The following is a 56920-nucleotide window of genomic DNA, read 5'->3' as shown; positions in this document are numbered from 1 at the left end:
GGCCACGGTGCCGTCGGGCCGGAAGCCCATCGCCATGCCGACGCCGAGGCAGACGACGGCCGCGACGACGTAGCGGATGCCGTCGGCCAGCAGCGCGCCGAGCAGGGCCGCCGGCCGCCAGATCGGCAGCGAACGGAACCGGTCGAAGATGCCCTTGCCGATGTCGGTGTTCAGCGAGATGCCGGTGTACAGCGACGCCATCACGACGGTCTGCACGAGGATGCCCGGTAGCACGAACTGCAGGTACTCGGTCGTGCTGCCGGAGACCGCGCCGCCGAACAGGTAGACGAACATCACGATGAAGATCACCGGCTGGAACGTCACGTCGAACAGCTGCTCCGGGATCCGGCGGATCTTCAGCACGCTGCGCCAGCCCAGCGTCAGGCTGGCCGACAGCGCGCTCGGCGGCTCCGGCCGCTCGACCCGGGCGGCGACGGTGCGGACGGGTCGTTCGAGGGTCGTCGTGCTCATGCGGCGCTCCTTTCGGTGTCGTCGTCGGCCGCGTGGCCGGTCAGGGTGAGGAAGACCTCGTCGAGGCTGGGCCGCTGGACGCCGATCTCGTCGATGCCGACGCCCTCGGCGCGCAGCCGGATCATCAGGTCGGCGACGACGTCGGGGTCGGCCACCGGTGCGGTGATGACGCCGGCCTCCGGCGTGCGGTGCGGCGTCGTGTCCAGCGTCTGCGCGACCAGCCGCTCGGCCAGGTCGCGCTGCGTCTCGTCGGCCAGTCGCAGGTGCAGCGAGCTGCGGCCCACGGACGCCTTGAGGTCGGCGCTGGTGCCCTCGGCGATGACGGTGCCGCGGTCGATGACGGCGATGCGGTCGGCCAGCTGGTCGGCCTCGTCGAGGTACTGGGTGGTGAGCAGGACGGTCGTGCCGCCGGCGACGAGGTCGCGGACGATGTCCCAGACCTGCCCGCGGCTGCGCGGGTCCAGGCCTGTCGTGGGCTCGTCCAGGAACAGCACGTCCGGCGTGACGACGATGCTCGCCGCCAGGTCGATGCGCCGTCGCATGCCGCCGGAGAAGTGCTTGACGGGGCGGTTCGCGGCCTCGGTCAGGTCGAAGTTCTCCAGCAGCTCGGCGGCCCGGCGTTTGGACTGCGAACGGCTCAGCCCGACCAGCCGCGACTGCAGCACCAGGTTCTCGGTGCCGGTGAGGTCCTCGTCGACCGACGCGTACTGCCCCGTCAGCCCGATCAGCCGGCGCACCTGGTCGGCGTCGTCGACGACGTCGTGGCCCAGCACCCGCGCGCTGCCGCCGTCGGGGCGCAGCAGGGTGGTGAGCATGCGGACGGTCGTGGTCTTACCGGCCCCGTTCGGCCCGAGGACCCCGTACACGGTCCCGGCGCGGACGGCGAGGTCGACGCCGTCGACGGCGCGGTTCTCGCCGAACGTCTTGACCAGGCCGTGCGCCTCGATGGCCAGTGTGGTCATGCGTCCTCCTGAGTTCGATGTGCTCAGGATTCAGCGTCGGTGGCGCGGCTGACCGACCGCTGACAGTCCGCTGACGGCGTCGTGTCAGAGCCGGGCGACGACCGCCGCGAGCAGTGCGCTGATGCGCGGACCGGCGGCCCGACCGGCCTCGATGACCTCGGCGTGGCTCAGCGGCGTCGCGCTGATGCCGGCGGCGAGGTTGGTGACCAGCGAGACGCCGAGCACCTCCATGCCCGCCTGACGCGCGGCGATCGCCTCCAGCGCCGTCGACATGCCGACGAGGTCGCCGCCGAGGCGCTGCGCCATGCGGACCTCGGCCGGGGTCTCGTAGTGCGGGCCGCGGAACTGGACGTAGACGCCCTCGGGCAGGCCGGGGTCGATCTCGCGGGCGACGGCGCGCAGCCGGCTGGAGTACAGGTCGGTGAGGTCGACGAAGTTCGCGCCTTCGACGGGCGACGTCGCCGTCAGGTTGATGTGGTCGCTGATCAGCACCGGCGTGCCGGCCGCCCACTCCTCGCGCAGCCCGCCGCAGCCGTTCGTCAGCACCAGCGTCCGCACGCCCGCCGCGGCCGCCGTCCGCACGCCGTGCACGACGGCGCGCACGCCGCGGCCCTCGTAGAGGTGGGTCCGGGCGCCGAGGACGAGGGCGTGCCTGCCGGTCTCCGCGACGCGGACGGACCGCAACGTGCCGACATGGCCCTCGACGGCCGGCTTGGCGAACCCGGGCACCTCGGTGCTGGGCAGCTCGGCGACGGTCTCTCCGATGAGGTCGGCCGCGCCGCCCCAGCCCGACCCCAGCACCAGCGCGATGTCGTGCCGCTCCACCCCGGTGGCGGCGGCGATGTGCTCGGCCGCCGCCTGCGCGGCGGCCCGCGGATCGTCCAGCAGCTCGGTCACCGGCCGACCATACCGCGCGCCGGCGCCCGCCTCGCCTCCATGCCCGTCGAGGCGAGGCGGGCGCACGATCAGCCTTTCACGCTGCCCGCCGTCAGCCCCGCGACGATGCGGCGCTGGAAGGCGAGCGCCACCAGCACCATCGGGATCACGACGACGACGCAGGCGGCCGTGATGGTGCCGATCGGCCGCTGGAACTCCACCTGGCCGGTGAACGCGGCGATTGCCACGGGCACCGTCTGGGCGATCTCCGGGTTCCGCGGTGCGAACGTGCTGGCCAGCAGGAACTCGTTCCAGGCGGCGACGAAGACGATGATCGCCGCGGCGAACACGCCGGGCGCGGCCAGCGGGAACACCACCTTGTAGAACGCCTGGAACGGGGTCGCGCCGTCGACCCGCGCCGCCTCCTCCAGTTCCTTCGGGATCGCCGCGTAGAACGTCGTCAGGATGAAGATGGTCAGCGGCAGCTCGAACGCCGTGTACGGCAGGTACAGGCCCTCCCACTTGTTCAGCAGCCCGATCGACCGCCACACCTCGTACAGCGGCGGCACCAGCGCCACCGGCGGGAACAGAGAGACCGCCAGGACGCCCGTCAACAGCAGCAGGCGCCGTTTCAACGGCAGCCGCGCCAGCGCGTACGCCGCCAGCGAGCCGACCGCGATGCAGATCAGCGTGGTCATGGTCGCGATCGCCAGCGAGTTGCGCAGGTTCAGGTGGAAGTCCTGCTCGAACACGTTGCGGTAGTTGTCCAGCCCGAACGGCCCCTGGAACAGGTCGGGGCTGTTCAGCGCCCGGTCGCCGAGCTTGAGGCTGGTCATCACCAGCCACAGGAACGGGAACAGGCACCAGACCAGGATCACCAGCAGCATCGCGGCCTTCGCCCACTGCCGGCGGCCACCGGCCGGGCGGGTGGCGGGCTCGGTCGTCGTGTCGGTCATGGTGTCGCTCATCGGGCCTCCTCACCTCGGCCGATCGCGATGTCGCGGCCCAGCGCCCGGACGAACAGCAGCCCGATGCCGAGGATCAGGATGAACGTCAGCGTCGACAGCGCCGAGCCGAAGCCCGGGTCGGGTGTGCGGACGACGTACTGCTGCACCAGCACCGACAGCGACTCGGTGTCGAACGCGCCACCGGTCATCACCGCGACGAGGTCGTACACCCGCAGCGCGTCGACGGTCCGGAACAGCAGCGCGACGAGGATCGCCGGGCGCAGCAGCGGCAGCGTGATGTACCACAGCCGCTGCCACCGGCCGGCGCCGTCGACCATGGCGCTCTCCGTCATCTCCGCGGGTATCGTCTGCAGCCCGGCGAGCAGCAGCAGCGCCACGAACGGCGCCGTCTTCCACACGTCGGCGAAGACGATCGCGAACGTCGCCCACCCGGGCTGGCCGAGCCAGTTGAAGTCGCCCAGCCCGAACAGGGTGTTGATGAACCCCGGCGTCACGTTGAACATGAAGAACCACATCTGCGCCGCGATCACCGTGGGGATCACCCACGGGATCAGGATCGCCGCGCGCGTGAGCCCGCGGCCGCGGAAGGTCTGGTTCATCAGCAGCGCGAACCCGAGGCCGATGAGGAACTCCGCGGCCACGGACGTCACCGTGAACACGAGCGTGAACCACAGCGCCGACCAGAACCGGTCGTCGCCCAGCGCCTCGGTGTAGTTGCCGAGGCCGGCGAAGCCCTCGCGCTGGCGCCGGGTGTACTCGAACAGGCTGAGCACGATGGCGTACAGCACCGGGAACAGCGCCACCAGCGCCATCAGGGCCAGCGACGGCGCGACGAACACTCGGGCGAGGGCGCGCTCGGACAGCCCCGAGCCGCGCTGCCGCGGGGGCCGGGCGGCCGGTCGCGCCTCGCCCGCCGCGGCGGGACGGGTCTGCGTCATCGCGCCCGCCTCACCCGATGGCGTCCTCGAGGACGGTCCGCACCTGCTCGACCGCCTCCTGGACGTCGCCCTGCCCGTTGACCGCCGGGAACAGCGCGCGCTGCATCTCCACGCTGATCTCGTTCCACGACGGCGCCGGCGGCCGCGGCTTGGCGTCGGGCAAGATCTGGCCGAGCAGGCTCATGACGGGGTCGTCGGCGAGTTGGTCGTAGACCGAGGCCATGGTGGGCGGCACCGAGCCCTCGGTCGCCAGCATCGTCTGCGCCTCCTCGTTCGTCGCCGCCCAGACGACGAAGTCCTTCGCGGCGTCGATGTTGTCCGAGAACGCGCTGACGGCGTTGTTGAACCCGCCGAGCGCGGAGATGGTGCCGTCGCCCTCGAACGTCGGCAGCGGCGCGATGGCGAAGTTGCCGTTCGCCGGGCTGGCGGTGTCCTCCTCGATCAGCGAGTAGACGTACGGCCAGTTCCGCATGAACACGGTGTTGCCCTGCTGGAACTCGTTGCGCGCCTCTTCCTCCTGCGCGGTGTTGTAGCCCGGCGCGTAGCAGCCGCCGCTGATCGCGTCGGCCATGAACTGCGTGGCCTGCGCCGCGATGTCGGTGTCGAACAGGACCTCGCTCTGGTCCTCGTTGAACAGCTCGCCGCCGGCGCTCCAGTAGTACTCGAGCCAGTTGACGACGAAGCCCTCGTACTGCGCGCCCTGGCCGATGAGGCCGCCGATCCCCGCGCCGGCGCCGGCCGTCGTGGCGGTCTGGCACAGCTGGTCCCACGTGGTCGGCGGCGTGTCGACCAGGTCGGTGCGGTAGTACAGCAGACCCGCGTTGGTGTTGTACGGCGCCGCCCACAGCTCGCCACCCCAGGTGGCGGACTCGAAGGCGCCCGGGATGGAGGCGTCCTCGATCTCGCCGCGGACGTCCTCGAGGCTCTCCAGCCAGCCGTTCTCGGCGTACTCGCCGGTCCAGATGACGTCCATGCCGAGCACGTCGAAGGTGCTGCCCTCGGACTGCAGCTCCAGCGCCTGCTGCTCGCGTTGCTGGTCGGCGGCCTCGGGGAGCAGCTCGATCCGGACCGGGTTGTCCGGGTTCTCCTCGTTCCACAACTCGGCGACCTGCTGGTGGACGCCACCGGGTTGCGCCTCGGCGCCACCGATGGCCCAGACGAGCTCGCCGCCGCCTCCGGTCCCGCCGTCCCCGTCGCCGCCGTCGTCATCACCACCCGGCGTGCACGCCGCCATGATCAGGGCGAACGCGCCGCCGGCCATCAGCCACCTCGTCGGCTTCCTCATGCTTACGCCTCCTCGTGGGCATGCGTCGTGCCCGTTCCCGTTCCCCGCGTTGGAACGCTCAAACGGTGGGAATCGGGACGGCGCCGGCCGGAGGAGGACGGTGGGTCAGGCGTCGGTGCCGGGCGCGGAGCCGCGGCGGATGCCGTCGATGCTGACCCCGCGCCAGGTGAGGACGGCGATGAGGACGGCCGCGGCGGTGATGGCGATGTCGGCGATGTTGCCGACGAACAGGCCGCCGTAGTCGATGAAGTCGACGACGTGCCCCTCGGGGAAGCCGGGGTCGCGGAACAGCCGGTCGATGAGGTTGCCGAACGCGCCGCCGAGCAGCAGGCCGAGCGCGATCGCCCAGGCCGTCGAGCCCAGCCGCGCCGACGCCCGGATGACCGCCGCGATCACCACGATCACGATCAGCGTCAGCAGCCAGGTCAGCCCGGTCGCGATGGAGAACGCGGCGCCGGAGTTGTAGAGCAGCCGCAGCTGCAGCAGCTCGCCGACCAGCTGGATCGGCTCACGGCCGGCCAGCTCCCGCTCGGCCCACCACTTCGACAGCTGGTCGACCGCCGTCAGCACGACGGTGATGGCGGCGAGCCGGCCGATCAGCCGCCAGTTCGTCGGCGTGGGGGTGCTGGAAGCCTCCGCGTCGGGTGTGGTCGGCACGGTGTAAGGGTGCCATGCCGCCCGGCCGCGCCCGAGCACCGGGCGGGCGACGTGACGCCGCGCGGTGCGGGACAATGGCCGCGTGACACGTGTGGCGATTCTCGGCGGCGGACCCGGTGGCTACGAGGCGGCGCTGGTGGCGGCGCAGCTCGGAGCGGAGGTCACACTGGTCGATCGCGACGGCGTCGGCGGCTCGGCCGTCCTCACCGACTGCGTGCCCAGCAAGACTCTCATCGCGACCGCCGAGGTGGTCAGCGACGCCGCGGAGTCCGCGGAGCTGGGCGTCGAGCTCGGCCACGACTCCGTCGGCGTCGACCTGCGACGCGTCAACCAGCGGGTGCTCGCGCTGGCCAAGGCACAGTCGGCCGACACCACCGCGGCGGTCGAGAAGGCCGGCGTGCAGATCCTGCGCGGCACCGGCCGCCTCGCGCCCGGCGACCGCGTCGTCGTCGACGACGGTGCCCACGAGTTCGTCGCCGACGTCGCGCTGCTGGCCACCGGTGCGCGGCCGCGCATCCTGCCCGAGGCCGAGCCCGACGGCGAGCGCATCCTGACGTGGGAGCAGGTCTACGACCTCGAGGAGCTGCCCGAGCATCTGGTGGTGGTGGGCTCCGGCGTCACGGGCGCCGAGTTCGCCAGCGCCTACAACGCGCTCGGCTCCGACGTCACGCTCGTGTCGTCGCGCGACCGCGTCCTGCCCGGCGAGGACGCCGACGCCGCGTACGTCCTGGAGGAGGTGTTCGCGCGGCGCGGGCTGAACGTGCTGTCGAAGTCGCGGGCGGCGTCGGTGCGGCGCGACGGCTCCGGCGTCGTCGTCAGCCTCACCGACGGACGGACGGTGCGCGGCTCGCACTGCCTCATGGCGGTGGGGTCGGTGCCGAACACCGAAGGACTCGGCTTGTCCGAGTGCGGTGTCGCGCTCGACGAGCGCGGCTTCGTCAAGGTCGACCGCGTCTCGCGCACCTCGGCCCGCGGTGTCTACGCGGCCGGCGACGTCACCGGCGTCAACATGCTCGCCTCGGTGGCGGCCATGCAGGGCCGGACGGCGATGTGGCACGCACTGGGCGACGCCGTGTCGCCGCTGAACCTCAAGACCGTCGCCGCCAACGTGTTCACCGACCCCGAGATCGCGACCGTCGGCTGGAGCCAGGCCGCCGTCGACGCCGGCGACATCGACGCCGTCGCCGTCAAGCTGCCGCTGGCCACCAACGCGCGGGCGAAGATGCTGGGCATCCGCGACGGCTTCGTGAAGTTGTTCTGCCGGCCGGGCACCGGCATCATCGTCGGCGGTGTGGTGGTGGCGCCGCGGGCCAGCGAGCTCATCCACCCGATCTCCCTGGCCGTCGAGGCCTCGCTCACCGTCGACCAGATGGCCCGCGCCTTCACCGTCTACCCGTCGCTGTCCGGCTCGGTGGCCGAGGCGGCGCGGCAGCTGCACCGCCGCGACTGACGTCGAACCGACTTTGTCGGTGGGTCGGTCTAAGATCATTGGCATGTTCGAAGAAGCGCTGCTGACTGCTCCGCCGCCGGAGGTTGCACCGCCGGTGGAGTGGATGGTGGCGTCGCCGTGCGATGACCCGTGCGTCGCCGACATCGATCCGGCGCTGTTGGAACAGTTGTGCACCGGCGGTGAGGCCGCTGTCGCGGTCTTCGACATCGATCAGGTGCCGCCCGGGCCGGAACTGGCCGCCCGGCTGGCGGCGTTCGACCCGGCGGCCGCTACGGCGGACGAGCTGGTGGAGGCCGCCGCGGCGATGGAACGTCTGGAGGCGTGGGGTGCCGCCCGCAAGGCCGCCATACACGCCGCGCTGGCGTCGCGGGCGGAGATGCGTCCCGATGAGACCGGGTACCGATCGGTGAACCCGGTCACCAACACCGCAATGACCCTCGCCGGACGGTGCCAGGTGACGACCAAGCAGGCGGAGAACCAGGTCGGCCACGCCCTGCAGCTCGTGCTCGATTTTCCCGACACGCACGCCCTGCTCGCGACCGGCGCGATCGATCTGCGCCGGGCTCGGGTGGTCACCGACGAGCTCGGCGGCCAGGACCCCCACGTGCGAGCGCGGGTGGAGGCGGCGGTGCTGCCGAAAGCGCCCGGCCTGGATTCGGTCGCGCTGCGGAAGCTGATCAAGCAGTTGCTGCACGAGCTGGCGCCGGTGGAGGCGGCGGACCGGTACGAGCTGGCTCGTGAGCGCCGCTACGTCGCCATCACGCCGGCGTCGGATGGGATGGCGCATGTGGAGGCGCGGCTGCCCGCCGCGGATGCCGCCGCCCTGGACACGGCGCTCAACGCGGCCGCGGCGGACGCCAAACGTGCCGACGCCGCAGCCGGACTCCCCGCCCGCACCAGGGACCAGCGCCGCGCCGACGCGCTGGCCGAGCTGGGCTGGGCCGCCCTCGCCGCCTGCGCCGACGGCGCCACCACCCCACTGGCCCACGCCGCCGGCACGGCAAGCTCGCCCGGCGACTCCGCCCACCAGACCACCGGCGCCGCGGCCGTTCCTGCCAGTGACTCAGCCGCTCACTCGGCCGGTCGCGGCGCTGGCAAGGCCGCTAGCGCGCCGCCGCGGCGGCGTCCGGTCAGCGTGCACATCACCGTGCCGTTCGCCACCGCGATCGGGTTGAGCGACCAGCCGGGTGAGCTGGAGGGGTACGGGCCGATCCCCGCCCACGTCGCCAAGGTTCTCGCCGCCGAGGGTGTGTGGACCTGGCTGCGCACCGACGGCAGCGGGCACCTGCTCGACCTCGGCCGCACCCGCTACCGCCCCACCAAGGCACTGGCCGACTTCATCATCGCCCGCGACCGCACCTGCCGCACCCCCGGCTGCCACCGCCCCGCGATCACCTGCGACCTGGACCACATCATCCCCTTCGCCGCCGGCGGGACCACCGACCCCGACGACCTGCACGCCCTGTGCGAGACCCACCACAAGCTCAAACACCACGGGCACTGGCACGTCGAACGACTCCCCGACGGCACCACCATCTGGATCAGCCCCACCGGCCACCGCTACGAGAAACCACCCGACCGGCCCGGTGAGGGCTGCACGAAGTAGGGCGCGGGTTCGTCCTTCAACGCGTGGACGAGGCGCTCGCGCACGTGGTCGGCCAGCGGCGGCAGGTCGTCTGGCGCGAACCAGCCGACCGCCAGCGACTCGTCATCGTTCACCCGCGCCTCGCCGCCCACCGGCCGGCAGCGGAACGCGATGTCGAGGTACTGGACGCGGTCGCCGTTCGGATAGGTCACCGGCGCATCGGTGATGACGCTGCTGATCCGCTCGACCTCGACGTGGACGCCGGTCTCTTCGAACGCCTCCCGCACGACGGCGACGGCAGGCTGCTCGCCGGGCTCGAGGATGCCGGAGATCAGCGCCCACTGCCCGGTATCGGAGCGCTGATGCAACAGCACCCGCCCCTCCTCGTCGATGACGACCGCCGTCACACCGGTCAGCCACAGCAGGTCGTGGCCCACATGCTCGCGCAGGGCCAGGATGAAGTCAGGAGTCGGCATCGGTCAGCTGGTCAGAAGTCGCCGCCACCGAAGTCACCGCCGCCGAAGTCGCCGCCACCCCAGTCACCGCCGCCGAAGTCGCCGCCACCCCAGTCACCGCCACCACCGTCGCCGCCGCCGGCGTCGCCACCGCCGTCCACGTAGATCGGGGTCGACATCGCCGATCCGAGCATCGTGCCCATGAGCATGCCGGGCAGCAGGCCACCGAAGTAGCCGCCGGCCCAGCCGCCGTACGCGGGGCCGGCGTCGTAGTACGGACGGCGCTCGCCGTCGCCCACCGGGACCATGCGCACGTCGGGATCGGCGCCGTTCTTGATCCGCAGCGCGTCACCGGCACAGGCGGGGACGGTGCGCGGGACACCGCCGGGTGGCGCCCACTCGATGTCCTCGACGGACGGACCATGACCCGGGTCGAAGAAGCAGGGGAGCCGTCGCTCGGGGAGCGGATCGCCCTTCATTCGCGCGTCGACGGTGGCCAGCAGCCAGCGGCCCTCCTCGAGGGCATTGGTGACCGGCTTGAGGTCCTCGGGCTTCTCGGCGCGGTCGGCGAACATCTTGGCGTTCTCGTAGAGGTCGAGGGCGCGGCCGTACTCGTTGCGGGCCTCGATCGGCACCTTGGAGTCGTGGCGGACGTCGAGGTCGAGCTCGGAGAGCCGCTCGCCGTACTTGGTGATGTCCTCCTCGAGGGCGCCGCGCACCTGCTCGAGCTGGGCGCGCTCCTTGTTGCGCTTGTTGCGGCGGTACAGGAGGAAGCCGCCGCCACCCGCGGCCGCCAGGATCGCGAGGGGGAGCAGGCCACCGCCGCCGCCACCGTCGCTGGAGCCCGCAGCGCCTCCACCACCGCCGCCGCCCGAGCCGCCTTCGGCGATCACCCGCTCGGCCGACTCGATGAAGTTCGTGATGCCCGCGCCGAGGTCGCCGTTCGAGTTGGCGAGCTCCGACCGGGCCGCTTCGAAGACGCCGTCCTGGATCTCCGTCGAGCCGGCACTGAGCTGCTGACTACCGAAGACCACCAGGTAGGTGCCCGGGCCGAGGTCTCGACTCAGGATCTGCGCTGCGTCGGCGTTGTAGTCGCCCCCCGGCAGTACGGCGACGTAGAACGGGGTGTCCGCGCCCTCGATCGCCTCACGCACCGATGACCGAGCGCCCTCGTCGAACGTGAGACCGTTGTCGCCGAGTTCCTCCACGCCGGTCTCGTCGACGTAAAGCGGTTCGGTTTGGAGATCGGCGGCGACGTCGTCCAAGCTGCTCGACATACCTCCATCATCCACGGTCGGGCGCGTCGTGCCACGAGCAGGTCCGGCCGTCATGATCGACGCTGTCGGAGGCAGATGATTCGATGGTCCCGTGGAGAAGGTCACCTGGGGCCAGGTGCTCGCCCGCCGGCTGCGGCGCCTGCACGTCACCGACCCGTCCGCCGACCTCGTCGGCACGGCGGGGCGGCTGATCGGGCTGCACGCGCAGGTGGCCTCGTCCGCCGAGCTCATCGCGGCCGTCCGCACGCCCGCCTACGAACGAGGCGACATCGCGACGGCGCTGTGGACCGACCGCACGCTGGTCAGGACCTGGGGGATGCGCGGCACCCTGCACCTGTTCCCGTCGAACGAGCTGCCGCTACTGGTCGCGGCGTGGGCGCAGCGGCAGTGGCCCAACGTCAACGCCGCCTGGGAGCGCTACCACGGCGTCAACCTCGCCGTCCTGCGCCGGGTCACCGAGATCATCGGTGAGGTGCTGCCCGGCAAGGTGCTCACCCGCGAGGAGCTGCTGGCCGAGATCGCTCGCGAGGTCGACGCGCCGGGCATCGAGGCGGCGGTGAGGTCCGGCTGGGGCCAGATGTTCAAGCCGGCCGCGGCGGGCGGCCTGCTCTGCTCCGGACCCGAACGCGACCGCAACGTCACCTTCACCAGCCCCCGCACCTGGCTGCCCGACGCGCCGTGGGACGACCAGCCCGACGAGCACACCGCCCTGAGCAGGCTCATCGAGCGGTTCCTCGACATCTACGGGCCGGCCACCCACGTCGACTTCAGCCGCTGGGGGGGGCATCGACGCCGCCAAGGCGCGCCGGGTGTTCACGGAGCACGCCGAGGTCATGGTCGAGGTCGACGTCGACGGCGTCGCCTGCTGGTCCACGCCGGCGGTGCTGGCCGAGCTGACCGACGAGGGGACCGGCGACGACGCGACCGGCGTGCACCTGCTGCCGGGGTTCGACCCGTACGTCATCGCGCCCATCGGGCACCGTGCGCACACGGTGCCCGACGGCTTCATCGACCGCGTGAGCCGCGCCGCCGGCTGGATCTCGCCGGTCCTGCTGGTCGACGGCATCGTGCGCGGCGTGTGGAGCCACGAGCTGAAGAACGGCACGTTCGCCATCGCCGTCGAGCCGTTCGCCAAGGTCACCGCCGCCACCAAGAAGGCGGCGACGACCGCCGCCGGACGCTACGGCGAGCTGTTCGACGCCGACGTCCGGCTCACCTGGGTGGCCGGCTAGCTCAGGCGACTTCCTCGCGCACGTGGTCGACGGCGACGCGCACCGTCACGCGCTGCTCGCCCTCCTTGCGGTACGGGTAGCTGTCGGCGTCGAGGTACTTCTTCGCCAGCCGGTCGATCACCTCGTCGCCGTCCTCGGTACTCAGCGTGGCGCGGCCGGTGACGCTGGCCCACCGCCAGGCGTTGTCCGGGTCGAGCACGCTCACGGAGACGATGTCGTTCTCGCGCAGCCGCCGCTCCTTCACCCGGCCGGCGGCGGTGTTGAAGATGACGCCGTCGCCGTCGACGTCGACCCAGACGATCGAGTTGTGCGGGCGGCCGTCGGCGTCGAGGACCGTGGCCCAGGCCGGGATCGGGCGGGAGAACAGCTCACGGGCGGTGTCCGACAGAGCGGGCATACAGGTGCATCCCTTCGCAAAGTTGACGTGTCAAGCGTTGCCAATCAACGACAACGCCGGACGCACCCGTCGTGCTTCCCGATCCGGGTCAGCCTTCGATCGTGCAGATGACGGCGCCGTTGGCGATCGTCGCGCCGACCTCGGCGGCCAGCCCGCTGACGGTGCCGGCCTTGTGTGCGGTGATCGGCTGCTCCATCTTCATCGCCTCCATGACGACGACGACGTCGCCCTCGGCGACGGTCTGGCCGTCCTCGGCGACCACCTTGATGATCGTGCCCTGCATCGGCGAGGTGAGCGCGTCGCCGCTGGTGGCGGCCGCACCGGACCGGCCGGCGCTACGACGCACGGGCCGCCGGGCCGTACCCGCACCGGCGGCGTTCCCGGCCGTCCCGGTGCCGGACGCGCCGGACATGCCGGACGCACCCAGACCCGGCGGCAGCACGACCTCCAGCCGCTTCCCGCCGACCTCGACGGTGATCCGCTCGCGGGCGTCCTCACCCTCCGGCCCGGCGCCGGACGTACCGCCGTCGTACGGCGCGAACGGGTTCTCCCACTCGGTCTCGATCCAGCGGGTGTGGACGGAGAACGGCTCGCCGTCCGCGGCCGGGACGAACGAGGCGTCGTCGAGGACCGCACGGTGGAACGGGATGACGGTGGCCAGCCCGCCGACCTCGAACTCCGCCAGCGCCCGCCGCGCCCGCTCGACCGCCTGACGGCGTGACGCGCCGGTGACGACCAGCTTGGCCAGCAGCGAGTCGAAGTTCTGCCCGACGACGCTGCCCGGCTCGACGCCGGCGTCGACCCGCACGCCCGGCCCCGACGGCGGCCGGAACGTCGTGACGGTGCCCGGAGTGGGCAGGAAGTTGCGGCCGGGGTCCTCGCCGTTGATGCGGAACTCGATGGAGTGGCCGCGGACGACCGGGTCGTCGTACCCCAGCTCCTCGCCCTCGGCGATGCGGAACATCTCGCGGACGAGGTCGAGCCCGGTGACCTCCTCGGTGACCGGGTGCTCGACCTGCAGCCGGGTGTTGACCTCGAGGAACGACACGGTGCCGTCGGTGCCGACGAGGAACTCGCAGGTGCCGGCGCCGACATAGCCGGCCTCGCGCAGGATGGCCTTGGACGCGCGGTACAGCTCGGCGTTCTGCTCGTCGGTGAGGAACGGTGCGGGGGCCTCCTCCACCAGCTTCTGGTGCCGCCGCTGCAGCGAGCAGTCGCGCGTCGACACCACGACGACGTTGCCGTGGCGGTCGGCCAGGCACTGGGTCTCGACGTGCCGCGGCCGGTCGAGGTAGCGCTCGACGAAGCACTCGCCGCGGCCGAACGCCGCGACCGCCTCGCGCACCGCGGACTCGTAGAGGTGCGGGATCTCCTCCAGCGTGCGGGCCACCTTGAGGCCGCGGCCGCCACCGCCGTAGGCCGCCTTGATGGCGACCGGCAGGCCGTGCTCCTCGGCGAACGCGACGACCTCGCCGGCGCTGGTGACGGGGTCGGGCGTACCGGCGACCAGCGGCGCGCCCGCCCGGGCGGCGAGGTGGCGGGCGCTGACCTTGTCGCCCAGCGCGGTGATGGCGGCCGGCGGGGGTCCGATCCAGACCAGCCCGGCGTCGATGACGGCCTGCGCGAACTCGGCGTTCTCGGCCAGGAAGCCGTAACCCGGGTGGACGGCGTCGGCCCCGGCCCGCTCGGCGACGTCGAGCAGCTTCGCGATGACCAGGTACGTCTCGGCGGCGGTCTGGCCGCCCAGCGCGTAGGCCTCGTCGGCGAGCCGGGCGTGCGGCGCGTCGCGGTCGCCGTCGGCGTAGACGGCGACGCTGGCCAGGCCGGCGTCGCGGCAGGCGCGGACGACTCGCACGGCGATCTCGCCGCGGTTGGCCACGAGAACCTTGCTGATCTGGCGGTACTCCACGCGTGTCTCCTCCCGGAACTGCAGGCGAGTCTATGGGGAACGCGGGCAACCGGCGCGGCCCGTCCGGCGTGTTCACGGCAATGAGGCAGGACGGGCGAAGCGGGGTCGCGATGCTAATAGAGTCCCCTGACGGGGAAGCCGCACCGGCCGTGGGCGCGACGGTGGTTGCGGGCCGCGCCGAGCCGGACGAGGCGACGATGGATTTCGAGGGGTTCGTCCGGGCCAGTCTGCCCGGGCTGCTGCGCTACGGGCACGCGCTGACGGGGTCGCCGCACGACGCCGCCGACCTCGTGCAGACGGCGCTGGAGAAGGTCGGCGCCCGCTGGTCGAAGATCATGCGGCAGGACGCCGACCCGCTCGCCTACGTCCGGCGGTCGATGGCGAACGCGCACGTGAGCCGCTGGCGGCGGCGCCGGCGCGAGGTGCTGGTCGAGGACTTCCCCGACCGCGGCGTCGACCCGCCCGACCGCCTCGACGGCGAGCCGCTCTGGCAGGCGCTGGCCCAGCTGCCGCCGCGGCAGCGCGCGGTGCTGGTGCTGCGCTACTACGAGGACCTGTCCGAGGCGGAGATCGCCGCGGCTCTGGGCATCACCGCGGGCACGGTGAAGAGCCAGGCGAGCAAGGCACTGACGAAGTTGAGGGCGAGCATGTCCTCGGTGGAGGGAAGGGACCGATGAACGACTTCGACGACGACCTGCGCCGCCTCTTGGGCGACGACCGGCTCGCGCTCACGCCGCGCGCCGACGCCGTCGGGCGGATCGTCAAGGGCGCGCGCCGGCGGCGGACCGTCCGGGTCGTCGCGTCCGCGGCCGGTTCGGTCGGTCTCGTGGCCGCGGTCGCGGTCGGCTCGATGGCCGTCACCGGCCAGTTCTCGGCCGGCCCGGACCTGGAGCCGCAGCCCGCCGGCACCCCGACCACCCTGCTGCCCGGGCCCGACGAGCGCACGGGCGACCCGGCGCCGACCACGCCCGCACTCCCGACCAGCGGTCCCACGGGCGGCGCCGCCGCCGACCTGACGGAACCATCGCCGGGCGAGTCCACCGGGACGGCCGATCACGGCGGCGAGCAGTCCGGCGACGGGGTGGACGTCGGCACGCTGCCGCTGTTCGACCCGGCCGCACCCTTCGACGGCGTCGAGGTGCGGATGACGCTGGCCGAACTGGAGCAGGTCCCGGGCGTCGAGATCACCCGGCTGCGCGGCGACTCGGCGTTCCCCGAGTTCTGCTACGGCGAGTTCCGCACCGCCCGCGCGCACGGGTACATCTCGCTGCGCGGCGCCATCGGCGGGCCTCCGGACGACCTCATGGCCGCCTACGAGGTCGCCTGGCTGGAGCCGGACATCGATGTCCGCACGCCCGAGGGCGTCGGCATCGGCAGCACCCTCGCGGACGTGTGGCAGACCTACCCGGAGTACTCCGAGATCGCTCCTGGCGTCTACACGTCGTACATCGACGGCCTGGACGGCATCGCGTCGATGTGGCACCTCGAGACGACCGACGGCTACGTCACCCGGATCGCCCACGACGGCCTGCACAACTGCGGCGACAACCCGCAGCCGATCGAGGAGCCCGACCTGCCGGTGCTCGGGCCCGACGGGCTGGGCGCGATCCGGATCGGCATGACGCTGGCCGAGCTCCAGGCGATCGACGGTGTGCAGATCGACACCGAGCATCAGGAGGGTACGTGCTACGGCAGCTACGCCTATGGCGACACGACCGGCTGGATCTCCGTGCGCCAGGACTTCGCGTCCGGCGGTGACGCCGTCGTCGACGAGGAGTGGCGGGTGACGACCATCTCGTCGGCCGCGGATGTGCAGACGCCGGAAGGCATCCGGGTGGGCTCCTCACACGCCGAGGTCGTGGCGGCCTACCCCGGCCTGGTCGAGGGAGACTCCTTCGACTCGTACGTGGCGGTCCCGGGCGAGCTGGGGATGCGCTGGGTGTTCAACTTCGGCGACGGCGGCGCGGTGACCAACTTCCGGCTCGACGGCGGCCAGATCTGCTTCGGGTGACCGTCAGCCGGTGAGGCGGTTCAGGTCGGCGCGGCAGCGGCGCTCCAGTTCGGCGAGGTCGGACAGGGTGGCGTCGATGTCGCGCCGGCGCTGTTCCAGCTCCGCGCGCCGGTGCTCGATCTGGTCGAGCAGGTAGCGCAGCTGGCCGACCTCGCCCGGCTCGGCGTCGTACATGCCGATGATCTTCTTGATCTCGTCCAGCGGGAAGCCCAGCCGCTTCCCGCGCAGGACCAGCCCCAGCCGCACGCGGTCGCCGTCGGCGAAGATGCGGCGGGTGCCGTCGCGGGCCGGCGTCAGCAGGCCCTGCTCCTCGTAGAACCGGATGGTGCGCAACGTGACGCCGTACTCGTCGGCCAGCTCGGCGATGCTCCACGTGCGTTCGTCGTCCACCGCTGTCTCCTCGCTCCGACCCCTGGCCCCGGCCTCCAACTTACGTTAACGTAAACGTCAAGTACGGGAGGTGCGACGATGTTCGAGCTGTCCGCGGAGCACGAGGAGTTCCGCGCGGTCGTCCGCGACTTCGCCCGCGAGCGCATCGCGCCGCACGCGGCGGAGTGGGACCGCAAGCACGAGTTCCCCGTCGACGTGGTGCGGGCGATGGGCGAGCTGGGGCTGTTCGGCCTGACGGCGCCCGAGGAGTACGGCGGCGCCGGCGGCGGCCTCACCAGCCTGTGCGTGGCGATCGAGGAGATCGGGCGGGTCGACCAGTCGCTGGGCATCACGCTCGAGGCCGCCGTCGGCCTCGGCATCACGCCGATCCTGACCTACGGCACCGACGAGCAGAAGGCCCGCTGGCTGCCCGACCTCGTCGCCGGGCGGGCGCTGGCCGGGTTCGGCCTCACCGAGCCCGGCGCCGGCTCCGACGCGGGGGCGACGGCGACCCGCGCGGTGCTCGACGGCGACGAGTGGGTCATCGACGGCGCCAAGCAGTTCATCACCAACTCCGGCAGCGAGCTGACCAGCTGCGTCACCGTCACGGCCCGGACCGGCGAGCGGCCGGACGGCAGCGCGGAGATCTCCGCGATCATCGTCCCGGCCGGAACGCCGGGCTTCGTGGTCGAGCCGGCCTACGACAAGCTCGGCTGGCACGCGTCCGACACCCACCCGCTGACGTTCGACGGGGCGCGGGTGCCGGCCGACCACCTGCTCGGCGAGCGCGGCCACGGGTTCGCCCAGTTCCTGGCGACGCTCGACGACGGCCGCATCGCCATCGCCGCGCTGGCGGTGGGCTGCATCCAGGCGATGCTCGACGCGTCGGTCGGCTACGCGCACGAGCGGACGTCGTTCGGCGTGCCGATCGGCGCCAAGCAGGCGGTCGCGTTCCAGATCGCCGACCTGCACGTCATGGCGCAGGCCGCCCGGCTGCTCACGTACCGGGCGGCGGCCCTGCGCGACACCGGCGCGCCGGCCGAGCAGGTCAAGCAGGCGGCGGCGTCGGCCAAGCTCTACGCGACGGAGTCCGCCGTCACCGCCACCCGGGTCGCCACGCAGGTGCACGGCGGCTACGGGTTCATGGAGGAGTACCCGGTGGCCCGCTTCTACCGCGACGCGAAGATCCTCGAGATCGGCGAGGGGACCAGCGAGATCCAGCGCCTGGTGCTCGCGCGCGGACTGGGGCTGCCGGTTCAGGCATGATCGTGCCGTGAACGAAAGGGGCGCCGTGGGGCGCGACCACTACGCCGAGGTCGACGCGGCCCGCAAGGCCACCGAGGTCCCGTCGGACAGCGGCGCCGCCAAGCTCGCCGCCCAGGGCAAGCTCTACGTCCGCGACCGCATCGACCTGCTGTTCGACGCCGGCACCTTCGTCGAGGACGGCCAGCTGGCCAACGCCCTGGCCACGAATCTGCCGGCGGACGGCGTCGTCACCGGCCGCGGGCTGGTCGAGGGCCGGCCGGCGCTGGTCGTCGCCAACGACCCCACCGTCAAGGCCGGCTCCTGGGGCGCCCGCACCGTCGAGAAGATCGTCCGCGTCACCGAGACCGCGCTGCGCGACGAGCTCCCGGTGTTCTGGTTCATCGACTCCGCTGGGGCGCGCATCACCGACCAGGTCGAGCTGTTCCCCGGCCGCCGCGGCGCCGGACGCATCTTCCACAACCAGGTCGCGCTGTCGGGCAAGGTCCCGCAGATCTGCTGCCTGTTCGGGCCCAGCGCGGCGGGCGGCGCCTACATCCCGTCGTTCTGCGACGTCGTCATCATGGTCGAGGGCAACGCGTCGATGTACCTCGGCTCGCCGCGGATGGCGGAGATGGTGGTCGGCGAGACAGTGACGCTGGAGGAGATGGGCGGCGCCCGCATGCACGCGACGGTGTCCGGCTGCGGCGACAACCTCGCCGCCGACGACGCCGAGGCGATCGAGCAGGCGAAGGCGTTCTTCTCCTACCTCCCGGGGTCGTGGCGGCAGGCGCCGCCGTCGTACGCGCCCGGCGGTGCGGCCCGCGAGTTCACCCGCGACCTCGTCCCGGCCGAGGAATCGGTCGGCTACGACATCCACGACGTCATCGACGCCATCATCGACGGCGACTCGTTCTTCGAGGTCAAGCCGCTGTTCGCGGCCGAGCTGGTCACCGGGTTCGGGCTGCTGGAGGGCCAGCCGGTCGGCATCGTGGCCAACCAGCCCGCGGTCAAGGGCGGCGTGCTGTTCACCGACTCCGCGGACAAGGCGGCGCGCTTCATCTGGCTGTGCGACGCGTTCAACGTGCCGCTGGTCTACCTGGCCGACGTGCCCGGCTTCATGATCGGCTCCGAGGTCGAGCGGCAGGGCATCATCCGGCACGGCGCCAAGATGATCACCGCGGTCGCGGAGGCGACGGTGCCGACGGTGTCGGTCATCGTCCGCAAGGCCTACGGCGCCGGCCTCTACGCGATGTGCGGCCCCGGCTTCGGCCCCGACGCCTGCCTCGCGTTGCCGACGGCGAAGATCGCCGTCATGGGCCCGGAGGCCGCCGTCAACGCCGTCTACTTCAACAAGATCGCCGCCATCGAGGACGACGACGAGCGCGCCGCGTACGTCGCCGGGCTGCGGCTGGAGTACGAGGCCGACATCGACATCCTGCGGCTCGCGTCCGACCTCGTCATCGACGCGATCGTGGAGCCCGAGGAGCTACGGGGCCAGCTGGTCGCCCGCCTGGCGGCCGCCGCGGGCAAGGACCGCCGCTTCTCCGAGCGCCGCCACGGCGTCCCGCCGGTCTGAGCCGCGTCAGCGGGCCGCTCTGCGGGCGCGGCGGCGGACCGGCTCGTGGTCGGGGTCGGTGCGCCACAGCTCGGTGATCGAGACGCCGAGCCGGCCCAGCAGGGTCCGCAGCAGCGGCAGCGACAGCCCGACGACGCCGTGGTGGTCGCCGTCGATGGCGGTGACGAACGGGCCGCCCAGGCCGTCGATGGTGAACGCGCCGGCCACCCGCAGCGGCTCGCCGGTGGCGACGTAGGCGCGGATCTCGGCGTCGGAGAGGTCGGCGAAGTGCACCGTCGTGCTGGCGGTGTCGCCGAGGGCGCGGCCGGTGCCGCCGTCGTCCGGTTCGCGCAGGTCGATGAGCCAGTGGCCGGTGTGCAGCACGCCGGACCGGCCGCGCATGCGCTGCCAGCGGCGCAGGGCGTCGACGGAGTCGGCGGGCTTGCCGTGGATCTCGCCGTCGAGCTCGAGCACGGAGTCGCAGCCGAGGACGATCATGCCGGTGAACGTCCGGCCCGCGACCTTCTCGGCCTTGGCCCGCGCGAGGAGCAGCGGGACGTCGTGCGGCGGGAGCGGCCCGCGCTCGCGCGCGGCGGCCAGCACCGCGTCCTCGTCGACGCCCGAGACCTGGACGACGGGTTCGATGCCGGCCGAGCGCAGGGTCGCCAGCCGGGCGGGGGACTGGGAAGCGAGCAGCAGGCGCACCACGGACCTCACGTTACCGAAAATGATCATCGGCGGTCGATGCCTGAAACGGAATCGACCGCCGACGATCATCGGGTGATCATGGTCATGCAGAGGTTAACGCCAAGTCGGGCGTCTTGTCTCGCTCCTCGCCCCCGTCGGCGAACACGTCACCGCGCCGGTCGGAGTTGTAGACCTCCAGGTCCAGCAGGCCCTCGCGCTTGGCGACGATGGTCGGGACCAGCGCCTGCCCGGCGACGTTGACCGCCGTGCGGCCCATGTCGAGGATCGGGTCGACGGCCAGCAGCAGGCCCACACCCGCCAGCGGCAGGCCCAGCGTCGACAGCGTCAGCGTGAGCATGACGGTGGCGCCGGTCGTGCCGGCGGTCGCGGCCGAGCCGACCACGGAGACCAGCACGATCAGCAGATAGTCCGACACCGACAGGTCCAGGCCGAAGAACTGCGCGACGAAGATCGCGGCGACCGCCGGGTAGATCGCGGCGCACCCGTCCATCTTCGTCGTCGAGCCGAACGGGACCGCGAACGACGCGTAGGACCGCGAGACGCCGAGGTTGCGCTCGGTGACCTGCTCGGTGACCGGCAGCGTGCCGACCGACGAGCGCGACACGAAGGCCAGCTGGATGGCCGGCCAGGCGCCGGTGAAGAACTTGACCGGGTTCAGGCCGTGCGAGCGCAGCAGGATCGGGTAGACGACGAACAGCACCAGCGCCAGGCCGATGTAGATCGCCAGCGTGAACCGGCCGAGCGAGCCGATGGCGTCCCAGCCGTAGTCGGCGACGGCATAGCCCAGCAAGCCGATGGTGCCGATCGGGGCCAGCCGGATGATCCACCAGAGCACCTTCTGCACGATCGACAGCGCGGCCCGGTTGAACGCGAGGAACGGCTCGGCCTTGTCGCCCAGCTTCAGGGCGGCGATGCCGATGGCCGCCGAGATGACCACGAACTGCAGCACGTTGAAACTGAGGCTGGTGGTGGCCGCGCCGCTCTCGGGGTCGAGCGACGTGTTCGCCGTCAACGCGAGGAAGTTCGTCGGCACCAGGCTGGTGAGGAACGCCCACCAGTCGCCCGTGCGGCCCGGCTCGGCCGCCTGGTCCTGGGTGACGGACGTGTGCTCGCCCGGCTGGAGGACCAGGCCGAGCGCGATGCCGATGGCGACCGCGATCAAGGCGGTGATCGCGAACCACAGCAGCGTCTGCCCGGCCAGCCGGGCCGCGTTGGTGACGTTGCGCAGGTTCGCGATGCTCGCGACGATCGCGGTGAAGATCAGCGGGATGACGGCCGCGCGCAGCAGGTCGACGAAGAGCCCGCCGACGGTGTCGAGAGTGCTGGTCAGCCAGTTGGGGTTGCCGTCGGCGGCCGGGCCCAGCTCACGGGCCACGAGCCCCAGGACCACGCCCAGCGCCAGGCCGATGAGGACCTGGACCGAGAACGACGGCAGGCGAAGGCGGCGCGACGTGGGCGCGCCGGCGGTCGCGGTTTCGGACATGCGAAGACCTTCCGGAAACGGGGGAAGACAGGGGGAGGGGAGGGAACGCGCGTGGGCGCGCTGATCTAGCCGCGACAGGCAGAGCTGGCCTGACGTCGCAGATCGACGTGCAGGCGCTGCGTGAGACCCCAGATGTTCACCATGTCAGCGTGCTCAACGAGCGGGTTGACGTGGGTATTCCCGTTTCCGCCAGAATTTCGCGACCAGTGGCGAATGACGTAGGTCACAGGCGTGAGTCGGAGCGTGTGGCGCCGTTAGTTGTGGCGTTGCTGCTTGTGGACGGCGATGATCATCAAGGACCGTGTACGTCACTAGGCGTTCTCGTGCTGTACCAGGCATGCATGCCTAGTGATGTGGGAGAACGCCTGGTGATGGCGCTCGAATCACGGTGAAAATCTCACCAGGTGGACGCTGAACGACACCAAACTCAGCCTGAGACGGGCCGAACGCCCGGCGCCGTCGCCGCTCTTCCCTTTGAGCCTGATAGCTGCCAGTTCTCAGCCGGGGCCAAGGCGCCACCAGACCACCGCTTTCCCGCGAACCGTTCAGAGGCGGGCGAGCGCCTCCTGGAGCGGGTCGAGCCCGATCGAGCCGAGGTCGAGCGCCGCGCGGTGGAACTCGCGCAGGTCGAACGCGTCGCCCTTGCGGCGCCGGGCGTCGTCGCGGGCGGCGAGCCAGATGCGCTCGCCGATCTTGTACGACGGCGCCTGTCCGGGCCAGCCGAGGTAGCGGTCGAGCTCGAAGCGGAGGAACTCGTCGGGCATGCGGCAGTGGGCGCGCAGGAACGCGTACGCCGACTCCGGGGTCCACACGCCGGCCGGCAGCCCGTCGGCCGCGACCAGCGAGGCGGGGATCTCCTTGCCCAGGTGGAAGCCGATGTCGACGACGACGCGGGAGGCGCGGAACGCCTGGCTGTCGAGCATGCCGAGGCGGTCGCCGGGGTCGTCGAGGAAGCCGAGGTCGGCCATCAGCCGCTCGGCGTAGAGCGCCCAGCCCTCGCCGTGGCCGGACACCCAGCACAGCAGCCGCTGCCAGCGGTTGAGCACCTCCCGGCGGTAGATGACCTGGGCCACCTGCAGGTGGTGGCCGGGCACGCCCTCGTGGAAGACGGTCGTCGTCTCGCGCCAGGTGGAGAACTCCTCGACGCCTTCGGGGACGGACCACCACATGCGGCCGGGCCGGCTGAAGTCCTCGCTCGGGCCGGTGTAGTAGATGCCGCCCTCCTTGGTGGGGGCGATGCGGCACTCCAGGCGGCGGATCGGCTCGGGGATGTCGAAGTGCACGCCGCTCATCGCCTCGACGGTGCGGTCGGAGAGCTTCTGCATCCACTCCTGCAGCGCGTCGGTCCCGGCGATCTTGCGGGCGGGGTCGGCGTCGAGGGCGGCGACGGCGTCGTCGACGGTGCCGCCGGGGACGATGTCATGCGCGACCTCGGCCAGCTCGGTCTCGATGCGGGCCAGTTCGGCGACGCCCCACTCGTAGGTCTCGTCGAGGTCGACCGCGGCGCCGAGGAAGTACCGGGAGGCGACGGCGTAGGCGTCGCGGCCGACGGCGTCGTGCTCGCGCGCCGCGGGTGCCACCGTCGCGCCGAGGTAGCCGCCGAACGCGCGGTACGCCTCGGACGCCGCGGCCGCGGCCACCTCGAGCTCGGCGCACAGCGACTCAGGGCCGCTGGCCGCGAGCCCGGTGAAGAACGTGTCGGCGACCCGCCCGGCCTGCTCGGCGACGGCGAGCACCTGACGGCGGGCCGGCGGCAGACCCGCGGCGATGTCGGCGTCCATGGTCCGCCGATACTGCTCCAGCGCCGTCGGCACGTCCCGCATGCGGGCGGCGATGTTCGCCCACTGCTCGTCGGTGTCGGTGGGCATCAGGTCGAACGTCTCGCGGACCCAGTGCATGGGGCTCTCGATGACGTTGAGGTTGCGGTTCAGACCGGCGTCGTCCATCTCGAGGTCCAGCGACAGCCGCTCCTGCATCGCCTCGCCCGCGACCCGCTCGCGCTCGTCGGCCGCGGTGGCGGTGCCGAGCGCGGCGAGGGTGCGCTCCGCGAGCGCCCGGCGCTGCGCGAACCCGTCCGGCGACAGATCCGTGCTCTGCGCGTCGTAGCCGCTCAGACCGGCGTAGGTGGCGGTGTAGGGGTCGAGGGCGGCGTACTCGTCGACGTAGGCGTCAGCGATCTCGTCGACGGTGCGCGGCTGCGGAGTCGTCACGAGGGTGACCCTATCCGCCGAGGACGTCAGCGCGGCAGTGCGCTGGCCCGCCAGGCGCCGGCACCCGGCGCCAGGGGCGCTCGCCGCGTCGACCAGTACGACGACCACGCCGACCGCGGCGGTTCGGACGGCGCGCGCCCGCCCGCCGCCTTCGCCGTCAGCACGACGACGAGCGCGGCCAGCTCCTCGTCGGTGGGCGTCCCGTTGACGACGCGGAACAGCGGCGGCGTCTCGCTCACGTCATCCACCCTAGCCGCCCTGTTCACAGCGGGATGTTGCCGTGCTTCTTCGGCGGCAGAGTCTCGCGCTTCGTGCGCAGCGCCCGCAGCGCCTGGGTCACCGCGACACGGGTGCGCGACGGCTCGATGACGGCGTCGACGTAGCCGCGCTCGGCGGCGACGTACGGGTTGGCCAGCGTGTCCTCGTACTCCGTGATGAGCTGCGCTCGCCGCTCGGCGGGGTCGTCGGCGTCGGCCAGCTCGCGGCGGTACAGGATGTTCACCGCGCCCTGGGCGCCCATGACGGCGATCTGCGCGGTCGGCCACGCGAGGTTGACGTCGGCGCCGAGGTGCTTGGAGCCCATGACGTCGTAGGCGCCGCCGTAGGCCTTGCGGGTGATGATCGTGACGAGCGGCACGGTCGCTTCGGCGTAGGCGTAGATGAGCTTCGCGCCGCGCCGGATGATGCCGTTCCACTCCTGGTCGGTGCCGGGCAGGAAGCCGGGCACGTCGACGAACGTCAGCACCGGGATGTTGAACGCGTCGCAGGTGCGCACGAACCGCGCGGCCTTCTCCGACGCGTCGATGTCGAGCGTGCCGGCGAACTGCAGCGGCTGGTTGGCGACGACGCCGACGGACTGCCCCTCGACGCGGCCGAAGCCGACGATGATGTTGCCCGCGAACAGCGGCTGCACCTCCAGGAAATCCGCGGAGCCGTCGGCAGCGACATCCATGACGGCCTCCACCACCGCGTGCATGTCGTACGGCTGGTTCGCGCTGTCCGGGACCAGCGTGTCGAGCGCGAGGTCGGTGTCGGTGAGCTCCAGCGAGGCGGCGGCGCCGGGGAACGACGGCGCCGGGTCGAGGTTGTTCTGCGGGAGATAGGACAGCAGCGCCTTGACGTAGTCGACGGCGTCGGCCTCGTCGGCGGCCATGTAGTGCGCGTTGCCGCTCTTGGTGTTGTGCGCGCGGGCGCCGCCGAGGTCCTCGAACCCGACGTCCTCGCCGGTGACGGTCTTGATGACGTCGGGGCCGGTGATGAACATGTGTGACGTCTGGTCGACCATGACGGTGAAGTCGGTGATGGCCGGCGAGTACACGGCGCCGCCGGCGCACGGGCCCATGATGAGCGAGATCTGCGGGATGACGCCCGACGCGTGCACGTTGCGGCGGAAGATCTCGCCGTAGAGGCCCAGCGAGACGACCCCCTCCTGGATGCGCGCGCCGCCGGAGTCGTTGATGCCGATCATCGGGCAGCCGGTCTTCAGCGCGAAGTCCATGACCTTGACGATCTTCTCGCCGAACACCTGGCCGAGGCTGCCGCCGAAGACGGTGAAGTCCTGCGCGAACACCGCGACCTGGCGGCCGTCGACCGTACCGAAGCCGGTGACGACGCCGTCGCCGTAGGGCCGGTTCTTCTCCATGCCGAACGCGGTGGACCGGTGCCGGGCCAGCTCGTCGAACTCGACGAACGAGCCCTCGTCGAGCAGCATGGCGATGCGCTCGCGGGCGGTCTTCTTGCCGCGTGCGTGCTGCTTCTCGACGGCGCGCTCGGAGCCGGCGTGCACGGCGTCGTCGATCCGCTGCCGCAGGTCGGCGAGCTTGCCCGCGGTGGTGTGGATGTCCGGAACGTCGTGCGTGGTCATCTCGTCGCCTCCGTGATCTGGTGGAGCCCTAGCAGGGTAGAGCACGTCGCGTCTCGCACTGTGGGGCACGGCCGCGGCGTTCCACGTGGGCTGTCTACGCTGAGCGCATGGCCTCCACTGCCACCGGATCCCGCGAAGCCGCGCGCTTCGAGATGCCCGAACGGCTGCGCGCCGACGTGCGGCAGCTCGGCGACGCGCTCGGCCAGGTGCTGCGCGAGTACGGCGGCGACGGCCTGCTGGCCGACGTCGAGCGGTTGCGCGAGCTGACCATCGCCTCGCACCACGAGGACCAGACGGTCGCCGACGACGCCGCCACCCAGGCCGAGCAGCTGGTCGCGTCGTGGACGCTGGAGCGCGCCGACGAGGTCGCGCGCGCCTTCACCGTCTACTTCCACCTGGTCAACGCCGCCGAGGAGTACCACCGCGTCCGCTCGCTGCGGGCCGGCGACCGCGCCGACCACCCGCTGGCCGGCACCGTCGCCAAGGCGGTCGAGGACGTCGCCCGCCTCGCCGGCCACGACAAGGCCAAGCACCTGCTCGACGGTCTGGAGTTCCGGCCGGTCCTGACGGCACACCCGACGGAGGCGCGCCGCCGGGCCATCGTCACCGCCATCCGGCGCATCGCCACCCTGCTCGAGCGCCGCGACGACCCCCGCCTGGGCGCGTCGGAGGACGCCGAGACGCAGCGGCAGCTGCTGGAGCAGATCGACGTGCTGTGGCGCACGGCGCCGCTGCGGGTCGACCGTCCCGGCCCGCTCGACGAGGTCCGCACCGCGATGTCCGCCTTCGACGACGTGCTGTTCCACGTCGTGCCGCAGGTGTACCGGCGTGCGGAGATGGCGCTGGCCGGCGGCTCCGACGCGGTCGCCGCGCCGCAGGTGCCGGCGTTCGTCCGGCTCGGCTCCTGGATCGGCGGCGACCGCGACGGCAACCCGCACGTCACCAGCGCCGTCACCCGGCAGGCCATGGCCATCCAGTCCGACCACGTGCTGCGGGCGCTCGAGTCGGCCACCGCCCGGGTCGGACGCGGGCTGACGCTCGACGCCGCCACCACGCCCGCGGCCACCGAGCTGCGCCGCATCCTCGCCGACGCCCAGGCCGCCCAGCCCGAGCTGTACACCGAGCTGGCCTCGCGCTCGCCCAACGAGCCGCACCGCATCGCCGTCCTGTACGCGGCCGCCCGCATCGGCGCCACCCGCCGCCGCGACGCCGACCTGTCCTACGCCTCGGCGGCGGAGCTGCTGGCCGACCTGCGCGCCGTCCAGGCCAGCCTGGCCGAGGCCGGCGCCGCGCGGCAGGCCTACGGCGAGCTGCAGGGCCTCATCTGGCAGGTCGAGTCGTTCGGCTTCCACCTCGCCGAGCTCGAGGTCCGCCAGCACAGCGCCGTGCACCGTGCCGCGCTCGAGGAGATCCGGGCCGGCGGCGTGCTGTCCGAGCGCACCGAGGAGGTGCTGGCCACCATCCGGGTGATGGCGCAGATCCAGGCCCGGTTCGGCCCCGACGCCTGCCGCCGCTACGTCGTCTCGTTCACCCAGTCCACCGACGACGTCGCCGCCGTGTTCGAGCTGGCCCGGTACGCCCTCGACGGCCGGCCGCTCGCGCTCGACGTCGTGCCGCTGTTCGAGACCGGCGCCGACCTCGCGGCCTGCGTCGACATCCTCGACGGCGTGCTCGAGCTGCCCGAGGTGCGGTCGCGGCTGGAGGAGACCGGCCGGCGCATGGAGATCATGCTCGGCTACTCCGACTCCGCGAAGGACGTCGGCCCGGTGTCGGCGACGCTGGCGCTGTACGACGCGCAGGACCGGCTGACGGCGTGGGCCCGCGAGCACGAGCTGACGCTGACGATGTTCCACGGCCGCGGCGGGGCGCTGGGGCGGGGCGGCGGGCCGGCCAACCGGGCGGTCCTGGCGCAGGCGCCGGGCTCGGTCGACGGGCGGTTCAAGCTGACCGAGCAGGGCGAGGTCATCTTCGCCCGCTACGGCGACCCCGCCATCGCGCGGCGGCACATCGAGCAGGTCGCGTCAGCCGTGCTGCTGGCGTCGACGCCGGCGGTGGAGGAGCGGGCCCGCGCGGCCGCCGTCGAGTTCGCCTCCGTCGCCTCGGTGCTCGACACCGCCGCCCGCGAGGCCTACCACGCGCTCGTCCGCACCGACGGCTTCCCCGAGTGGTTCGCCCGGGTCACCCCGCTGGAGGAGGTCGGCTCGCTACCCATCGGCTCGCGCCCGGCCCGCCGCGGGCTGACGGTGTCGTCGCTGGACGACCTGCGGGCCATCCCGTGGGTGTTCTCGTGGTCGCAGACCCGCGTGACGCTGCCCGGCTGGTACGGCCTCGGCTCCGGCCTGGCCGCCGTCGGCGACCTCGACGTGCTGCGCCGCGCGTACGAGGAGTGGCCGCTGTTCACCGTGATGATGGAGAACGCGGAGATGTCGCTGGCCAAGTCCGACCGCCGCATCGCCGCGCGCTACCTCGCGCTCGGCGACCGGCCGGAGCTGACCGAGCGCATCCTCGCCGAGCACGCGCTGACCACCCGGTGGGTGCTCGACGTCACGGGGCACAGCCGGCTGCTCGAGGACCGCCACGTGCTCGGCCGCGCCGTCGCGCTGCGCAACCCGTACGTCGACGCGCTGTCGTACCTGCAGGTCCGGGCGCTGCGGGCGCTTCGGCAGGACGAGGTCGCGGCCGGGTCGGCGGAGGAGGCGGCCACCCGGCGGCTGCTGCAGATCAGCGTCAACGGCGTCGCGGCGGGCCTGCAGAACACCGGCTGATGTGGGACGTGCACAGGGTCGCCACGACGGGGTCGACGAACGCCGACGTCGCCGCGGCGGCCCGTTCCGGCGCCGCTGAGGGCTACGCCGTCGTCGCCGGCCACCAGAGCGCCGGCCGCGGCCGGCTGGACCGCCGCTGGGAGGCGCCGCCCGGCACGGCGCTGGCGATGTCGTTCCTGCTCCGGCCCGACGGCGTGCCCGTCACCCGGTGGTCGTGGCTGCCGCTGCTGGCCGGGGTCGTCGTCGTCGACGCCGTCGCCGCGGCGGCCGGGGCGACGGCCGTCCTCAAGTGGCCGAACGACGTGCTGCTCGACGGCGGCAAGCTGTCCGGGATCCTCGTCGAGCGGGCCGAGACGCCGCCCGGGCCGGCCGTCGTCGTCGGCATCGGGCTCAACGTCGCGCAGACGCCGGAGCAGCTGCCGGCGGGCGGGGCGTCGCTCGCGCCGTACGGCGCCCGGGCCGACGACGTGCTCGACGCGGTCGCGTCCCGGCTGGCCGCGCGGTACGCGGCGTGGCGGTCCGCCGGAGGCGACCCCGGCACGTCCGGGCTGGCCGCCGACTACGCCGCCCACTGCGACACCATCGGCCGCGACGTCCGGGCCGAGCTGCCCGGCGGCGAGGCCGTCGTGGGGCGGGCCGCCGGCGTCGACGACGCCGGCCGGCTGCTGATCGCGTCGTCCGCCGGCGGTGACCCGGTCGCCGTCGGCGCCGGCGACGTCGTCCACTTGCGGCCGCGCTGAAAGGGCTGCAGTTCTCGCCGGCGGGCGCGACGTGCCAGGATTCACGTCATGGGGTTTTCCGAGAAGCACCTCAGTGACGACGAGCAGGTGATCTACCACCTGCACACGCACGTCAAGGCGCTCATCGTGCCGGTGCTCGTGCTGCTCGTCCTGGCCGCGGGGGTGGGCTTCGGGCTCGGCGCGCTGCCCGACGGCGAGCTGGTCGGCACGGTCGGGCGCTGGGCCATCGTCATCGTCGGCATCGTGGTGCTCGGCGTGTGGGTCGTCTGGCCGTTCCTCACCTGGCTGACCACGACGTACACCATCACCAGCGAGCGGCTGGTCACCCGGCGCGGCATCATCACCCGCACCGGCCGCGACATCCCGCTGCGGGTCATCAACGACGTCGCCTACGAGATGCAGCTCAACGACCGCATCCTGCGCTGCGGCACGCTGGTGGTGTCGGCCGCCAGCGAGCAGGGCCAGGTCCGGCTCGACGACGTCCCGCGCGTCCAGCAGGTGCAGCTGCGGCTCAGCGAGCTCGTGCGCGAGGCGCACGACGAGGACGACCGCGCGTGACCCTGCCGCCCGAACCACCGCGGAAACCGACCCCCGACGAGCTCGAACGGCTGCTGCTCGGTGCGTCCCGCCGCTATACCCGGGAACAGATCGCCGAGGGCGCCGGGCTCACCGTCGACGAGGTGACGCGGTACTGGCGGGCGCTGGGCTTCCCGGACGTCGGCGAGGAGCAGGCGTTCACCGTCTGGGACATGGAGGCGCTGCGCGGCGTCACCGAGCTGGTGCGCGACGACGTCGTCGACGAGGCCACCGCGGTGCAGATGGTGCGCGCGCTGGGCCGCATGACGGGCCGGCTGGCCGAGTGGCACGTCGAGACGCTCGCCGAGATCATCGAGGAGAACGAGGCCGCCGGCCACGGCACCGGCAGCCGGCTGACGTCGGCGTACCTGGTCGCGCAGAAGCTGCTGCCGGAGTTCGAGCGGCTGCTCATCTACGCGTGGCGCCGCAAGCTGGCCGCGTCCGTCAACCGGCTGGTCGCCATCGGCCGCATCGGCGACGCACCGCTGCTGGCCGCGCCCGCGTCCGTCGGCTTCGCCGACCTCGTCTCGTTCACCCGGCTCTCCCGCGGCCTCAGCGTCGACGAGCTGGGCGAGCTGGTCGAGCGGTTCGAGGCCACCACGAACGACGTCATCTTCGGCACCGGCGGGCGGGTGATCAAGACGCTCGGCGACGAGGTCGTGTTCACCGCCGACGACCCCGAGACGGCGGCGCTGATCGGCTGCCGGCTGGTCGAGGAGATCGGCGAGAACGCCGACCTCCCCGACATCCGGGTCGGCATCGCGACCGGCCCGGTCGTGGCCCGCCTGGGCGACGTCTTCGGCACCCCGACGAACCTCGCCGCCCGCCTGACGGCGCTGGCCGAACGCAACACCGTCCTGATCGACGACGTGACGGCGAAGGAGCTCGCCGACGCGCCCGCCTTCGCGCTGCGCGCCCTGCCGCCGACGACGGTCCGCGGGCTGGGCGTCGTCAACGCGTTCACCGTCTCACCGCGCCGCGAGCCCCAGGTGCCGGAGTGAGCGTCGAGCACCGCGTCGCCGTCGCCGTGCTGGTGGACGGCCACCGCGTCCTGATGTGTCACCGGCGGGCCGACCGCACCTGGTACCCCGACGTCTGGGACTTCCCGGGCGGCCACCTGGAGGACGGCGAGACCGCGGTCGACGCGGCGCGGCGCGAGTGCCGCGAGGAGCTCGGCATCGAGGTGGCGGCGGCCCACGAGGAGCTGGGCCGGTGGGTCGAGGGCGACGAGGACATCACGTTCGTCCGGCTGCTGAGCTGGGACGGGACGCCGCGCAACGTCGCACCCGAGGAGCACGACGACCTGCGCTGGGTCACCCTGGCCGAGGCGCTGGAGCTGACGCTGGCCGACCCGCGCTACCCGGACCTGCTGCGGCGCGTTCTCGTCGGCCCGGGCGTGTAGTGTCCGCGACATGACGAGCGGAACGCCGGTTCGCCAGGCCGTGATCCTCGCCGGTGGGCAGGGGTCGCGGCTCAAGCCGTACACCGACACCGTGCCGAAGGTGATGATCGAGATCGCCGGCCGGTGCATCATCGACCACCAGCTCGACTGGCTGGCCGAGGCCGGCGTCACCGACGTCGTCGTGTCGGCCGGGCACCTCAGCGAGGTCCTGCTGGCCCACCTCGACACCCGCGAGCTGCCGGTGCGGGTGCGCACGGTGGTCGAGGACCAGCCGCTGGGCCGCGGCGGCGGGTTGAAGTACGCCGGCACGCAGCTGCCCGCCCCCGACGAGGGCTGGTACGCGCTCAACGGCGACATCTGGACCCGCTTCGACCTGCGCGCCATGACGGCCTACCACCTCGAGCGGCAGGCCGTCGCCACCATCGCGCTGGCCCGGCCGCGCATGCCGTGGGGCGTCGTCGAGCTCGACGAGCTGGGCCGGGTCACCGACTTCGTCGAGTCGCCGCCGTCGCCCTACCCGATCAACGCCGGCGTGTACGTGTTCTCGCCGCGCATCCTCGACCTGCTGCCCGACGTCGGCGACCACGAGCGCACGACGTTCCCGTCGCTGGCGAAGGAGCGGCTGCTGGCCGGCTACCCGATCGAGACGTACTGGCGGGCCATCGACACCGCGAAGGACCTCACCGAGGCCGCCAAGGAGCTCGCGGCGCTGCGTCAGACGCTGGGGGACTGAGCGGCCCCGTTAGGGTGTTGCCCATGGGCAGTGTGACGATCAACCGGCTCGATGACGCGCCGGGTGTAACAGAGCTGGTGCTCGACCGGCCCGAGGCGCACAACGCGCTCTCCACCGACCACGCGCGGCAGATCGTCGCCGCCACCGAGGAAATCGCCGCCGACCCCGCCGTCCGCGCCGTCGTGCTGTCGTCGGCGGCGCCCAAGGCGTTCTGCGTCGGCGCCGACCTCAAGGAGCGCAACACCATCGACGACGACGGCCTGCGGGCGCAGCGCGTGGTGTTCCGGGCGATGTTCACCGGCCTGCTGGAGCTGCCGGTCCCGACCATCGCGGCGGTGCACGGCTACGCGCTCGGCGGCGGGCTGGAGCTGGCGCTGTCCTGCGACCTCATCGTCGCCGAGGAGACCGCCGTCGTCGGGCTGCCGGAGGTGTCCGTCGGCGTCATCCCGGGCGGCGGCGGCACCCAGCTGCTCACCCGTCGCCTGGGCTGGAGCCGGGCCGCCGACCTCATCTTCACCGCCCGCCGGCTCGACGCCGCCGAGGCGTACCGGCTGGGACTCGTCGACCGGTTGGTGCCGGTCGATGCGGCGCGGCCGGCCGCGCTGGAGCTGGCGGGTGTGGTCGCCGGTCATTCGCCGGTCGGCGTGCGCAACGCGAAGCGGGCCATGCGGCAGGGGTTCGACGCCCCGCTGGCGGCCGGTCTGGACATCGAGGACGCCGCCTGGCGCGCCACCGCGTTCAGCGGGGATAGAAAGGAAGGCGTCGCGGCGTTCAACGAGAAACGGCGTCCGGATTGGCCAGGTGAGTGACGTGGCGTTCCCAGCGAAGGTGAGCGTGCGCGAGGTCGGCCCGCGCGACGGCCTGCAGAACGAGGACCCCATCGCGACCGACGCCAAGGTCGAGCTCATCGACGCCCTCGCGACGACCGGCGTGCGGCGCATCGAAGCGGTGTCGTTCGTGCACCCCAAGGCGATCCCGCAGATGGCCGACGCCGACGACGTGTGGTCGCGGGTCCGGCGCGACCCCGGCATCCGCTACTCCGCGCTGGTCCCGAACCTGCGCGGCGCCGAGCGGGCGCTGGCCGCCGGGTTCACCGAGCTGGAGGTCGTCGTGTCGGCCTCTGACACCCACAACCGGCGCAACATCAACCGGACGACGGAGGAGTCCCTGAGCGACCTGCCGGAGCTGGCCGAGAAGGTGCACGAGGCCGGCGGGACGCTGCAGCTGATCGTGTCGACGTCGTGGGGGTGCCCGTACGAGGGCGACGTGCCGGTGTCGCGGGTGCTCCGGGTCGTGGAGCGCGGCGTCGCGGCCGGCGTCGACTCGCTGGTCTACGGCGACACCACCGGCATGGCGACGCCGCCGCGGGTGACGCGGCTGGTCGAGGCGACGCGGTCGGCCCACCCCGGCCTGCCGCTGGGACTGCACTTCCACAACACCCGCGGCACCGGCCTGGCCAACGTCTACGCGGCCCTGGAACTCGGCGTCGACGACTTCGACGCCTCGGTCGGCGGCCTCGGCGGCTGCCCGTACGCGCCCGGCGCGTCGGGCAACATCGCCACCGAGGAGCTGGTCTACCTGCTCGAGGACATGGGCATCGACACCGGCATCGACCTGCCGGCGCTCATCGAGGTGGCCGGCCTCGCCGAGCGGCTGGTCGGCCGCAAGCTCGACTCGCAGGTGCTGCGGGCCGGCCCGGCCGTCCGCTGAGCTCGTTACGTCGTCTGTTCCTGCACCTGGACCCGGTGCGCCGGGAACACCCAGGTGCGGTACGACCAGAACCGGAACAGCGTGCCCAGCAGCAGCCCGACCACGTTGGCGGCGATGTTGTCGGCCAGTGGTCCGGACAGCCCGAGCACGTAGCGGGAGAACCCGAGGCAGGCCAGAGCGATGCCCAGGCCGATGCCGTTGAGCACGAAGAACAGCGTGTACTCGCGGGCCAGGCCGGTGCGGGCGCGGTGCCGGAACGTCCACAGCCGGTTGCCGGTGTAGGTGACCGTGGTGGCGCCGACGACGGCGATGGTCTTGGCCCACAGCGGGGAGTCGTGCAGCGGGCCGATGCCGTCGGCGCCCCAGAACAGCAGCGCGTTGAAGATCGCGAGGTCGACGACGAAGCCCACGCCACCCACGGTGGCGAACTTCGCGGCCTCGCGGATCAGGTGGTGCAGGCCGTACCAGAGTCGGGACACCGCACCCGGCAGACGCGGGGTGCGGCGTTTCGGCGGTGCGGTATCGAGCACGCGCCCAGGGTAAGGCACAACGCCCGGATCAGGACATCCCGCGCGGTTTGCGCAGGTCAGCGGCTGATCGTTCGTCTCACGACCTGGGCCGGCGGGCCGTGCCGTACGCTCGTGGCCTGTGGGTGATGATGCGACGTGGCCCGTGGTGGGCATGGTCGGCGGAGGCCAGCTGGCCCGGATGACCCAGCCGGCGGCGATAGCGCTCGGCGTGCGGCTGAAGGTCCTGGCCGCCGGGCCGGAGGAGTCGGCGGCGCAGGTGGTCAACGACCCGGTGGTCGCCGACGAGAAGGCGCTGGCCGACCTGCGTGCGTTCGCCGCCGGGTGCGACGTCCTGACGTTCGACCACGAGCACGTGCCGCCCGCCCATCTGCAGGCGCTGGAGGCCGACGGCGTGCTCGTCCGGCCCGGGTCGGCGGCGCTGCTGCACGCCCAGGACAAGGGCGTCATGCGGTCGCGGCTGACCGAGCTGGGGATCCCGTGCCCGCGGTGGACCGTGGTCGCGACGCCGTCCGACGTGGCGACGTTCGCGGCGTCGGTGGGCGGTGACGTCGTGCTCAAGACCACGCGCGGCGGCTACGACGGCAAGGGCGTCTGGCTGGTCTCGTCCGACACCCCCGCCGAGGTGGTCGCCGAGCCGTTCCGCGCGGGCGTCCCCGTCCTGGCCGAGGAGCGCGTCGACTACGCGCGCGAGCTGTCCGCCGTCGTCGCCCGCTCGCCGCACGGCCAGGCCGTCGCGTACCCCGTCGTCGAGTCGGTGCAGCGCGACGGCATCTGCGTCGAGGTGGTCGCGCCCGCGCCCGGGCTGCCGTCCGACCTGGCCGTGGAGGCCCAGCGGCTGGCGTTGACGGTGGCCTCGTCGCTCGATGTCGTGGGCGTGCTGGCGGTCGAGCTGTTCGAGACCACCGACGGGCGGCTGCTGGTCAACGAGCTGGCCATGCGGCCGCACAACTCCGGGCACTGGTCCATCGACGGCGCCGTCACCAGCCAGTTCGAGAACCACCTGCGGGCCGTGCTCGACCTCCCGCTGGGTTCGCCGGCCGCGCGGGCGCCGTACACCGTCATGGTGAACCTGCTGGGCGGCGACCTGCCGGAGGTGTACTCGACCTACCGGCACGTCATGGCCCGCGATCCCGGGCTGAAGGTGCACTGGTACGGCAAGGGCGTGCGGCCGGGCCGGAAGGTCGGCCACGTGACGGCCTACGGTGCCGACCTGGACGACCTGCGCTCGCGGGCGTGGCATGCGGCGGACTACATCCGAGGGGTCATCGATGAGTGAGGTTTCCGGCCTGGTGACGGCGCGGGGTTCGGGTGCGCCGCTGGTCGGCATCGTGATGGGCTCCGACTCCGACTGGCCGGTGATGTCTCTGGCCGCCTCGGCCCTGGACGAGCTGTCGGTGCCGTACGAGGTCGGCGTGGTGTCGGCGCACCGGATGCCGCAGGCGATGCTGTCGTACGGCTCGGCCGCCGCCGGGCGCGGGCTGCGGGTGCTGATCGCCGGCGCCGGCGGGGCCGCGCACCTGCCCGGCATGCTGGCCTCGGTGACGTCGCTGCCCGTCGTGGGTGTGCCGGTGCCGCTGAAGTACCTCGACGGTCTGGACTCGCTGCTGTCGATCGTCCAGATGCCGGCCGGTGTTCCGGTGGCCACGGTGTCCGTCGGCGGCGCGCGGAACGCCGGCCTGCTGGCGGCACGCATCCTCGGTACGTCCGACGACGCCCTGCGCTCCCGCCTGGACGACTTCCGCTCCTCCCTGGAGACCGCCGCGACGGAGAAGGGCGCCGCCCTCCGCGCCCGCCTCACCTCCGACAGCGCCTGAGCCGAACCGCCCCTTTGTCCACAGCGGCGACGTAGACGTCGTGCCTGTCCACAGATTGCGCGGTGCCACTGTCATCCGGGCGCGGCTCCGCGCACGCTGACCGTATGCCTGGACCCCTGCGATGCATCTCCGACGACATCGTCGAGTTGCTGAGACGCGGCAACGGGATCGTCGACCTCGCAACGGCGGGCCGAGCCGGCGTCGGCGGCAACAGGCTGCGCCGCCTGGCGGACACCGGTCTGCTGGTGCGGCTGGCACCCGGCTGCTTCGCGTCGGCCGCGGTCCTGGAGTCTGCCTCGTCGTGGGAGCGACACCGGCTTCGGTCCCGCGCCTTCGCGTTGTTCAGCGGGTCGAGAACGTTCCTGACCGGCTGGTCGGCGGCGGTCACGTGGCAAGTGCCGACCGTCGGGCGAGCGCCTGAGCGAGTGTTGGCGATTCGGCCTGCCGAGGCCGGGCACAGTGTTCGGCACGGGCAGTACGGCGACATCAGAGTGGTCCGCATCCCGGCCGGCCAGGCGTGCCAGGTCCAGGGCATCGGACTGATGCGGCCGGGCTGGGCGGTGGCCGATGCCGCGCGGATGGGGCCGATCCTGCCGGCCCTGGTCGCGGCGGACGCCGTGGCCGCCGCCGGACTCGATCTCGACGACGCGATCGGCGGTATGGCCGGCTGGCCCGGGATTCACCGCGCGCGGTGGGTGGCGGAGCACGCCGATCCAAGGGCGGAGTCGCCGTTGGAGACACTCGGGCGGTTCGCCTGTCTGCAGTTCGACCTGCCACTGCCGGTGAGTAACGCGTGGGTCGGCGACATCGAGCCGGAGTACCGGGTGGACGGGCTCTGGCCGTTCCACGGGGTCGTCTTCGAGGCCGACGGAGCCCTCAAGTACGACAACCGTCCCGACGCGTCCCGCATCGTGTCCCGGCAGGGCGAACGGGAGTGGCGGCTGCGGCGGCTCGGCCTCGAGGTCGTCCGGTTCGGCTGGGACCTCGCCTGGCGGAGACGAGCCGAGTTGGCCGGCCGGTTCGCCGCGTTGCTGCGGGACAACCCTCCGGACGGCCGGCCGGTTCGCTGGTGGAAGCACGTGCCGGGGGTCGGCGCCGTCGAGCCCGAGGCGGCGGACTGGCCGTCTCCGGGGCCGAGCGGCGTCGTCCTGCCCGCAGGCTGGGAACGCTGACCGTCACCGAACCCCGGATACTCGAATTTCCTCCGTACCGGGGCGGTTCCGGGTCGCGGTGCGACGGAAATTCGAGTATCCGGCAGTTCGGCGCGGTGGCGGAAATTCGGTTGCGGCGGTGGGCGCCGAACCGGTTAGCTGGGCCCGCATCAGGACCGGCCGGCGTCGTGCAGACGTCCGGCGGAGGCGAAGGGAGGCGTGTCCAGATGGCTGCCCACTCGAGGCGGCGCGCTGTCGTCTGCGCGCCATACGGCCCTCATTTCGCCGTTCCCACCGCCTGACGCCGGAACACTCGCACGCCGAGTACGTCACACCCCGAGCACGCGGTGGGGACCTCCTCGTCAGGAGACCACCGCAGTGCCGAACCACGATGAGTTCCGTCCCATGCGCTCCCGCGGGCGCGCCCGCACCCGTGAGGACCGCGCCGAGGTCGCCGAGCGCAGCCTCGACGACACCTTCGCCTACTACGCCGCCAAGTACGGTCTCACCCCGCCCGGCGAGCCCGCGGTCAGCGACGACCCGCCGTACGGGGACCGCTGGACCACCTGGGACGACTCGACGGCGGGGCAGCGCGGCCCGCAGCCGTACCCGGACTGGGTCGTCACCGAGCTCGGCGCGGTCGACACCGAGCTCGGCATCCTCAAGACCGGCAAGGAGGCCGACGTCTTCCTGCTGGAACGCTCGGTCCCCGGCAGCGACCGGCGCACGCTGATGGCGGCCAAACGGTACCGCGACCCCCAGCACCGCATGTTCCACCGCGACGACGGCTACCGTGAGGGCCGCCGCGACAAGAAGTCGCGCGTCAACCGGGCCATCGCCAAGGGCAGCGCGTTCGGCCGCGAGGCCGTCGCCGGGCAGTGGGCGCGTGCTGAGTTCGACGCGCTCGTCGCCCTGTGGTCGGCGGGCGTCGCCGTCCCGTACCCGGTGCAGATCCTCGGCACGGAGCTGCTCATGGAGTTCATCGGTGACGACGGCGGCAACGCGGCGCCGCGGCTGGCCCAGCTGCGTCCGGACCCCGCCGAGCTGGACGACCTATGGGAGCAGCTGGCGTACAACCTGTCGCTGCTGGCGCTGGCCGGGTACGCGCACGGCGACCTGTCCGTGTACAACCTGCTCGTGCAGGACGGGCGCCTGGTGGTCATCGACGTCCCGCAGATCGTCGACGTCGTCGGGAACCCGCACGGCCGCGAGTTCCTCGACCGCGACGTCCGCAACGTCGGCGACTGGTTCACCGCCCGCGGCCTCGACCCGGACCGCGTCGACCAGCTCGGCCGCGACCTCGCCGCCGACGCCCGGCTGGCCTGACAAGCACCGGCGCGGCGGACCCCCGACGGAGTCCGCCGCGCCGGTGGTGCTCAGATCAGCGGCCGTCGCCGATGATGTCGACGGTCGCCGAGGCGGGATCACCCACCCGGTAGCCGGCGCCCGGCTCGACGGTGATGGTCACCGAGCGGTCCCGTGGGCTGGGCCCGCGCCGGTCGATGACCTCGATCACCTCGGTCGCCGTGGTCTGCCCGGGAGCGAACGTGACCTCGCCGTCCAGGGCCTCGTAGTCGCGGCCCGGCCGGGTGTAGCGGCTGTTCTCGACCGAGTAGCTGACGGTCAGCTCACCGGCCGCGGCACCGGCCGGACGAGTGAAGGTGACCGCGCCGTTCGTCTCCGGCTCGACGGCGTCGGCCGTCGCCGCCACCGTGATGGCAGGCACCGACACCGTGACGCTGTCGGAGACGGTGACCTCCTGCGCGCCCGGGTTGTCGGTCACGTGCACCGCCGAGTTCGTCAGCACCGTGCCGTCCTCGACATCCGCATCGACGGTGACGTCGTAGGTGATGACGACGGGGTCGGCGTCGGGTCCGGCATAGTTCGCGCAGACGACGGTGTCGTTGGCGATGACGCCCGCCGCGCTGCCCGCGTTGACCAGCGCCGTCGCCGACGTGCCGGCGGCGTTCTCGGTGCCGATGGTGATCGGCCCGGCCAGCGGCCCGGTGATGTTGTCGTAGGCGAACACGAGGTCGTTGCTGCCGGTGAAGAGGAACGCCTCCATGTCGTACGTCCCCTGCGCGCCGGTCGGGTCGCCGGCCAGCCGCAGGTCGTCGTACTCCACGACGGCGAGGTCGTCGCCGGCCGTCGCGACCGAGACGCCGGAGTTGGCGGCCTGGTCGTAGACGATCCGCATGTCCTGCCACAGCATCGCGGCGACGTTGTTCGGCCGCACCGACGACGGCAGCGTCTGCGGCGTGCCCGGCTCGCCGCCGCCGTTCGCGGCGAAGTCGTAGACCAGGAACCCGTCGTCGGACATCCCGACGCCGGCGTACGGCTGGTCGTAGAAGCCGAACGTCCGGCTGCTCAGGGCGGTGATGACGATGCCGTCGCCTTCGAGGCCGTCCTGCGCCATGATCCCGAAGTCGGCCAGGTTCGTGTAGTCCTGCTCGCCGGTGAACGGGTTGACGCACTGAGGGTCGGTGGCGCTGGTGGTGATCACGTACGCGCCCTCGACGCCGACCAGTGTCTCGAGCGTGCCTTCCCAGGTCAGCACGCCGTCCTCGACGGTGGCCCCGCCGGTCGCCGACCCCTCGACGTACGTGGTGCCCTCGGGCAGGGTGTCGGTGATCGTGTAGGCGAGGTCCTCGGGCGTGACGTTCGGCTGCACCGTCAGCGTGTACCGGATCGTGTCGCCCGGCCCGGCGGTCTCGACCGACGCCGTCTTGGTGACGTCGTCGGCGTGCCGGTTGACGGTCACCGGGATGACGCCGATGTCGCCCGGCGAGTCCGGCGACGTCCCGAGCGCGACGGCGCCGAACCAGGTCTCGCCCGGGTCGAGGCCGGGCTCGTCGTAGAACGCGCGGATGGTGAACGGCTCGCCGGCCGGCTGCGACGCCGGCCCCTCGACCGTCAGGTTGCCCTGGTTCCCGGCCACGAGGGCGGTGCCCAGCGTGACGGTGTCGGTGCCGCCCGGCGTCGACGCGTCCCAGTTCTGTACGAGGATCCACCAGGTTCCGGCTTCGGGACTGCCGACGTCGCAGAACTCGTCGGCGCTGCCGGTCGCGCTGGCGCACACCTCGGTCGCCTCGCTCGGCGTGTCGCCGGTGCCGACGTACATGTCGAGGTCAGGCGCGGTCGAGTCGGACAGCTCGGCCACCAGCCGGGCGGCGTTCTCCGGCACGTCGACCAGGATCGTCACCGTGCCGTTGCCGTCATACGGCAGCGTGTTGGTGCTGTCCTCGACGATCGACAGCTGCTGCTCCTGCACCGGCACCAGGCCGGACACCGTCGCGGTGAAGTCGTCGATCTCGATGGCCTCGATCGGCGTGGACTCCTGCGAGCCGGCGTCGCGGCGGGTGTCGATGTCGATGCCGTCGGGCAGCACGCCGGTCGACGGCAGCGCGGCCACCGGCAGGTGCGCGACCGGCGCGGCCGAGCCCTCGGCCGGCGTCAGGACGACGGTGCCGAACTGGTAGGCGTCGGTCGCCGAGCCGGTGACGTCGGCCGTGATGGTCAGCTCGATGTCCTGGCCCTCGGCGATGGTGAACGTCGACGGCTCCACCGTCAGCGTGATGCCGTCGGTGATCGACTCGGTGCTGACGGTCCACGTGCCGGCGCCGGTCGAGGTGCCGGTGACGGTCCGCGTCCACTCGCAGGTCAGCAGGCACTGACGGTTGGCGAGGCTGGCGGTGTTGAGGTCCTTGACGTCGCCGCCCTCGGACGGGTCGGCGGCGGCGTACTCGGCCGGCGTGATGTCCATGACCAGGCCGGCCATCGCCGCGACGTTGAGGTCGACGCGGCCGGCGCCCATGTCGAACCAGTCGGCCGGCGAGCCGTCGGTGTCGGTGACGTCGGTGACCGACGTCGTCATCAGCGCCGACTGCGCCTCGGCCGGCGTCCAGTCGTCGCCGTGCAGCGCCTTGAGCAGCGCGTACGAACCGGCCACGTGCGGGCTGGCCATCGAGGTGCCGGAGATGAAGCCCCACGACACGTCGTTGCCGGTGCCGTTGGCGGCGAGGACGTCGACGCCCGGCGCGCTGACGACGGGCGAGATCAGCTCGATCGCGCGGTTCGGGCCGCGGCTGGAGAACGACGCCATGACGTCGCCGAGGTCGTCGGAGATCACCTCGAGGCCGCCGGACAGCGACGCCTGCTCACCGGTGACCGACGCCATCCACTGCTTCAGCGCGACGCCGTCGGCGTAGGTGATGTGCACCGCCGGGATCGCGTGCGGGTCGGCGTTGAGCGACGTCCCGCTGGCCTCGTCGTTGGCCAGGATGAAGCCCTCGGCACCGAGCGCACCGACGATCTGGCCCTTCTCGACCCGGCCGTTCTCGCCGCGGTCGCAGACGACGATCTCGCCGGTGAAGTCGGTGCCGGCCGGGAAGCCGTCGGCCAGGCACAGCGGGTTGCCCAGGTCGGCGGCGTTCACCAGCGGGAAGGCGCCGTCGGTGGCGGCGCTGAAGGCCTGGCCGCGGATGGGCGGCAGCGACTGGCCGCCGTCGGCGGTGATGTTCTGCACCTCGGCCTGCCACTGCCGGTTGTGCTGGACGGCGCCGACCGCGGTGACCCACGGGACGTCGCCGGGCGAGCCGGTGGTGGCCGCGCCGGGGCCCTCGTTGCCGGCCGAGGTGGCGACGTAGACGCCGGCGGCCCGGGCGTTGAAGAACGCGACGGAGTCGGTGTCGCTCCACGGGTCCGGCGAGGCCGACGGGCTGCCGATGGAGTAGTTGATGACGTCGACGCCGTCGGCGATGGCCTGGTTGATGCCGGCGAGCGTGGCCGCGCCGGGGCAGGTGTCGTGGCAGACGTCGTAGGCGATGATGTTCGCGTGCGGCGCCACGCCCTTGATGGTGCGGGTGGCGCTGAACTCGTGCTCGGTGCCCTCGGCGCTGTACGTCGTGGCCACCACCTGGTTGCCGGCCGACGTGCTGGCGGTGTGGCTGCCGTGGCCGTCGTTGTCGTACGGGTTCGTGCCGTCGACGCTGGTGAGGTCCCACGCGCCGATCAGCTTGTCGTTGCAGCCCCAGTCGGGGATGTAGGCGGGGTTCGCCGGGTCGCAGACGCCGACGTAGTTCCCGGCGCCGCGCGGGTTGGTGTGGTCGTAGCCGTCGCCGCCGTCCTCGGGCGCGACGACGTCGGCGAACGACGGGTTGGCGGGGTTGATGCCGGTGTCGAGGACGCCGACGACGACGCCTTCGCCCTTCGTGCCGGTGTCGCCGGCGTCGGGGGTGCCGGACCCGTCCCACAGCGCCGGCGCGCCGATCCACTCCGGCCCGACGTCGGTGTGCAGCTCCCGCTCCTGGTCGACCTGGACGGACGTGACGCCCGGCAGCTCCGCGACGGCCAGGGCCTCGTCCTTCGTCAGTTCGACCGCGATGCCGTTGAGCGCGTAGGTGTAGGTGAAGGCGACCTCGGGCGTCCGGCCGATCTCGTCGTCGATCTGCGCGACCAGCTCGGCCTGCGCCTCCTCCAGATGCCCGGCGTACGCCCGCGCCGCCCGGCTGTCCGCGTCCAGCGGCGCCGCGCCGCGGGCCTGCGGGCTGGTGGCCGCGAGGCCGTCGATGCCGCCGTCGTAGGCGGGCACGGCGGGCTGGTCGAGCTGCACGATGTACAGCTCGGGCGCGGCGGCCGTGCCGAGACGGAGGGCGACCCCCTTCTCCTGGTGCTGCACGGAGACGTCGGTCACCGCCTCCAGTTGGTCGGGCAACGGCGGTTCCGCGGGGGCGGCGCCGGCGCCCTGGGTGAGTCCCAGGGCCAGGGCCACCGCCGCCGGAAGGGTCAAGCTGCGACGCAACATGCGGGCTCCTTCGACGACGAACCCGCCGGCCACTCCGGGGCGTGGTGGCGGGTCTGCAGTACGCGCGAACGTACGAATGAGGATCGGAGCGGGCGCCGGTGACCACGCGTTGGCGTCGGCATCACCGGCCTCCTCCGGGGCGAGGGTTTTCCCGGCAGATGGCGTGCGGCAATACACAGTGCCATGAGCTGCTCGGTAACGGGTGAAACTAGACGAAGGCTGTCACCACTGTCAATGGTGACAGATTAAGGTGAGCCGATGGATATCTCCGCGAACGTCGCCGGCCTGGTCGACCTCGGCCTGACCACGTACGAGGCGCGGGCCTACGTCGCGCTCGTCGGCCGCCGCGACGCCACCCCGGCGGAGATCGCGCGGATGGCGTCCATCCCCCGGCAGCGGGCCTACGACGTGCTGGCGACGCTGTCCGAGCGGGGGCTGGTCGTCCAGGTGCCCGGCCCGGCCGTGCGGTACCGCGCTCAGCCGCCGGACCACGTCACCCAGCTGCTCCTCGCGGTGCGCCGGAGAGAGCTGGACCGGCTGACGCAGACCACGACGGACATCGCCGGCCAGCTGCGCTCGCTGTTCCAGCGCGGGCAGGACCACGGCCGCCCGTTCGACTACGTCGAGGTGCTGCGCGACCGCGAGCACGCCGTCGAGCGGGTGCAGCAGTTGTGGACCGACGCCCGGCACGAGGTGCTGACGTTCGTCCACCCGCCCTACCTCGGCGCGGCGACGCCGACGGCCGACGCCGTGCCGCCGGGCATCGTCCAGCGCTCGATCTACGAGACGTCCATCCTCGACGACCCGCAGATGGCCGAACGGGTGCGGAGGTGGGCGTCGCTGGGCGAGCAGATCCGGCTGACCACCGAGCTGCCGCTCAAGCTCACCATCGTCGACGGCCTGTCCGTGGCGTTCAACATGCCCGACCCCGCCGAGGGCGACGGCTCGGTGACGACGCTGGTGGTCCAGCACCAGGCGCTGGCGGCGACGCTGAAGATCGCGTTCGAGAGCCTGTGGGCGCAGGCGCGCACGCTCGACGACGTCGCGGCGGCGCGGTCGTACTGACCGCAGCGCTCAGAGGCCGAGGCGGGGCGCCTCGATGGCGGGGCAGGTGTCCATGACGACCGCCAGCCCGGCCGCCTTCGCCCGCTCCGCCGCCTCCTCGTCGATGACGCCCAGCTGCAGCCAGACGGCCTTGATGCCGAGGCGCTCCTTCTCGGCGATCGCGTCGTCGACCACCTCGCCGACCCGCCGGCTGTTGACGAAACAGTCCACGACGTCGACCGGCCCCGGCACATCGGCCAGCTTCTTGTGGCCGGTCGCGCCGAGGGTGTCCTCGCCGCGCGGGTTCACCGGCACGATCGTCATGCCGAGCCGGTCGCGGAGGAACTGGGCAACCCCGTACGCGGCGCGCTCCCGGTTCTGCGACAACCCCACGACGGCCCAGGTGGCGGGGGTGGACAGCAGGCGGCGGACGGTTTCCTGGTCGTTCGTGTGGGGGCTCACCCTTCGAGCGTATGTCCGGCGGCGCGGCGTAGGCTCGCCGGCATGGCACGCCCGCCGCTGACCGACCGCATGCTCGACCGCGCCGAGGCGTCGCTGGGCGATCGTCCGGCCGCGCTGGCACAGCAGTTCGAGGACTGGGCCGCCGACCCGCAGCCCGACGACGTCGAGAATGCCGGCTCCCTGCTGGCCTACGCCAGCGAGGCCTGGCTCCGGGCGGGCGAGCACGACCGCGCCCTCGACACCGCGCGACGAGCCGTCGACTCCGGCGACGACATCCCGCCGGACCCCCGCTGCTACCTCGTCGACGCGCTGCTGGGCGCCGGCCGCCGCGAGGAGGCCGACGTCGTCGCCGGCGACCTGCGCCGCAGCCGCGGCGACGACACGTTCGTCCTCGCGTTCCTCGGCGAGAGCTACGAGCTGCACGGCGACCTGAACCGTGCCCACCGGTGGTTCACGATGGGCCTGACGGCAGCGGAGCGGCACGGCGATCCCACCGGCGCGGTGCCGACGCTGCTCGCCAGCCGGTTCCGGGTGCGCCGGGAGTTGGAGCTGCCGGTCGACGCCTTGGACGAGGAGTACACCGACGCCGTGGTCGACGACCTGGAAGCGGACGGCGTCGACGTCGCCGCCGAGGCCGCCGCGCTGATGGAGGAGGACGGCTCGAACCCCGACGCGTTCTTCCGGCCCTGAGCCCGGCCGGCCGTCAGACCGCGAACGCGTCCGTCGCCCGGCGCAGCTCCGCCGCCACGGCGCCGTCCGCGGACACGTGCCCGCCGTCGGTCACGACGAGGCGGGCGTCCGGCCAGGCCTGGGCGAGCTCCCAGGCCGCCTGCATGGGGGTCTGCACGTCGCCGCGGCCGGCCACCAGGACGCCGGGAATGCCCCGCAGCCGGCCGGCGTCGCGCAGGAGCTGGTCCTCCGCCAGCCAGCCGCCGTGCCGGAAGTAGTGCACCCCGAGCCGGACGAACGTCGCCGCGAACCGGGGATCGGCGAACGCCTCCCCGGCGTGCGGGTCCGGGTGCAGGCTCAGCGTCGCCGCCTCCCAGGCGCACCAGGCCGCCACCGCGCCGTCGCGCACCGCCGGGTCGGGGTCGTGCAGCAGCCGGTGGTAGGCGTCGAACATCTCCGCGGCGCCGACGGCGTCGGGCGCCGGAGCGCTGAAAGCCGCCCACGCCTCCGGGAAGAACCGGGCCGCGCCGGCGCCGAAGAGCCAGTCGTCGTCGGCCGGGCGCAGCAACGCGACGCTGGCCAGCACCGTCGCCGCGACGCGGTCCGGGTGCGCCTGCGCGTAGGCCAGGCCGAGCGTGCTGCCCCACGACCCGCCGAGCACCAGCCAGCGGTCGATGCCGCGGTGGGCACGCAGCCGCTCGAGGTCGTCGACCAGCGCCCAGGTGTGGTTGGCGGACAGGTCGGCGGCGTGGTCGAGGACGCGCGGTGTGCTCCGGCCGCAGCCGCGCTGGTCGAGCAGGACGATCCGGTAGCGCGCCGGGTCGAACAGCGTCCGGTGCGCGGGCGTGCAGCCGCTGCCCGGGCCGCCGTGCAGCACCACCGCGGGCCGGCCCTCGGGGTTGCCGCACTCCTCCCAGTAGACGCGGTGCCCGTCGCCGACGTCGAGCAGCCCGTGCGCGTACGGCTCGACCGGCGCCGTCACGGGGCGCCGGCGCCCTCGACGTCCAGCGTGCCGGGCCGGTAGGAGGACATCCACGAGCGCAGCAGCTCGACCCGGTCGCTGTTCGCGTCGTTGCCGACGACCACCGGCTCCTCGTTGTAGGCCATGGTGTCCGAGCGGCGCCGCAGCTTGATGTAGAGGCCCGACGCCTCGATGGCGTAGCGCTCCATGTCGTCCTGCAGTGCGCCGACGACGGTGATGTTGTGGTCGTTGCCGATGCGCTCGAACAGCGCGACGGCCTCGCGGCGGTGCTGCTTGCCGAGGTTGCGGCCCAGCTCGTCGAGGATGAGCAGCAGCGGCCGGTCGCCGCCGCGGGCCAGCGCCGCGGCGCAGACCAGCTTGACCGCCTTCTCGTCCATCTGCGCGGTGTTGCTGCGCAGCGTGTACGCGGACATCCGCTGCCCCTCGGCGCGCCGCCACTTCGGGCTGACGGTCCACCGCCAGGGCTTGTCCGGCTCCGACGGCGGCTCGGGCTCGGGGTAGTCCAGGCCGGCGCCGTAGCCGCCGTACTCCTGGTCCAGCCGGTCGAACTCCGCGGCCACCTTGCGCAGCATCGTCTTGATGCCCGCCGCCAGCGACGTCCGGTGGGCGCGCACCGTCTGCTCGGCCTCGCTGTACCCGAGCCGGGCGGCGTCGAGGTCGGCGGTGCGGCGGGCGCGCTGCTCGGCGATCTGCTTGAGCTGGTGGCGGTCGTGGTCCTCGTGGTCGCGCAGGTGGGCGTCCAGCGCCCGCAGCAGCGGCGCGACCAGCGAGACCCGCGTCTCCAGCGCCGCGCCGGACCAGTTCGGCGTGATCAGCAGCTCGCGCAGCTCCGCCGTCAGCTCCTCCGGCGGGGTGCCGGGCGGGAAGCAGCGGACGGCGACCTCGTCGGTGAGGCGGGTGGCGTCCTCGTCCCAGGCGGTGGTGGTGCGGCCCTGCAGCTCGGGCGGCAGCTCGAGGAGGTGCCGGCGGGCGGCGTCGGGGGAGTCGCCCCAGGCCTTCTCGCGGTCGAGCAGGGCGAGGCCGTCGCGCTCCTCGGTCAGCGCGAAGCGGTCGGCTTCCTTCTCGCGCAGGGTCTGCGTGAGCCGCTTGCGGGTGTCGCGCAGGCTGGTGATGCGCTCCTCGCGGGAGTTGTGCACGCCCAGCTCGTGGGCGTAGGCGGCCTCGGCCTCGGTGAGTTCGGGGGCGAGCGCGTCGCGGTGCTCCTGGCGCTCGGCGTTGGCCGCGCGCAGCTCGCCGATCTCGTCCTGCAACGCCTCGGCGCGCTCGGCGGCCTCGGCCGCCTTCGCCCGCGTCTCGGCCCTGGCCAGCGCCGCCCGCGCCTGCTCGACCACCGCGGCGGCCGCGTCGAGCGCCTCGGTCAGCTCGCGGTGTGCCTCCTGAGCGGCGGCGACGCGGGCCGGCTGGCCGGTGATCGGCTCGGCGAACCCGCCGATCGCGAGCACGCCGGCGGCCTCGTCGACGACGGCGCCCTTGCCGGCGCGCGCGGCGACGGCGTCGAGGAACGTCGTGAGGTCGCGCTCCCCGCCCTTGCCGTCGGCCAGCACCAGCAGCGAGCCGGGCAGCCCGGCCAGCGCCTTCGCCGCCTTCGTCGCGTCCTTGCGGGCCACGACCACGGCCTCGCGGTACGGCGACAGCCGCGGCTCCCACACGTCTCGCTCTGCGGGGTCGACGGCGACGACGTCGACCAGCGCGGCGGCGTCGAGGCCGGCCGCACGCAGCCGTTCCACCTGCTCCGCCGCGACGTCGTCGCCGGACTCGGCCGCCGTGACGCGCCGGGCCGCCTCGTTCGCCGCGGCCCGCGCGACGGCCTGGGCGGCGATCGCGTCCTCCAGCGCCGTCCGCGCCTCGGCCAGCTCCGCGGCGGCGACCTCGGGGGTGCGGCCGTCGGCGGCGCGGGCCTCGTCGGTGAGCTGCCGCTGCGTCGTCGTCAGGCGGTCGAGGTGCTGGGCGGCGGCCAGCTGGGCGGCCTCCAGCTCGCGGTCGCGGGCGATCAGCTCGTTGCGCTTGCGCTGGGCCGCCTCGAACCGGCGCGCGGACTCGTCGTCGTCGGTCAGCGCGGCCAGCCGGTCCTCGATGCCCTCCAGCTCCTGCCGCAGCGCCGCCTCGGTGTCGTCCAGCTCGGCGAGGGCCTGACGCAGCTCCGCCGCGCGCTCGACGCCGTCGAGCAGATGCCGGGCGCAGCGCGAGCGCCACGCCGTCCGCGCCTCGCCGAGCAGCTCCCGGGCCGCGAGCCGGCGGGCGATGCCGGCCTCGATGACCGCGACCTCGCTCTCCCACTCGGCGATCTGCCGCTCGGTCTCCTCGACCTCGCTGCGGTGCCGGTGCTCGGCCGAGCGCAGCACCTGCTCGTGCTCGAGCTCGCGGTCGAGCCCGGTGAGCGTCGCGATCGCGTCGAAGATGCGGTGCGGCGGCAGGTCGTTCAGCGGCTGGGCCAGCAGGTTCGCCGCCTGGCTGGACCGCACCGACGTCGACAGGAACGACACGCACCGCGCGTTCTGCCCGAACAACACCCGCGACAGCTGACCGGCGTGGAAGTCGGTGCGGCCGTTGCTGCGCGGTAGTTGCGCCCACAGCTCGTCCACCCGCGCGGCCCGCTCGGACTCCGTTGCGCCGTAGGGGACGTGCAGCCCGCTGGTCCAGCGCAGGTCGAGGTACGGCGCCTTGCGGTTGATCCGCAGCCAGACGGTGACGGCGTCGTCCTGCGGCGCGCCGCCGGGCGGGGCGAACACGCCGATGACGTAGCCGCGGTCGACGTTGGACCAGCGACCCTCCTGCGCGGCCAGCTCGGCGGTGAACAGCAGCTCGGCCGCGCCGGCGGCGCCGCTGGCCAGCTTCCACTGCTCGTCGGCGTGCAGCAGGCTCAGCGCGGCGATGAACGAGGACTTCCCGGCGCCGTTGGAGTCCTTCGGCCCCTGCCCCGCGACGGTGACCAGACCCTGGCCGATCATCGGGACCGGGTGGGTGGACAGCCGGGAGATGTCGACGACCTGGACGCCGACGAGCACCCGCTCGCCGACGACGTCGAAGGCGCCCGGTGCGGCAGCGCTCACGTTTCTCTTCTCCCTTGTGCGTCTTGCGGCCGACCGGGACCTCGCGGCCTGCCTTCGGTGACCTCGTTCCTCTCGGTGGGCCGGCGGGCGCGGATCGCCGCGGCCAGGGGGCTGTCCGGAGCGGCGGCCAGGATCAACTCGTGCTCCAGCCGCTCCCGGGCCGCCTTCGTCAGCCGGTGCAGGGCGGGCCCGGGCAGGTAGGCCGGGCCGTCGGTGACGGCGGACCGGCCGCGCGGCGGGGCGATCTGCACCAGCCCGGAGGCACGCAGCCGCTGCAGTGCCGGCCGGATCTCGCCGCGCGGCAACTGGGTGTAGCGCGTCAGCTCGTCGACCGAGGTCGGGTGGGCCGACGTCCACGAGTCGCCGCTGACCAGCCCCTGGCTGCGCGGGATGGCGACGGAGTGGATCAGCACCAGCACGAGGACCGCGCGGTCGATGCGCGACTGGGCCGTGGCGCCCTCGGCGGCCAGCCGCTCGGTGACGTCGTCGCGGAACCCCGACGTCCAGTGCGTGCTGCCGACCCGGACCAGCGTGCGCCCGAGCCGGTACAGCAGCCGCTGCAGGTCGCGGCGGACGGTCGCGTCGCGCAGCGCCAGCAGCTGCGCCTCGGGGACCGGCTCGCGGCCGTGCTCCAGCGCGGCGAAGGCCGCCAGCACCTCGTCGCGGTGGCGCTCGTTGAGCTCGGCGAGGGCGCTGTCGAAGACCGTGCTCATGCGGCCCCGTCCGTCGAGGGCGGAGGCAACGAGCGCCACAGCTCGCGCAGGGTGCTCAGCTCGGCGGCGCTCCACGAGGCGACCCGCGGACCGAGGCGGACGACGCGGGTGTCCTCGTCGAACAGCACCCAGCCGGCGCCGGCCAGCCGACGGACCGCGCCCATGGCGGCGGCGTGCAACGCGCGCTCGTCGCGGCTGCCGGTGATGCCCCGGAACACGCTGATGACGCGGTCGAACGGCGCGGGCGCGGCGGGCCAGACCGGCCCGCTGGGCTCGGTCCAGCAGCAGCGCAGGCAGGCCGCCAGCACGCGGGCGGTGTCGTTCGGCTGGTCGACGGCGACGCCCGGCAGCCCGAGCTCGTCCAGCACGTCCGGGCGGGCGTTGTCGGGCAGCTCCGGCAGCAGCCAGACGGCGCTCGCGTCGGGCTCGACCAGGCGGATCATGCCGGTCGGGTGGGCGCCGGCCGGCGGGACGCGCTGGGGCCCGGCCGCGCGGTGCCGCGCCCACCACAGGGCGGTGTCGTCGACGCTCATCAGTCCCCGGCCCGCCGGAACGTCCCGTCCGACACCCACGACGGGCTGCCGGCGGGGTCGACGCGCAGGCCGTCGGACCAGCTCAGCTCGTACGGGAGGTCGGGGTGGTGGTGGATGGCGGTGAGGTCGGCGAGCAGCCGGCGGGCGGCGAGCCAGTCGCCCGCGTCGTCGAGCACGTCCGCGACCGCCACGGCGTCGCCGTCGCCGAGCAGCCGCTCCGCGGTCTCGCGCAGGCTCGCGGCGTCGTCGGCCGGACGGATGTCGTCGGGCGGCGGCGCGGCCGGGCCCTCGGGCCGGGGCGGCGGCTGCCGGACGGTGTTGGCGCCGCGGCCGCTCTCGACCGCCTCGGTGAGCAGGTTCGGCGAGAACCACGGCGCCGGCGCGTCGAAGACGAACGTGTCGAGCACCCCGGCGAGGTCGTCCTCGTCCGCCGTCCGGGCGAAGCTCAGCCACGTCTCGGCCGACAGCAGCCCGAGCGCCCGCGTCGTGCCGGCCCGCTCGATGAGCCGTCCGGCCGCCTTCTCGACGGCGTCGCCGTACGCGGCCAGCGCGACCCGCAGCGCGGTGCACTCGCGGTCCAGCTGCGGCCAGCGCCGCAGCACGACGGTGTGGACCTCTTCGGCCTGGCTGATCAGGCCCTTGTTGCCCCACAGCAGCTGCGCGTGGTCGCCCAGCTGCTCGGCGGTGCTGCCCGCGGCGAGGATGGCCAGCTCGTTGCCGAGGTGGCGGAAGATCCTGGTCAGGCGGCTGATCGTGGTCTGCCCGGTCTCGGGTTCGGCGTCGGGCGCGGTGACGCTGACCCGCTCGAGCGTCAGCAGCTGGTGCAGCTCGGCCTGGCCGCCCTGCTCGGCCAGCCGGCGCAGGAACAGCAGCATGACGTACGGCGCGAACGCGGCCCGGTGGAACCGCTCGTTCGGGCGGTCGACGACCTTGCTGATGGCGCCGTACTCGCGCAGCACCTCGAACCGGCGGTGGACCAGCCCGGGGTCGATCGGCCGGCACGCGGCGACCGCCTGGTCGACGGTGAGCCCGTCGCGGCCGGCGTCGGCGAACGCGTCGAGGATCGCCTCGTCGACGTCGAGCAGCTCGAGGTCGCTGATCATGGCGCCGGACTCGCGCGCGAGCACCGCGAAGACCTGCCGGTAGAGCCGCTCGACCGCGGCGTCGCCGGCGAGCTGATCGATGGTCAGCTCGGGTCCGGCGGTCATCGGGACAGCATGCCATCCGGGGTGGGCCGTCTGTCCAACCGATGCGTCAGTTCCGTTGCCCGGTCGGCCGGACGATGATCTCGTTGACGTCCACGTGCGGCGGCTGGCCGACGGCGTAGAGGACGGCGGCGGCGACGTCATCGGGGCGCAACTTGGGGTCGTCCGCGCGGCTCGGCGGGATCGACTCGGTGTCGACGAGTCCCGGCTGCAGCAGCGTGACCCGGATGCCGGTGCCGACGCACTCCGCGCGGATCGCCTGCGCCAGGCCGGTGACGGCCCACTTGGTCGCGGCGTACAGGTTGCCGGGACGGACGCCGCGGCCGGCGGCCGAGCCGGTGAGCAGCAGGTGACCCGCAGTTCTGCGGAGTGCCGGGAGGGTCGCGCGGGCGGTCAGTGCCGGGCCGTAGACGTTGGTGAGGACGAGGTCGCGCCACTGTTCGGGCGGCGCGCCGTGCTCGCCGAGGAAGGACGTGACGACGCTCGCGCCGGCATTGGCGAGGACGACGTCGAGCCGGCCGAAGTGCTCCTCGGCCTCGGCGACGACGCCGGTCAGCGCCGTCCAGTCGGTGACGTCGGCGGCGCGGGCGAGCACCCGGTCGCCGCCGCCCAGCTCGTCGGCCAGGGCGTCGAGCGGTGCCGCCGTCCGGCCGACGAGCACGAGCCGGTAGCCGGCCGCCGCGGCCCGGCGGGCGACGGCCGCACCGATGCCGCGGGACGCCCCGGTGATCAGGAACACGGGCTCGGTCACGCGGTGACTCTAGGCCGCCCCTTCCAATGAGCAAGCGGTCAGGGCTTGTCGACCACCACGACGTCGAAGTCGGTGCCGGGCGGTGGCGGCATGCCGAGGTCGAACCGGGCGTTGACGACGGCCAGGCGGTTGCCGTGCTCGGCCACCGTCGTCGGGATGCGGAACAGGTCGCCGATGTCGTCGTCGGTGATGACGTCGGTGATCCTGCCGCTGGACAGGTCCGGGCTCAACGTGACTCCGACGACCCGGTTGGCGAAGTTCTCCACCACCCACAGCGTCCGGCCGTCGAGCAGGATGCCGTCCTGCGTTCCCGGCGTCAGCGGCTCGCCCACGATCTCGATCTCGGCGCTGGCGCCGGTGGCCGGGTCGACCGTCAGCACCGCACCGAGGGCCGAGTGGGCGACGATCAGCGTGCGGCCGTTCGCGGTCGCCGTGATGCCGTTGAGGTTGAAGTCGCCGGCGATGGTGGCGGCCGGCCCGGTCAGCGCGATGGTCTCCGGTGCGCCGACGCCGCCGGGGCCCAGCGGTATGCGGTACAGCACGGGGTTGAGCGAGTCGGTGACGTACGCGGCGTCCCGGGTGACGGTGACGTCGTTGAGGAACGTGTCGCCGGCCGGCGCGACCGCGACGTCGGCCAGCGGTTCGCCGTCGCGGCTGTCGTAGACGAACACGTGGCCGGTGACGCCGCCGGCGACGACGATCGCGTGGCGGCGCTGGTCGACCTTGAGCCCGACGGCCTGCCGTCCGGGCGGCGCGTCGACGAGGACGTCGCCGGCGCCGGTGCGCAGGTCGCCCCGGTAGATGTCGCCGTCGGCCAGCGAGCCGACGTAGAACGTGTCGCCGGTGCCGACGGCGATGCCCTCGGGGGCGAAGTCGTCCGGCAACGGCACGGAGTCCGGCGAGGGCCGGGCGCCCGCCGTCGTGAGCACGGCGACGGGTGCGATGAGCAGCAGTGCGACGAGCTTGGACATGATGGCCGCCCCTCGAGGCCGGGTCCGGTGCGCTCGTTCCGGTATAGCGCTCGCCGCGGGCGGCGTCCAGGGTCCGCGGGCACGGATGCTCGCTCGCGCGCGGGGCCGGGCTGTACGGTGTCGGCAAGAATTCTTTTCACAAGAGTGTTTCCAGAAGCCGAATCGGAGATCACGTGTCGCAACGACCGGGCACCCCCAGCCTGTTGCGGGCGATGAACGACCGCAGCGCGCTGGAGCTGCTGCTCGCCGCCGGGCCGCTGACGCGCGTCGACCTCGGCCGCATGACCGGGCTGTCCAAGGTGACGGCGTCGCAGCTGCTCGCGCGGCTGCAGGAACGCGACCTCGTCGAGGTCGTCGGCACCCGGTCGGCCGGTCGCGGCCCCAACGCCGAGCTGTACGCCGTCCGGCCCGGCTGCTCGTACTCCATCGGCGTCGAGCTGAACCCGGATGTCGCCGAGGCCGCCGTGGCCGACGTCACCGGCGCGGTCATCGGCTCGGTGACGGCCCCGGTCGCCGCTGAGGTCACCGCCGGCGGCGGCTCCGACTCGCGCCGGCTCGTCCACGACCTGGCGCTGGCCGCGGCCGCCGACGCTGGCATCGGCCTGGCCGACGTCGACGACGTCGTCATCGGCATGCCCGGCGTCGTCGACCCGTCGACCGGCGACATCGAGCTCTCCTTCGACCTGCCCGGCTGGCACCGCGGCATGCGCGACCTGCTCGCCGCCGACCTCGGCTGCGACGTCACCTTCGAGAACGACGTCAACCTCGCCGCCGTCGCCGAACGCGCCGAGGGCGCCGGCCGCGACGTCGACGACATGGTGCTGCTGTGGATCGGCCGCGGCGTCGGTCTCGCCGTCGTGCTCAGCGGTCACCTGCACCGCGGGGCGACCGGCGCGGCGGGTGAGATCGGGTACCTGCCGATGCCCGGCGTCCCGTCACCGGCCAGCGTGGAACGGCCGGCGAAGGGCGCGTTCCAGGCGCTGGTCGGTGCCGGCGCGGTGGACGAGCTGGCCGCCGAGTACGGCATCGTCGCCGACGGCGCGGCCGCGGCCGTACGGGCGGCGCTGGCCGGCGGAGGCGCCGCGGCGGATGGTTTCCTGCGGGCGTTCTCGCACCGGCTCGCGCTGGGCGTGGCCTCCGTCTGCACGGTCGTCGACCCGGCGCTGGTGGTCGTCGCCGGTGAGGTGGGCGCGGCCGGCGGCGACCAGCTGTGCGAGATGGTCGGCGACGACGTCCGGCGCATCGCCCCGGTCAACCCCCGCGTCGTCCCGACGACCGTCCCCAATGCGCCCGTCCTGCGCGGCGCCGTCCTCACCGCCGTCGACCACGCCCGGCAGACCCTCTTCGCCTCGACGGAGTAGCCCCGCCTCCGCCTCGCGTGATCATCAACCTTCTGGGTCGTGATCACAGCACAAACGGTCGGTGATCATGGGGTCCACCGGTGCGGCTTGCGCCCCGTGTGCGTTGGCGGCGCCGCGGCCTTCGCGTCAAGCGGACTGTGGGGTAGCTCGCGTCCGTTTCATGTGTGTTGTCGGGCTGTGGGCAGCGATGATCATCCAGGATCGCCCACATCACGAGGATGACGTGAGCATCAACACCCCTACAGCCGTGGTGATGCTCAGGTAATCCTCGTGATGGCGCCCGAATCGCCGGCGCATCTCACCAAGTGGACGCTCCACGGCACCAAACTCACACGCAAGCGAGCCCAACGCCGCAAACACCCGGCGTCGTCGCCGCTCTTTCCCCGTCCCCCTGATAGCTGCCCGTTCTCAGCCGCACGCGGCCAAGGCGATCGGGCGGCAGGGGGACGGGGCCAGCGCAGCAAGGGATGGCCACCATCACGTCGCTCCGGAGCGCGCCCCCGTCCCGGACCCCGGCAGCAGGACGTTACGGAAACGTGACTGCCGAGACTGGCAAGAAACCTTACAGTAGGCACAATTACTGGAAGGTTAGCTTCCAGTTCAACGTCACGCGCCCTGCTCGGGCCGAACCGGAGGAACCGCCGTGAACAGAGCACTTCGTCTCACCGCCGGCCTGGCCGCCGCGGCGCTCGCCCTCTCCGCATGCGGCGGCGACGGCGACGACAGCACCGAACCCGCAGCAGGCGGCGAGGACGCCGGTACGCCGGAGCCGGCGGACATCCGCCTGTGGCTCAACGGCCCCGACACGCCCCAGTCGATGCGCGACTGGCTGGTCGCCGAGTTCGAGGAGCAGAACCCCGGCTCGACGCTGACCATCGAGGAGCAGGAGTGGGAGGGCCTGGTCGACCGCCTGACGACGTCGCTGGGCAGCGAGTCCGAGACGCCGGACGTCGTGGAGGTCGGCAACACGCAGGCGCCGACGTTCACCACGGTCGGGGCGTTCACGGACATCACCGACCTGCTGCCGGAGCTGGGCGGCGACGATCTGCTGCAGGGCTTCGTCGAGGCCGGCAGCGCGGAGGGCAGGACGTACGCCGTCCCGCTGTACGCCGGCTCGTCCTACGTCTTCTACCGCAAGGACCTGTTCGCGGCGTCGGGCATCGAGGTTCCGACGACGATGCAGGAGTTCGTCGACGCGGCGGTGAAGCTGAAGCAGGACAACGCCGCGACCCCGAACTTCTCCGGCTTCTGGCTGCCCGGCCAGGACTGGCGTGACGGCGCCGCCTTCCTCTGGGACGCCGGCGGCGACTTCGCCGTCGAGGAGGACGGCGAGTGGGTCGGCGCGCTGTCGACGCCGGAGTCGCAGGAGGGCCTGCAGCTGGTGCAGCGGCTGTTCACCGAGGCCTCCGGCGCGCCGAAGGACGGCAACGAGGCCGACGGCCACGTCCCGTTCTGCGCCGGCGAGGTCGGCATGATGCTGCGGCCGGGCTGGCTGCGCGGCAGCCTCGAGGACCCGGAGATCGGCTGCCCGGACATGATGCCGAACGTCGGCGTCTTCGCCCTGCCCGGCAGCGACGGCGAGCCGGCCCCCGTCCTGCTCGGCGGCTCGAACATCGCGATCTCCGCGAAGTCGCCGAACCAGGAGCTGGCCGCGAACCTGCTGCGCATCATCATGAGCGACGAGTTCCAGAGCCAGTACGCCGAGAACGGCCTGACCCCGGCGAAGGTCTCGCTGGCCGACGGCCTCGGCACCGACGAGTTCGCCGCGGCCACCGTCGAGGCGGTCACCAACGCGAAGCTGACCCCCGCCGCGGCCAACTGGGCCACCGTCGAGGGCTCGCGCGTGCTCGAGGACCTGTTCGTCGCCATCGCCAACGGCGGCGACGTACAGCAGCTGGCCGAGGACGCCGATGCCGCCATCGCCGACCAGCTCGGCTGAGACGGTGAGCGGGGCCGAAGCCGGCGTGGCCGGCCGGGACCAGGGACCCGGCCGGCCCGTCCCCGCCGCGCCAGGCGGCGCGGCGGCGGACACCGTCGCGCCGCCGCAG

51 protein-coding genes and 1 pseudogene (1 of these 52 cut by a window edge) are annotated in these 56920 nt (G+C 72.9%); 24 read left to right on the top strand and 28 right to left on the bottom strand.

The annotated features are described in order from the left end of the window. From DY240_RS09735 to lspA, 7 genes are all read right to left on the bottom strand, one after another. Positions 1-471, bottom strand: the 5' portion of a protein-coding gene (locus DY240_RS09735; RefSeq protein WP_119659726.1) for an ABC transporter permease. Its footprint begins 351 nt before the window's first position; the window shows 471 of its 822 coding nt (coding positions 1-471); the start codon lies at positions 469-471; its stop codon lies beyond the left edge, outside the window. Beyond that, complete coding sequence (locus DY240_RS09730) at positions 468-1433, bottom strand: ATP-binding cassette domain-containing protein (RefSeq protein ID WP_119659725.1); 966 nt, start codon at positions 1431-1433, stop codon at positions 468-470. Before DY240_RS09730 ends, DY240_RS09735 begins: the two co-directional genes overlap by 4 nt. Before the next feature lie 84 nt (positions 1434-1517). Then, positions 1518-2330, bottom strand: coding sequence for a purine-nucleoside phosphorylase (locus DY240_RS09725; RefSeq protein WP_119659724.1), 813 nt, complete (start codon positions 2328-2330; stop codon positions 1518-1520). Between the two features lie 68 nt (positions 2331-2398). Next, positions 2399-3277: a carbohydrate ABC transporter permease gene (locus tag DY240_RS09720; protein WP_119659723.1), complete on the bottom strand. Its 879-nt coding sequence runs from the start codon at positions 3275-3277 to the stop codon at positions 2399-2401. Then, positions 3274-4215, bottom strand: a complete 942-nt coding sequence (locus DY240_RS09715; protein WP_119659722.1) for a carbohydrate ABC transporter permease — start codon at positions 4213-4215, stop codon at positions 3274-3276. Before DY240_RS09715 ends, DY240_RS09720 begins: the two co-directional genes overlap by 4 nt. Before the next feature lie 10 nt (positions 4216-4225). After that, positions 4226-5500, bottom strand: coding sequence for an ABC transporter substrate-binding protein (locus DY240_RS09710; protein ID WP_119659721.1), 1275 nt, complete (start codon positions 5498-5500; stop codon positions 4226-4228). Between the two features lie 105 nt (positions 5501-5605). Beyond that, the gene (lspA, locus tag DY240_RS09705; protein WP_119659729.1) at positions 5606-6157 is read right to left on the bottom strand and encodes a signal peptidase II; all 552 of its coding nucleotides are present in this window, start codon (positions 6155-6157) and stop codon (positions 5606-5608) included. 82 nt (positions 6158-6239) lie between these two features. On the opposite strand from lspA, the gene DY240_RS09700 reads away from it, so the two are divergent. Beyond that, complete coding sequence (locus DY240_RS09700) at positions 6240-7607, top strand: NAD(P)H-quinone dehydrogenase (RefSeq protein WP_119659720.1); 1368 nt, start codon at positions 6240-6242, stop codon at positions 7605-7607. Positions 7608-7650: 43 nt separating this feature from the next. After that, a complete protein-coding gene (locus tag DY240_RS09695) occupies positions 7651-9213 on the top strand; it encodes an HNH endonuclease signature motif containing protein (protein ID WP_119659719.1) in 1563 nt (520 codons plus the stop codon). On the opposite strand, the gene DY240_RS09690 is transcribed toward DY240_RS09695, so the two are convergent. Both DY240_RS09690 and DY240_RS32770 read right to left on the bottom strand, forming a co-directional pair. After that, positions 9168-9668 (bottom strand): NUDIX hydrolase, encoded by a 501-nt coding sequence (locus DY240_RS09690; RefSeq protein ID WP_119659718.1) that lies wholly within the window; start codon positions 9666-9668, stop codon positions 9168-9170. The two genes, DY240_RS09695 and DY240_RS09690, sit on opposite strands and share 46 nt — an antisense overlap. An 11-nt stretch (positions 9669-9679) precedes the next feature. Then, positions 9680-10924, bottom strand: a complete 1245-nt coding sequence (locus DY240_RS32770; protein WP_199701182.1) for a hypothetical protein — start codon at positions 10922-10924, stop codon at positions 9680-9682. Positions 10925-11015: 91 nt separating this feature from the next. Between DY240_RS32770 and DY240_RS34030 the strand changes: the two are divergent. Both DY240_RS34030 and DY240_RS31810 read left to right on the top strand, forming a co-directional pair. Then, positions 11016-11771, top strand: a pseudogene (locus DY240_RS34030) (DNA glycosylase AlkZ-like family protein); the annotation flags it as partial. Further along, a complete protein-coding gene (locus DY240_RS31810) occupies positions 11758-12156 on the top strand; it encodes a DNA glycosylase AlkZ-like family protein (RefSeq protein ID WP_407659295.1) in 399 nt (132 codons plus the stop codon). The pseudogene DY240_RS34030 and the gene DY240_RS31810, both read left to right, overlap by 14 nt. A gap of 1 nt (position 12157) precedes the next feature. On the opposite strand, the gene DY240_RS09665 is transcribed toward DY240_RS31810, so the two are convergent. Continuing rightward, positions 12158-12553: a PPOX class F420-dependent oxidoreductase gene (locus DY240_RS09665; RefSeq protein ID WP_119659715.1), complete on the bottom strand. Its 396-nt coding sequence runs from the start codon at positions 12551-12553 to the stop codon at positions 12158-12160. Between the two features lie 88 nt (positions 12554-12641). Next, the gene (locus tag DY240_RS09660; protein ID WP_119659728.1) at positions 12642-14447 is read right to left on the bottom strand and encodes an ATP-binding protein; all 1806 of its coding nucleotides are present in this window, start codon (positions 14445-14447) and stop codon (positions 12642-12644) included. Positions 14448-14659: 212 nt separating this feature from the next. Between DY240_RS09660 and DY240_RS09655 the strand changes: the two genes are divergently transcribed. Then, positions 14660-15139, top strand: a complete 480-nt coding sequence (locus DY240_RS09655; RefSeq protein WP_199701181.1) for a SigE family RNA polymerase sigma factor — start codon at positions 14660-14662, stop codon at positions 15137-15139. Next, positions 15136-16473: a hypothetical protein gene (locus DY240_RS09650; protein WP_119659713.1), complete on the top strand. Its 1338-nt coding sequence runs from the start codon at positions 15136-15138 to the stop codon at positions 16471-16473. The genes DY240_RS09655 and DY240_RS09650 overlap by 4 nt, the downstream gene beginning before the upstream one ends. 3 nt (positions 16474-16476) lie before the next feature. Here DY240_RS09650 and DY240_RS09645 read toward each other — a convergent pair whose 3' ends face one another. Then, the gene (locus DY240_RS09645; protein ID WP_119659712.1) at positions 16477-16863 is read right to left on the bottom strand and encodes a MerR family transcriptional regulator; all 387 of its coding nucleotides are present in this window, start codon (positions 16861-16863) and stop codon (positions 16477-16479) included. A gap of 78 nt (positions 16864-16941) precedes the next feature. Between DY240_RS09645 and DY240_RS09640 the strand changes: the two genes are divergently transcribed. Both DY240_RS09640 and DY240_RS09635 read left to right on the top strand, forming a co-directional pair. Further along, positions 16942-18108, top strand: a complete 1167-nt coding sequence (locus tag DY240_RS09640) for an acyl-CoA dehydrogenase family protein (protein WP_119659711.1) — start codon at positions 16942-16944, stop codon at positions 18106-18108. A gap of 25 nt (positions 18109-18133) precedes the next feature. Next, positions 18134-19663 (top strand): acyl-CoA carboxylase subunit beta, encoded by a 1530-nt coding sequence (locus DY240_RS09635; RefSeq protein ID WP_119659710.1) that lies wholly within the window; start codon positions 18134-18136, stop codon positions 19661-19663. A gap of 6 nt (positions 19664-19669) precedes the next feature. Here the strand turns inward: DY240_RS09635 and DY240_RS09630 are convergent, their stop codons facing one another. From DY240_RS09630 to DY240_RS09610, 6 genes are all read right to left on the bottom strand, one after another. Then, a complete protein-coding gene (locus tag DY240_RS09630; RefSeq protein ID WP_233552678.1) occupies positions 19670-20350 on the bottom strand; it encodes a Maf family protein in 681 nt (226 codons plus the stop codon). 82 nt (positions 20351-20432) lie between these two features. Continuing rightward, positions 20433-21833, bottom strand: coding sequence for a dicarboxylate/amino acid:cation symporter (locus DY240_RS09625; protein WP_119659708.1), 1401 nt, complete (start codon positions 21831-21833; stop codon positions 20433-20435). A gap of 65 nt (positions 21834-21898) precedes the next feature. Continuing rightward, positions 21899-21976, bottom strand: coding sequence for a putative leader peptide (locus tag DY240_RS34025; RefSeq protein WP_369124145.1), 78 nt, complete (start codon positions 21974-21976; stop codon positions 21899-21901). A gap of 402 nt (positions 21977-22378) precedes the next feature. Next, positions 22379-24043, bottom strand: coding sequence for a DUF885 domain-containing protein (locus DY240_RS09620; protein ID WP_119659707.1), 1665 nt, complete (start codon positions 24041-24043; stop codon positions 22379-22381). A gap of 26 nt (positions 24044-24069) precedes the next feature. Then, on the bottom strand, positions 24070-24282 hold the full coding sequence (locus DY240_RS09615; protein ID WP_119659706.1) for an acyl-CoA carboxylase subunit epsilon: 213 nt from the start codon (positions 24280-24282) through the stop codon (positions 24070-24072). 23 nt (positions 24283-24305) lie between these two features. Then, the gene (locus DY240_RS09610) at positions 24306-25907 is read right to left on the bottom strand and encodes an acyl-CoA carboxylase subunit beta (RefSeq protein ID WP_119659705.1); all 1602 of its coding nucleotides are present in this window, start codon (positions 25905-25907) and stop codon (positions 24306-24308) included. 107 nt (positions 25908-26014) lie between these two features. Here DY240_RS09610 and DY240_RS09605 point away from each other — a divergent pair, with 107 nt between their 5' ends. From DY240_RS09605 to DY240_RS09570, 8 genes are read left to right on the top strand one after another with little or no spacing between them, the layout of a single operon-like run. Beyond that, positions 26015-28672, top strand: coding sequence for a phosphoenolpyruvate carboxylase (locus tag DY240_RS09605; protein ID WP_119659704.1), 2658 nt, complete (start codon positions 26015-26017; stop codon positions 28670-28672). After that, a complete protein-coding gene (locus tag DY240_RS09600; protein ID WP_119659703.1) occupies positions 28672-29412 on the top strand; it encodes a biotin--[acetyl-CoA-carboxylase] ligase in 741 nt (246 codons plus the stop codon). The genes DY240_RS09605 and DY240_RS09600 overlap by 1 nt, the downstream gene beginning before the upstream one ends. 48 nt (positions 29413-29460) lie before the next feature. Then, on the top strand, positions 29461-29970 hold the full coding sequence (locus DY240_RS09595; RefSeq protein WP_119659702.1) for a PH domain-containing protein: 510 nt from the start codon (positions 29461-29463) through the stop codon (positions 29968-29970). Beyond that, on the top strand, positions 29967-30989 hold the full coding sequence (locus tag DY240_RS09590; protein WP_119659701.1) for an adenylate/guanylate cyclase domain-containing protein: 1023 nt from the start codon (positions 29967-29969) through the stop codon (positions 30987-30989). The genes DY240_RS09595 and DY240_RS09590 overlap by 4 nt, the downstream gene beginning before the upstream one ends. After that, entirely contained in the window at positions 30986-31390 is a 405-nt protein-coding gene (locus DY240_RS09585) for an NUDIX domain-containing protein (protein ID WP_119659700.1), read from the top strand. Before DY240_RS09590 ends, DY240_RS09585 begins: the two co-directional genes overlap by 4 nt. Positions 31391-31400: 10 nt before the next feature. Then, positions 31401-32123, top strand: a complete 723-nt coding sequence (locus tag DY240_RS09580; RefSeq protein ID WP_119659699.1) for a nucleotidyltransferase family protein — start codon at positions 31401-31403, stop codon at positions 32121-32123. Positions 32124-32146: 23 nt separating this feature from the next. Further along, positions 32147-32932, top strand: a complete 786-nt coding sequence (locus DY240_RS09575; RefSeq protein ID WP_119659698.1) for an enoyl-CoA hydratase/isomerase family protein — start codon at positions 32147-32149, stop codon at positions 32930-32932. A 1-nt stretch (position 32933) separates the two neighbouring features. Further along, on the top strand, positions 32934-33833 hold the full coding sequence (locus DY240_RS09570) for a hydroxymethylglutaryl-CoA lyase (RefSeq protein ID WP_199701179.1): 900 nt from the start codon (positions 32934-32936) through the stop codon (positions 33831-33833). 5 nt (positions 33834-33838) lie between these two features. On the opposite strand, the gene DY240_RS09565 is transcribed toward DY240_RS09570, so the two are convergent. Further along, on the bottom strand, positions 33839-34363 hold the full coding sequence (locus tag DY240_RS09565) for a GtrA family protein (RefSeq protein ID WP_199701178.1): 525 nt from the start codon (positions 34361-34363) through the stop codon (positions 33839-33841). 151 nt (positions 34364-34514) lie between these two features. On the opposite strand from DY240_RS09565, the gene DY240_RS09560 reads away from it, so the two are divergent. The 4 genes from DY240_RS09560 to DY240_RS09545 all read left to right on the top strand — a co-directional run bounded on the left by DY240_RS09560 (position 34515) and on the right by DY240_RS09545 (position 38654). Further along, positions 34515-35639, top strand: coding sequence for a 5-(carboxyamino)imidazole ribonucleotide synthase (locus DY240_RS09560; protein ID WP_119659695.1), 1125 nt, complete (start codon positions 34515-34517; stop codon positions 35637-35639). A gap of 13 nt (positions 35640-35652) precedes the next feature. Continuing rightward, a complete protein-coding gene (purE, locus tag DY240_RS09555; protein ID WP_199701186.1) occupies positions 35653-36177 on the top strand; it encodes a 5-(carboxyamino)imidazole ribonucleotide mutase in 525 nt (174 codons plus the stop codon). A gap of 104 nt (positions 36178-36281) precedes the next feature. Beyond that, on the top strand, positions 36282-37349 hold the full coding sequence (locus DY240_RS09550; RefSeq protein WP_119659693.1) for a type IV toxin-antitoxin system AbiEi family antitoxin domain-containing protein: 1068 nt from the start codon (positions 36282-36284) through the stop codon (positions 37347-37349). A 357-nt stretch (positions 37350-37706) separates the two neighbouring features. After that, positions 37707-38654, top strand: a complete 948-nt coding sequence (locus DY240_RS09545) for a serine protein kinase RIO (RefSeq protein WP_233552676.1) — start codon at positions 37707-37709, stop codon at positions 38652-38654. A 55-nt stretch (positions 38655-38709) separates the two neighbouring features. Here DY240_RS09545 and DY240_RS09540 read toward each other — a convergent pair whose 3' ends face one another. Continuing rightward, on the bottom strand, positions 38710-43131 hold the full coding sequence (locus DY240_RS09540) for a S8 family serine peptidase (RefSeq protein WP_147375258.1): 4422 nt from the start codon (positions 43129-43131) through the stop codon (positions 38710-38712). Between the two features lie 258 nt (positions 43132-43389). Between DY240_RS09540 and DY240_RS09535 the strand changes: the two genes are divergently transcribed. Next, the gene (locus DY240_RS09535; RefSeq protein WP_119659690.1) at positions 43390-44196 is read left to right on the top strand and encodes a TrmB family transcriptional regulator; all 807 of its coding nucleotides are present in this window, start codon (positions 43390-43392) and stop codon (positions 44194-44196) included. Positions 44197-44205: 9 nt separating this feature from the next. Here the strand turns inward: DY240_RS09535 and DY240_RS09530 are convergent, their stop codons facing one another. Continuing rightward, a complete protein-coding gene (locus DY240_RS09530; RefSeq protein ID WP_119659689.1) occupies positions 44206-44637 on the bottom strand; it encodes a CoA-binding protein in 432 nt (143 codons plus the stop codon). 42 nt (positions 44638-44679) lie between these two features. Here DY240_RS09530 and DY240_RS09525 point away from each other — a divergent pair, with 42 nt between their 5' ends. Beyond that, positions 44680-45327, top strand: coding sequence for a tetratricopeptide repeat protein (locus DY240_RS09525; RefSeq protein WP_119659688.1), 648 nt, complete (start codon positions 44680-44682; stop codon positions 45325-45327). A 13-nt stretch (positions 45328-45340) separates the two neighbouring features. On the opposite strand, the gene pip is transcribed toward DY240_RS09525, so the two are convergent. Genes pip through DY240_RS09490 form a run of 7 tightly spaced genes read right to left on the bottom strand, consistent with a single transcriptional unit; the run spans position 45341 to position 53511 of the window. Then, a complete protein-coding gene (pip, locus tag DY240_RS09520; RefSeq protein ID WP_199701177.1) occupies positions 45341-46288 on the bottom strand; it encodes a prolyl aminopeptidase in 948 nt (315 codons plus the stop codon). Next, positions 46285-49338, bottom strand: coding sequence for a coiled-coil domain-containing protein (locus tag DY240_RS09515; protein WP_119659686.1), 3054 nt, complete (start codon positions 49336-49338; stop codon positions 46285-46287). The genes pip and DY240_RS09515 overlap by 4 nt, the downstream gene beginning before the upstream one ends. After that, on the bottom strand, positions 49335-50051 hold the full coding sequence (locus DY240_RS09510; RefSeq protein WP_199701169.1) for a hypothetical protein: 717 nt from the start codon (positions 50049-50051) through the stop codon (positions 49335-49337). Before DY240_RS09510 ends, DY240_RS09515 begins: the two co-directional genes overlap by 4 nt. Continuing rightward, entirely contained in the window at positions 50048-50584 is a 537-nt protein-coding gene (locus DY240_RS09505) for a hypothetical protein (protein WP_119659685.1), read from the bottom strand. The genes DY240_RS09510 and DY240_RS09505 overlap by 4 nt, the downstream gene beginning before the upstream one ends. After that, positions 50584-51792 carry a hypothetical protein gene (locus tag DY240_RS09500; RefSeq protein WP_119659684.1) on the bottom strand — a complete coding sequence of 403 codons (1209 nt, stop codon included), beginning with the start codon at positions 51790-51792 and terminating at the stop codon, positions 50584-50586. The genes DY240_RS09505 and DY240_RS09500 overlap by 1 nt, the downstream gene beginning before the upstream one ends. A 46-nt stretch (positions 51793-51838) precedes the next feature. Further along, positions 51839-52540 carry an SDR family oxidoreductase gene (locus DY240_RS09495; protein ID WP_119659683.1) on the bottom strand — a complete coding sequence of 234 codons (702 nt, stop codon included), beginning with the start codon at positions 52538-52540 and terminating at the stop codon, positions 51839-51841. Between the two features lie 38 nt (positions 52541-52578). After that, on the bottom strand, positions 52579-53511 hold the full coding sequence (locus tag DY240_RS09490) for an SMP-30/gluconolactonase/LRE family protein (protein ID WP_199701167.1): 933 nt from the start codon (positions 53509-53511) through the stop codon (positions 52579-52581). Positions 53512-53723: 212 nt separating this feature from the next. On the opposite strand from DY240_RS09490, the gene DY240_RS09485 reads away from it, so the two are divergent. Next, a complete protein-coding gene (locus DY240_RS09485; protein WP_119659682.1) occupies positions 53724-54872 on the top strand; it encodes an ROK family transcriptional regulator in 1149 nt (382 codons plus the stop codon). A 643-nt stretch (positions 54873-55515) separates the two neighbouring features. Next, positions 55516-56811, top strand: a complete 1296-nt coding sequence (locus tag DY240_RS09480) for an extracellular solute-binding protein (protein ID WP_119659681.1) — start codon at positions 55516-55518, stop codon at positions 56809-56811. Positions 56812-56920: the final 109 nt, after the last annotated feature.

It is taken from the genome of Jiangella rhizosphaerae (assembly GCF_003579925.1).
Taxonomy (GTDB): Bacteria; Actinomycetota; Actinomycetes; order Jiangellales; family Jiangellaceae; genus Jiangella; species Jiangella rhizosphaerae.
The sequence above is the reverse complement of the archived record's forward strand: the minus strand, read 5'-3'. Positions and strand labels throughout refer to the sequence as shown.

Bases quoted from the DNA above. Each gene is read 5' to 3' on its own strand.
- DY240_RS09490 (WP_199701167.1), bottom strand. From the start codon at position 53,511: ATGTCCAAGCTCGTCGCACTGCTGCTCATCGCACCCGTCGCCGTGCTC.
- DY240_RS09510 (WP_199701169.1), bottom strand. From the start codon at position 50,051: ATGAGCACGGTCTTCGACAGCGCCCTCGCCGAGCTCAACGAGCGCCAC.
- DY240_RS09650 (WP_119659713.1), top strand. From the start codon at position 15,136: ATGAACGACTTCGACGACGACCTGCGCCGCCTCTTGGGCGACGACCGG.
- DY240_RS09665 (WP_119659715.1), bottom strand. From the start codon at position 12,553: ATGCCCGCTCTGTCGGACACCGCCCGTGAGCTGTTCTCCCGCCCGATC.
- DY240_RS09695 (WP_119659719.1), top strand. From the start codon at position 7,651: ATGTTCGAAGAAGCGCTGCTGACTGCTCCGCCGCCGGAGGTTGCACCG.
- DY240_RS09485 (WP_119659682.1), top strand. From the start codon at position 53,724: ATGAACGACCGCAGCGCGCTGGAGCTGCTGCTCGCCGCCGGGCCGCTG.
- DY240_RS09600 (WP_119659703.1), top strand. From the start codon at position 28,672: ATGTGGGACGTGCACAGGGTCGCCACGACGGGGTCGACGAACGCCGAC.
- DY240_RS09655 (WP_199701181.1), top strand. From the start codon at position 14,660: ATGGATTTCGAGGGGTTCGTCCGGGCCAGTCTGCCCGGGCTGCTGCGC.
- DY240_RS09535 (WP_119659690.1), top strand. From the start codon at position 43,390: ATGGATATCTCCGCGAACGTCGCCGGCCTGGTCGACCTCGGCCTGACC.
- DY240_RS09550 (WP_119659693.1), top strand. From the start codon at position 36,282: ATGCCTGGACCCCTGCGATGCATCTCCGACGACATCGTCGAGTTGCTG.
- DY240_RS34025 (WP_369124145.1), bottom strand. From the start codon at position 21,976: ATGGTGAACATCTGGGGTCTCACGCAGCGCCTGCACGTCGATCTGCGA.
- DY240_RS32770 (WP_199701182.1), bottom strand. From the start codon at position 10,924: ATGTCGAGCAGCTTGGACGACGTCGCCGCCGATCTCCAAACCGAACCG.
- DY240_RS09505 (WP_119659685.1), bottom strand. From the start codon at position 50,584: ATGAGCGTCGACGACACCGCCCTGTGGTGGGCGCGGCACCGCGCGGCC.
- DY240_RS09605 (WP_119659704.1), top strand. From the start codon at position 26,015: ATGGCCTCCACTGCCACCGGATCCCGCGAAGCCGCGCGCTTCGAGATG.
- DY240_RS31810 (WP_407659295.1), top strand. From the start codon at position 11,758: ATGGTCGAGGTCGACGTCGACGGCGTCGCCTGCTGGTCCACGCCGGCG.
- DY240_RS09575 (WP_119659698.1), top strand. From the start codon at position 32,147: ATGGGCAGTGTGACGATCAACCGGCTCGATGACGCGCCGGGTGTAACA.
- DY240_RS09720 (WP_119659723.1), bottom strand. From the start codon at position 3,277: ATGAGCGACACCATGACCGACACGACGACCGAGCCCGCCACCCGCCCG.
- DY240_RS09595 (WP_119659702.1), top strand. From the start codon at position 29,461: ATGGGGTTTTCCGAGAAGCACCTCAGTGACGACGAGCAGGTGATCTAC.
- DY240_RS09610 (WP_119659705.1), bottom strand. From the start codon at position 25,907: ATGACCACGCACGACGTTCCGGACATCCACACCACCGCGGGCAAGCTC.
- DY240_RS09710 (WP_119659721.1), bottom strand. From the start codon at position 5,500: ATGAGGAAGCCGACGAGGTGGCTGATGGCCGGCGGCGCGTTCGCCCTG.
- DY240_RS09525 (WP_119659688.1), top strand. From the start codon at position 44,680: ATGGCACGCCCGCCGCTGACCGACCGCATGCTCGACCGCGCCGAGGCG.
- DY240_RS09580 (WP_119659699.1), top strand. From the start codon at position 31,401: ATGACGAGCGGAACGCCGGTTCGCCAGGCCGTGATCCTCGCCGGTGGG.
- DY240_RS09540 (WP_147375258.1), bottom strand. From the start codon at position 43,131: ATGTTGCGTCGCAGCTTGACCCTTCCGGCGGCGGTGGCCCTGGCCCTG.
- DY240_RS09500 (WP_119659684.1), bottom strand. From the start codon at position 51,792: ATGACCGCCGGACCCGAGCTGACCATCGATCAGCTCGCCGGCGACGCC.
- DY240_RS09640 (WP_119659711.1), top strand. From the start codon at position 16,942: ATGTTCGAGCTGTCCGCGGAGCACGAGGAGTTCCGCGCGGTCGTCCGC.
- DY240_RS09730 (WP_119659725.1), bottom strand. From the start codon at position 1,433: ATGACCACACTGGCCATCGAGGCGCACGGCCTGGTCAAGACGTTCGGC.
- DY240_RS09690 (WP_119659718.1), bottom strand. From the start codon at position 9,668: ATGCCGACTCCTGACTTCATCCTGGCCCTGCGCGAGCATGTGGGCCAC.
- DY240_RS09560 (WP_119659695.1), top strand. From the start codon at position 34,515: ATGGTCGGCGGAGGCCAGCTGGCCCGGATGACCCAGCCGGCGGCGATA.
- DY240_RS09715 (WP_119659722.1), bottom strand. From the start codon at position 4,215: ATGACGCAGACCCGTCCCGCCGCGGCGGGCGAGGCGCGACCGGCCGCC.
- DY240_RS09625 (WP_119659708.1), bottom strand. From the start codon at position 21,833: ATGTCCGAAACCGCGACCGCCGGCGCGCCCACGTCGCGCCGCCTTCGC.